General features: G+C 46.0%; 51 protein-coding genes, 2 tRNA genes and 1 pseudogene (1 of these 54 running past the window's edge). 38 read left to right on the plus strand and 16 right to left on the minus strand.

Annotated elements, in window-relative coordinates; all coding sequences use genetic code 11:
* The first annotated feature begins 90 nt into the window (after positions 1-90).
* Positions 91-912 carry a hypothetical protein gene (locus HH682_RS06610; RefSeq protein WP_214236809.1) on the plus strand — a complete coding sequence of 274 codons (822 nt, stop codon included), beginning with the start codon at positions 91-93 and terminating at the stop codon, positions 910-912.
* Between the two features lie 551 nt (positions 913-1,463).
* Here the strand turns inward: HH682_RS06610 and HH682_RS06615 are convergent.
* The 4 genes from HH682_RS06615 to aspA form a co-directional block, all read right to left on the minus strand.
* Positions 1,464-1,539: transfer RNA gene (locus HH682_RS06615), tRNA-Phe, on the minus strand.
* A gap of 152 nt (positions 1,540-1,691) precedes the next feature.
* Positions 1,692-3,011 carry a CitMHS family transporter gene (locus HH682_RS06620; RefSeq protein ID WP_214236810.1) on the minus strand — a complete coding sequence of 440 codons (1,320 nt, stop codon included), beginning with the start codon at positions 3,009-3,011 and terminating at the stop codon, positions 1,692-1,694.
* Positions 3,012-3,266: 255 nt separating this feature from the next.
* Complete coding sequence (locus tag HH682_RS06625) at positions 3,267-4,961, minus strand: protein-disulfide reductase DsbD (protein ID WP_214236811.1); 1,695 nt, start codon at positions 4,959-4,961, stop codon at positions 3,267-3,269.
* Between the two features lie 121 nt (positions 4,962-5,082).
* Positions 5,083-6,513 carry an aspartate ammonia-lyase gene (aspA, locus tag HH682_RS06630; RefSeq protein WP_214236812.1) on the minus strand — a complete coding sequence of 477 codons (1,431 nt, stop codon included), beginning with the start codon at positions 6,511-6,513 and terminating at the stop codon, positions 5,083-5,085.
* A gap of 420 nt (positions 6,514-6,933) precedes the next feature.
* On the opposite strand from aspA, the gene HH682_RS06635 reads away from it, so the two are divergent.
* From HH682_RS06635 to HH682_RS06650, 4 genes are all read left to right on the plus strand, one after another.
* A complete protein-coding gene (locus HH682_RS06635) occupies positions 6,934-7,410 on the plus strand; it encodes an FxsA family protein (RefSeq protein WP_214236813.1) in 477 nt (158 codons plus the stop codon).
* Positions 7,411-7,630: 220 nt separating this feature from the next.
* Entirely contained in the window at positions 7,631-7,924 is a 294-nt protein-coding gene (locus HH682_RS06640; RefSeq protein ID WP_214236814.1) for a co-chaperone GroES, read from the plus strand.
* A gap of 42 nt (positions 7,925-7,966) precedes the next feature.
* Positions 7,967-9,613, plus strand: a complete 1,647-nt coding sequence (gene groL / locus HH682_RS06645; protein ID WP_214236815.1) for a chaperonin GroEL — start codon at positions 7,967-7,969, stop codon at positions 9,611-9,613.
* A 332-nt stretch (positions 9,614-9,945) separates the two neighbouring features.
* Positions 9,946-10,299, plus strand: a complete 354-nt coding sequence (locus HH682_RS06650; protein WP_214236816.1) for a DUF4156 domain-containing protein — start codon at positions 9,946-9,948, stop codon at positions 10,297-10,299.
* 51 nt (positions 10,300-10,350) lie between these two features.
* Here HH682_RS06650 and HH682_RS06655 read toward each other — a convergent pair whose 3' ends face one another.
* Positions 10,351-10,779: a DUF1090 domain-containing protein gene (locus tag HH682_RS06655; protein ID WP_214236817.1), complete on the minus strand. Its 429-nt coding sequence runs from the start codon at positions 10,777-10,779 to the stop codon at positions 10,351-10,353.
* Positions 10,780-10,830: 51 nt separating this feature from the next.
* Entirely contained in the window at positions 10,831-11,859 is a 1,029-nt protein-coding gene (gene epmB, locus HH682_RS06660) for an EF-P beta-lysylation protein EpmB (RefSeq protein ID WP_214236818.1), read from the minus strand.
* 39 nt (positions 11,860-11,898) lie between these two features.
* Here epmB and efp point away from each other — a divergent pair, with 39 nt between their 5' ends.
* From efp to epmA, 3 genes are all read left to right on the plus strand, one after another.
* Positions 11,899-12,465, plus strand: a complete 567-nt coding sequence (gene efp / locus HH682_RS06665) for an elongation factor P (protein ID WP_214236819.1) — start codon at positions 11,899-11,901, stop codon at positions 12,463-12,465.
* A gap of 44 nt (positions 12,466-12,509) precedes the next feature.
* Complete coding sequence (locus HH682_RS06670; protein ID WP_214236820.1) at positions 12,510-12,641, plus strand: entericidin A/B family lipoprotein; 132 nt, start codon at positions 12,510-12,512, stop codon at positions 12,639-12,641.
* Between the two features lie 94 nt (positions 12,642-12,735).
* A complete protein-coding gene (gene epmA, locus HH682_RS06675) occupies positions 12,736-13,716 on the plus strand; it encodes an elongation factor P--(R)-beta-lysine ligase (RefSeq protein WP_214236821.1) in 981 nt (326 codons plus the stop codon).
* Positions 13,717-13,750: 34 nt separating this feature from the next.
* On the opposite strand, the gene mscM is transcribed toward epmA, so the two are convergent.
* The 3 genes from mscM to rsgA all read right to left on the minus strand — a co-directional run bounded on the left by mscM (position 13,751) and on the right by rsgA (position 19,170).
* Positions 13,751-17,074: a miniconductance mechanosensitive channel MscM gene (gene mscM, locus HH682_RS06680; RefSeq protein WP_214236822.1), complete on the minus strand. Its 3,324-nt coding sequence runs from the start codon at positions 17,072-17,074 to the stop codon at positions 13,751-13,753.
* Between the two features lie 17 nt (positions 17,075-17,091).
* Positions 17,092-18,021 carry an archaetidylserine decarboxylase gene (gene asd, locus HH682_RS06685; protein ID WP_214236823.1) on the minus strand — a complete coding sequence of 310 codons (930 nt, stop codon included), beginning with the start codon at positions 18,019-18,021 and terminating at the stop codon, positions 17,092-17,094.
* 99 nt (positions 18,022-18,120) lie between these two features.
* Positions 18,121-19,170, minus strand: coding sequence for a small ribosomal subunit biogenesis GTPase RsgA (rsgA, locus tag HH682_RS06690; RefSeq protein ID WP_214236824.1), 1,050 nt, complete (start codon positions 19,168-19,170; stop codon positions 18,121-18,123).
* Positions 19,171-19,273: 103 nt separating this feature from the next.
* On the opposite strand from rsgA, the gene orn reads away from it, so the two are divergent.
* The 15 genes from orn to rlmB all read left to right on the plus strand — a co-directional run bounded on the left by orn (position 19,274) and on the right by rlmB (position 34,470).
* Entirely contained in the window at positions 19,274-19,819 is a 546-nt protein-coding gene (orn, locus tag HH682_RS06695; RefSeq protein ID WP_214236930.1) for an oligoribonuclease, read from the plus strand.
* A gap of 148 nt (positions 19,820-19,967) precedes the next feature.
* Positions 19,968-20,043, plus strand: a tRNA-Gly gene (locus HH682_RS06700).
* Between the two features lie 345 nt (positions 20,044-20,388).
* Positions 20,389-21,936, plus strand: a complete 1,548-nt coding sequence (locus tag HH682_RS06705) for an NAD(P)H-hydrate dehydratase (protein WP_214236825.1) — start codon at positions 20,389-20,391, stop codon at positions 21,934-21,936.
* Positions 21,908-22,384, plus strand: coding sequence for a tRNA (adenosine(37)-N6)-threonylcarbamoyltransferase complex ATPase subunit type 1 TsaE (gene tsaE / locus HH682_RS06710; RefSeq protein WP_214236931.1), 477 nt, complete (start codon positions 21,908-21,910; stop codon positions 22,382-22,384). The genes HH682_RS06705 and tsaE overlap by 29 nt, the downstream gene beginning before the upstream one ends.
* A complete protein-coding gene (amiB, locus tag HH682_RS06715) occupies positions 22,381-23,967 on the plus strand; it encodes an N-acetylmuramoyl-L-alanine amidase AmiB (protein WP_214236826.1) in 1,587 nt (528 codons plus the stop codon). The genes tsaE and amiB overlap by 4 nt, the downstream gene beginning before the upstream one ends.
* 29 nt (positions 23,968-23,996) lie before the next feature.
* On the plus strand, positions 23,997-25,805 hold the full coding sequence (gene mutL, locus HH682_RS06720; protein WP_214236827.1) for a DNA mismatch repair endonuclease MutL: 1,809 nt from the start codon (positions 23,997-23,999) through the stop codon (positions 25,803-25,805).
* Positions 25,798-26,745: a tRNA (adenosine(37)-N6)-dimethylallyltransferase MiaA gene (miaA, locus tag HH682_RS06725; RefSeq protein WP_214236828.1), complete on the plus strand. Its 948-nt coding sequence runs from the start codon at positions 25,798-25,800 to the stop codon at positions 26,743-26,745. The genes mutL and miaA overlap by 8 nt, the downstream gene beginning before the upstream one ends.
* Before the next feature lie 86 nt (positions 26,746-26,831).
* Complete coding sequence (hfq, locus tag HH682_RS06730; RefSeq protein ID WP_214236829.1) at positions 26,832-27,128, plus strand: RNA chaperone Hfq; 297 nt, start codon at positions 26,832-26,834, stop codon at positions 27,126-27,128.
* A gap of 60 nt (positions 27,129-27,188) precedes the next feature.
* Positions 27,189-28,472: a ribosome rescue GTPase HflX gene (gene hflX / locus HH682_RS06735; protein WP_214236830.1), complete on the plus strand. Its 1,284-nt coding sequence runs from the start codon at positions 27,189-27,191 to the stop codon at positions 28,470-28,472.
* 30 nt (positions 28,473-28,502) lie between these two features.
* Entirely contained in the window at positions 28,503-28,718 is a 216-nt protein-coding gene (locus HH682_RS06740) for a hypothetical protein (RefSeq protein WP_214236831.1), read from the plus strand.
* A 244-nt stretch (positions 28,719-28,962) separates the two neighbouring features.
* On the plus strand, positions 28,963-29,151 hold the full coding sequence (locus HH682_RS06745) for a DUF2065 domain-containing protein (RefSeq protein WP_214236832.1): 189 nt from the start codon (positions 28,963-28,965) through the stop codon (positions 29,149-29,151).
* A 145-nt stretch (positions 29,152-29,296) separates the two neighbouring features.
* Positions 29,297-30,595, plus strand: a complete 1,299-nt coding sequence (locus HH682_RS06750) for an adenylosuccinate synthase (protein ID WP_214236833.1) — start codon at positions 29,297-29,299, stop codon at positions 30,593-30,595.
* Positions 30,596-30,772: 177 nt separating this feature from the next.
* Positions 30,773-31,210: a nitric oxide-sensing transcriptional repressor NsrR gene (gene nsrR / locus HH682_RS06755; protein WP_214236834.1), complete on the plus strand. Its 438-nt coding sequence runs from the start codon at positions 30,773-30,775 to the stop codon at positions 31,208-31,210.
* 17 nt (positions 31,211-31,227) lie between these two features.
* Positions 31,228-33,672 (plus strand): ribonuclease R, encoded by a 2,445-nt coding sequence (gene rnr, locus HH682_RS06760; protein WP_214236835.1) that lies wholly within the window; start codon positions 31,228-31,230, stop codon positions 33,670-33,672.
* Between the two features lie 66 nt (positions 33,673-33,738).
* On the plus strand, positions 33,739-34,470 hold the full coding sequence (gene rlmB / locus HH682_RS06765; protein WP_214236836.1) for a 23S rRNA (guanosine(2251)-2'-O)-methyltransferase RlmB: 732 nt from the start codon (positions 33,739-33,741) through the stop codon (positions 34,468-34,470).
* A gap of 254 nt (positions 34,471-34,724) precedes the next feature.
* Here rlmB and HH682_RS06770 read toward each other — a convergent pair.
* Positions 34,725-35,422, minus strand: a pseudogene (locus tag HH682_RS06770) (IS1 family transposase).
* Positions 35,423-35,978: 556 nt separating this feature from the next.
* On the opposite strand from HH682_RS06770, the gene HH682_RS06775 reads away from it, so the two are divergent.
* The 5 genes from HH682_RS06775 (at position 35,979) to ygjG (ending at position 42,687) form a co-directional block, all read left to right on the plus strand.
* On the plus strand, positions 35,979-36,503 hold the full coding sequence (locus tag HH682_RS06775; protein ID WP_214236837.1) for a fimbrial protein: 525 nt from the start codon (positions 35,979-35,981) through the stop codon (positions 36,501-36,503).
* Between the two features lie 51 nt (positions 36,504-36,554).
* Positions 36,555-37,241, plus strand: coding sequence for a fimbrial biogenesis chaperone (locus HH682_RS06780; protein WP_214236838.1), 687 nt, complete (start codon positions 36,555-36,557; stop codon positions 37,239-37,241).
* Between the two features lie 14 nt (positions 37,242-37,255).
* Entirely contained in the window at positions 37,256-39,805 is a 2,550-nt protein-coding gene (locus tag HH682_RS06785) for a fimbria/pilus outer membrane usher protein (protein WP_214236839.1), read from the plus strand.
* A gap of 8 nt (positions 39,806-39,813) precedes the next feature.
* A complete protein-coding gene (locus HH682_RS06790) occupies positions 39,814-40,830 on the plus strand; it encodes a fimbrial protein (RefSeq protein WP_214236840.1) in 1,017 nt (338 codons plus the stop codon).
* A 444-nt stretch (positions 40,831-41,274) separates the two neighbouring features.
* Positions 41,275-42,687, plus strand: coding sequence for a putrescine aminotransferase (ygjG, locus tag HH682_RS06795; RefSeq protein WP_214236841.1), 1,413 nt, complete (start codon positions 41,275-41,277; stop codon positions 42,685-42,687).
* Positions 42,688-42,724: 37 nt separating this feature from the next.
* Here ygjG and HH682_RS06800 read toward each other — a convergent pair whose 3' ends face one another.
* Entirely contained in the window at positions 42,725-44,050 is a 1,326-nt protein-coding gene (locus HH682_RS06800) for an APC family permease (protein ID WP_214236842.1), read from the minus strand.
* Positions 44,051-44,306: 256 nt separating this feature from the next.
* Entirely contained in the window at positions 44,307-44,753 is a 447-nt protein-coding gene (locus tag HH682_RS06805) for an Ivy family c-type lysozyme inhibitor (RefSeq protein WP_214236843.1), read from the minus strand.
* A gap of 220 nt (positions 44,754-44,973) precedes the next feature.
* Here HH682_RS06805 and rpsF point away from each other — a divergent pair, with 220 nt between their 5' ends.
* The 4 genes from rpsF to rplI are packed head-to-tail and all read left to right on the plus strand — an operon-like array spanning position 44,974 to position 46,414.
* A complete protein-coding gene (gene rpsF, locus HH682_RS06810; RefSeq protein WP_048912783.1) occupies positions 44,974-45,369 on the plus strand; it encodes a 30S ribosomal protein S6 in 396 nt (131 codons plus the stop codon).
* A 9-nt stretch (positions 45,370-45,378) separates the two neighbouring features.
* Positions 45,379-45,693, plus strand: coding sequence for a primosomal replication protein N (gene priB / locus HH682_RS06815; protein ID WP_241592723.1), 315 nt, complete (start codon positions 45,379-45,381; stop codon positions 45,691-45,693).
* 4 nt (positions 45,694-45,697) lie between these two features.
* The gene (gene rpsR, locus HH682_RS06820) at positions 45,698-45,925 is read left to right on the plus strand and encodes a 30S ribosomal protein S18 (protein WP_000135199.1); all 228 of its coding nucleotides are present in this window, start codon (positions 45,698-45,700) and stop codon (positions 45,923-45,925) included.
* A 39-nt stretch (positions 45,926-45,964) separates the two neighbouring features.
* Positions 45,965-46,414, plus strand: coding sequence for a 50S ribosomal protein L9 (gene rplI / locus HH682_RS06825; RefSeq protein WP_048912781.1), 450 nt, complete (start codon positions 45,965-45,967; stop codon positions 46,412-46,414).
* A 49-nt stretch (positions 46,415-46,463) separates the two neighbouring features.
* On the opposite strand, the gene HH682_RS06830 is transcribed toward rplI, so the two are convergent.
* Positions 46,464-46,961 (minus strand): LysM-like peptidoglycan-binding domain-containing protein, encoded by a 498-nt coding sequence (locus tag HH682_RS06830; RefSeq protein ID WP_214236844.1) that lies wholly within the window; start codon positions 46,959-46,961, stop codon positions 46,464-46,466.
* A 158-nt stretch (positions 46,962-47,119) separates the two neighbouring features.
* Between HH682_RS06830 and fklB the strand changes: the two genes are divergently transcribed.
* The 3 genes from fklB (at position 47,120) to HH682_RS06845 (ending at position 49,106) form a co-directional block, all read left to right on the plus strand.
* Positions 47,120-47,740, plus strand: coding sequence for a BamJ family beta-barrel-assembly machinery protein (fklB, locus tag HH682_RS06835; RefSeq protein ID WP_214236845.1), 621 nt, complete (start codon positions 47,120-47,122; stop codon positions 47,738-47,740).
* 142 nt (positions 47,741-47,882) lie between these two features.
* Entirely contained in the window at positions 47,883-48,632 is a 750-nt protein-coding gene (gene cysQ / locus HH682_RS06840) for a 3'(2'),5'-bisphosphate nucleotidase CysQ (RefSeq protein ID WP_214236846.1), read from the plus strand.
* A 270-nt stretch (positions 48,633-48,902) separates the two neighbouring features.
* Positions 48,903-49,106 (plus strand): DUF1107 domain-containing protein, encoded by a 204-nt coding sequence (locus HH682_RS06845; protein ID WP_214236847.1) that lies wholly within the window; start codon positions 48,903-48,905, stop codon positions 49,104-49,106.
* A gap of 40 nt (positions 49,107-49,146) precedes the next feature.
* On the opposite strand, the gene paeA is transcribed toward HH682_RS06845, so the two are convergent.
* Positions 49,147-50,493, minus strand: coding sequence for a polyamine export protein PaeA (paeA, locus tag HH682_RS06850; RefSeq protein WP_214236848.1), 1,347 nt, complete (start codon positions 50,491-50,493; stop codon positions 49,147-49,149).
* A gap of 444 nt (positions 50,494-50,937) precedes the next feature.
* Between paeA and tamA the strand changes: the two genes are divergently transcribed.
* The 3 genes from tamA to HH682_RS06865 are packed head-to-tail and all read left to right on the plus strand — an operon-like array spanning position 50,938 to position 56,827.
* Positions 50,938-52,653 (plus strand): autotransporter assembly complex protein TamA, encoded by a 1,716-nt coding sequence (gene tamA / locus HH682_RS06855; RefSeq protein WP_214236932.1) that lies wholly within the window; start codon positions 50,938-50,940, stop codon positions 52,651-52,653.
* Positions 52,650-56,477, plus strand: coding sequence for an autotransporter assembly complex protein TamB (gene tamB, locus HH682_RS06860; RefSeq protein WP_214236849.1), 3,828 nt, complete (start codon positions 52,650-52,652; stop codon positions 56,475-56,477). Before tamA ends, tamB begins: the two co-directional genes overlap by 4 nt.
* A gap of 2 nt (positions 56,478-56,479) precedes the next feature.
* Positions 56,480-56,827, plus strand: coding sequence for a gamma-glutamylcyclotransferase family protein (locus HH682_RS06865; protein WP_214236850.1), 348 nt, complete (start codon positions 56,480-56,482; stop codon positions 56,825-56,827).
* A 42-nt stretch (positions 56,828-56,869) separates the two neighbouring features.
* Here the strand turns inward: HH682_RS06865 and ppa are convergent, their stop codons facing one another.
* A complete protein-coding gene (gene ppa / locus HH682_RS06870) occupies positions 56,870-57,400 on the minus strand; it encodes an inorganic diphosphatase (RefSeq protein WP_214236851.1) in 531 nt (176 codons plus the stop codon).
* An 83-nt stretch (positions 57,401-57,483) separates the two neighbouring features.
* Positions 57,484-57,671 carry the 3' portion of a class 1 fructose-bisphosphatase gene (gene fbp / locus HH682_RS06875; RefSeq protein ID WP_214236852.1) on the minus strand. 805 nt of this gene lie beyond the right edge of the window, so 188 of the gene's 993 nt are visible here — the last part of the coding sequence; the start codon falls outside the window, past its right edge — the gene reads right to left on this strand; it ends in the stop codon at positions 57,484-57,486.

Below are 57,671 nucleotides of genomic sequence, written 5' to 3' on the forward strand. Positions count from 1 at the left end.
ATGAACAGTAACGCTGGCCATGAGAAAACCTCAAAGCGATGATTATACATCAATTCAACTAATTGGATACATCACCAAAAAAGAGATAGATTGTTTGAATTAATGATAAATATAAACAGAAAGCTACCGTCATTTAGAAATAGAGCTAAGGCACTTGAATGCAGCAAAGCACTCATCGAAAGATATAACACAAGATTTCAGGAAACTGAAAGTGCCTTGCCGCATGTATTCAAAGCAGAATACTATGTTATGTATGATCGAGACTTAAAAGCAGCCAAAATTTCGATTCTAAAAGCCATGGAACATGAAGATGTTTGTGACTGGGCACAATCATGTTTAGATATTTTAATGTATGAAACCCCAGACTTCATAAATGGAGAAAAATTAATTGAACAATGCAATCAAGATATAAAAGACTCAAGCTATTACTTGATGAAATCTCAAATTAGCGTCGAACGAAAAGATTTTGATGATGCTAATAAATTCATTGAGAAGTCACTTTCAGCAGGACTCAACTATGATGATTATTTAATAAATAAATCATTCATCTATTTGCATGAAGATGCAAACCAAAAGGTATTAAATATATTAGTTGACGTAATTTCTGATTTAGCACCAAGCTCAGCTAAAGAAGCGCTTATTGTCAATAGAGAACTGGCTAGCAAAAGAAACACTGGAAAAATAAACAAGGTTGATATTCAGAATGTCATTGGTCGTGATAGAAAGGGACCTGCCAGTATTGCAGCACATATTCTGCTTGATGAAGAAGTCCCTGCAAGGAGACTTCTTGATGAAATCATAAACAATGACTTTTCTTACTATTATACATTTATGAGATGGCCTGTAATTCCAAAAAAATATCTCGATAAATATTCCGTCAGCTGCATAACATCAGATAAAATGTCAGCTTAATGTATAAATAATACAACTCCTTAAGGGCTGAATTATTTCTCCCATTAAAACCATGCTGTAGATTATCTACGTCCTAAAATCCTTTAAGGCTTTTAGTTCAGCTTCCACAAAGTACATAGGATTTTGACACAGAAACCAGACAATTGGCCTGCTACCCAAGAATTAATACATTTTGGTATTAGCAATGTCCGCTATTCGCTTAAAGCAGACAACCCCCCCTCTTAACCCAAAGTGGTTAAGGGGGAGTATTCATGCACAACAGCGAAATAACTGCCGACTGAGGGAGTACAGAACGACAGTATACGGACCTAAAAGGTCACACCTAAAGAGTCGATAATGCCCAATTTAACAAAATCGAATAGTTGCAGTGCAAAGTACTCAAAACGAGGTAAATGATTTTGAAAGGCTAAGTCACGTTCTTGCTGAAGAAACGCTGAGAAGGGCCAAAAAACGTCAAACTGGGGTATCGAGTGGATAAGTTGTGATGACCATAAATAGACCATGGCCCTGAAACGACAAAGCCCCGCATTTCTGCAGGGCTTCTAGAATAGTGGTGCCCGAACTCGGAATCGAACCAAGGACACGGGGATTTTCAATCCCCTGCTCTACCGACTGAGCTATTCGGGCAACGGGGCGCATTAAACCGTAATCCTGCATTCACGTCAATATCTTTTAATGAAAACTGCCAATATCCTGGCTGTTTGCACTGTTTTTATGCAACCTGCGGAATAAATCGACGTTGAGAAGGCTTCCTGAAGGTAGGAAGCCCTGATCAGTCGCTAGCTAACGCTGTGATAAAGCGGGAAAGCACCAAACAGTAGGCCGCCCACCATTAGCATCAAGCTAATAAAAATTCCCCACTTAATGGCAAATTTCTGATGCTCGCCGACGTCCACTTTCGCTAGCCCAGTAAGTAGGTATAGCGAGGGGACTAAGGGGCTAATAAGGTGGAAAGGCTGACCAATAATGGACGCTCGAGCGATCTCCTCGGCTGAAATACCATAACCCGCAGCAGTTTGCGCAATAACCGGCAGAATCCCGAAATAGAAGGCATCATTCGACATAAAAAAGGTAAAGGGCATACTGATAATGGCAGTGAACACTGGCAAATAAGGGCCGAAAGCGGGGGGAATAATAGACAGCACCGATTTTGCCATCGCATCGACCATTCCCGTTCCGGAGAGGATCCCAGTGAATACCCCGGCAGCAAAAATCAGCGAAGTTACCGCTAAGACATTCGCGGCATGCGATGCAATGCGGTCTTTCTGTTCAGAGAGTTTAGGGTAATTGAGCATTACGGCTAAGGCGAAACTGACCATAAACAGAATTTGAATTGGCACGATGCCGACCACCAGTAGCACGAGCAGTGCGGTGGTGAGAAGCAAATTGGGCCAAAACATTTTTGGGCGTTTATTTTTTTCACATTCCTCAAAGGTGCCGCCACCGAGATTGAGTTTGATATCATGCAATGCGCCGACGTTTTGTCGTCCTAATCGACGACGCTCTTGAATACCAAACCACGTTGCGACGGCGACTAAGCTGACACAACCTAAAAAGATGGCGGGTAACATCGGAACGAAAATATCTAAGGCATTGATATCCAGAGCCGCCGCTGCACGGGCAGTCGGGCCGCCCCAGGGTGAGAGATTCATAATACCGCTGGCGAGGTTCACCACGCAGGTCATCATCAAAATATTGAGACCGAGCTTACGATATAGCGGTAAGAAGGCGGCAATAGCGATCATATAGGTGGTAGAACTGTCACCATCCAGTGAGACGAGTAGTGTCAAAATAGCTGTACCGGCTAACACTTTGACGGGATCGCCTTTGACGATGCGTAGAATATATTTCACCAAGGGGTCGAAAAGTCCGGCGTCGATCATGATGCCAAAATAGAGTATCGAAAAGGTTAACATCACGCCGGTTGGCGCAAGAGTTTTAACCCCTTTGAGCATCATCTCCCCTAAGCCTTGATAAAAACCGCCCAGCAGAGCAAATAGGATGGGAATAAGGATAAGTGCGATGAGCGCTGACATTCTCTTTGTCATGATGAGATACATAAAGCAAATCACCATGCTGAATCCCAGTATTGTTAACATATCAATACCTTCCATTTAGGGGTAGGAGGTCATTCCTCTTACATTTTTATATTTATTTATCATCACGTTAAATCAACGTGTGCGCTAACATCATGCTGAATTGGGAAGCATTAGTTGTTACGAATGTATCAGGAGGAATTGATTCTGGTAACCGGTTGTTAACAATTATGAGGGGGTATTTATTATTTTTTTGAGCAAGATCTCTGTTTAAGACGCTAGAGCGCAAAGGGGAAGGAATGCCTCCTCCCCTCAGCCTTAGCCAGCGGTTGGCAGTCGCTTAATAAACTCTTCTGGAGGCAGAAACCCGGTAATACGCGAGTGTGGAATTTCGTGGCCTTGCGCGTCAAAGAACAGCAAGGTGGGGAGACCCAGTACCTTCAACGAAGAAAGCAGCTCCACGTCTTGCGGCTGATTCTTGGTCACATTGGCTTGCAGACGCTGCATGGAACTCATCGCTTGCTGAACCTTTGGATCGGAAAAGGTATATTTCTCAAATTCCTTACAGGCCACGCACCAATCTGCATAAAGGTCGAGTAGGGTCACGGATTGGTGAGTGTTTTTGAGTTTCTGCTCCAGCTCTTGTCGATTCGCAACAGGGGTGAAGCGTTGCGGGGAAGACGTCGCGGTAGTCGTTACTGCTGGGGGGAATAGACCCTCTTGTAGAGGACGTGCGACGACCATTGCCAGCACCCACCACACCAACGCGAGCCAACGCGCCCAGGTTTTGGTGCTCTTTATGGATAAAATAAATGCCCAGCCAGCCAGTGAGACAGCGAGCAGCGACCATAGGCGTTCTCCCCAAACCTCTCCTAACACCCGCTCCAAAAGAAAAACGGGCAGGGCGAGGATAACAAAACCAAAACCTTCTTTGACGGTTTGCATCCAAGGCCCGCTACGTGGTAGCAGTTTATTGCCAAACAGTGTTACGAGAATCAGAGGTAATCCCATCCCTAATGCATAGAGATAGAGCGTGCCGCCACCTTGGATAATCTGTCCACTCTGGGCGATATACAACAAGATGGCACTCAACGGGGCGGTGGTACAGGGGGAGCAAATCAGGCCGGCTAAAATCCCCATACAGAGTACGCCGATAATCGATCCGCCTTGTTGTCGATTGCTTAATAGCGCTAAACGGGTTTGTAACGACGCAGGCAGCTGCAAATTGAAAGCACCAAACATTGATAGTGCTAGTAATATGAATAGGCCTGATAGCAGCATCAACAAAATAGGATTTTGCAGTGCTGCTTGAAATCTCATTCCGGCTGCGGCAACGATGACACCAAGGAGAGTGTAAGTTATCGCCATACCTTGAACATAAACGATAGCGAGTAATGCAGTCCGGGAGAATGAGAGTCGTTGCTGGCGACCTAATATAATTCCGGAGATTAACGGATACATCGGCAACACACAGGGTGTGAATGCCACACCAATACCGATTAATAGCGCCCAGAGCGGCGTATAGGGTAGATGTTCGGGTGAGGGGGCTTGAGACTTGGCAGAAGCGGTGGCAGGCTCGGCTACCACTGCATTGAGCGGCACTGTTTTGGTCTCAGGAGGATAGCAGAATCCTGCGGCTGCACAGCCTTGGTAGGTCACCACTAAGGTAGGGGTAGAGTGGGTACCAGTAATGGTTAGCGGCAGGGCAATATCTTGTGGATAAATCTCGCTGTCGCCAAAGAATTCATCACGATGTGGCTTACCTTGCGGCAGCTGCCATGCACCCAGCGAGGCATTATGTGCCTCTACACTGATTTTCTGCCGATAGAGATAGTAACCCTGTTTTACCTGCCAGCGCAGTGTGACGGTATTGTCCTGCTGTGAAAAATCGAAGCCAAACGCCTGATCCACCGGAACAAATCCTTTATGTTGTCCAAAAAGATCGGCTTGAGCGGCGACGGGTAATAACGTCATGAGCAGTAAAAAAACACGAACAAATAGGCCTGAACTCATAGAACCATTCACTATTATCAAGAAGCAAAAATGAGAAAGAAAAGAGGTGGCGGAGCATAACATGAAAACAGCATTGCTGAAAAATCCAGCAATGCTGCGTGGGAGACTACCTAGCTAACGATTAGGAGTCTTCGTTAAATAATTTCGCTTTATAGGCAGGATGCATCAGGTTTTCGACTGAGAAAATATCGTCAAGTTCTGCATCAGTAAGTAATTCTCTTTCAAGCACGACCTCGCGGACACTTTTCCCGGTTTCAGCGCAGATTTTGCCCACGATATCGCCATTATGATGACCAATATAAGGGTTTAGATAAGTGACGATACCGATTGAGTTAAATACGTAAGATTCACAAATTGCTTGGTTAACAGTGATACCGTTGACACATTTTTCTAACAGGTTGTAGCAAGCATTACTTAAAATTGAGATTGATTCGAACATCGCTTGGCCGATTACCGGCTCCATAACATTTAACTGCAGTTGCCCAGCTTCCGCAGCAATGGTCACGGTCGTGTCGTTACCAATCACCTTAAAACAGACTTGGTTGACCACTTCTGGAACAACCGGATTGACTTTGGCTGGCATGATGGATGAACCGGCTTGTAATTGCGGCAGATTGATCTCGTTTAAGCCTGCGCGTGGGCCAGAAGAGAGCAACCGTAAATCATTACAAATTTTCGAGAGCTTAACGGCCAGACGTTTTAGCGAAGAGTGGACCATTACATAAGCCCCACAATCAGAGGTTGCTTCAATAAGGTCTTCAGCGGCCACAACAGGCAGTTGTGTGATTTGTGCAAGATAGTTAACCGCCAGTGTTTGGTAGCCTTCTGGGGTGTTAAGGCGTGTACCAATTGCCGTTGCCCCCAGATTGACTTCTAATAACAACTGAGCGGTATGCAGAATGCTTTTAGTCTCTTCTTTCAATAACACACTGAAAGCTTTGAACTCTTGGCCGACGGTCATGGGAACCGCATCTTGTAGCTGGGTACGGCCCATTTTTAAAATATGCGAGAACTCTTTTGACTTACGATCAAAGCCTTCACTTAGCTGAGTGATAGCCTCAATAAGTTTAAGCAGTGAGTGGTAGACCGCAATACGAAAACCGGTAGGGTAGGCATCGTTGGTCGACTGACACATGTTGACGTGGTCGTTAGGATTAAGGTGCTGGTACTCACCTTTCTGATATCCCATCAGCTCGAGCCCGATATTGGCCAGCACTTCATTGGTATTCATGTTAACGGAGGTACCCGCACCACCTTGATAGACGTCAACAGGAAATTGATCGATGCAGGTCCCGTTATTCAGGACTTCATCACAGGCTTTAATGATGGCTTCGGCAATGCTGCGTGGCAGCGTTTTGAGGTCACGGTTGGCCAGCGCAGCAGCCTTTTTCACCATAACCATGCCGCGGACAAATTCAGGAATATCACTGATCTTACTGCTACTTATATAAAAATTTTCAATCGCACGTAACGTATGAATTCCAAAGTAAGCATCAGCAGGGACTTCACGCATGCCGAGGAGGTCTTCTTCGATACGAATATTTTTGATCATGAGAGCCTTCTTGTAATAGGTCGTCGTTTTCCATGTCGACGGTAATGTTGCCGTATAAATTTAAACGTTACTGCGCGAAAGCGTAGCGAACCGTGACGCGATCATAGTCTGTTTTTTTTAAAATTCAGCCACACAGATCACTATATAGTAACTTTTTTTTTACATTTAATCCCTAGGTAACCGTGATTACCGAATCATTGTGCTTAGTGTATGAATAGGTGCTGGGATTTAACAATAGTAAAAACGAATTGTTTGTGGTGATGATTCCACGCTAGATGTTTCGTGATGACAATTATTGACAAAAAAGTCGTCATTTTCCGATGATTTATGGGGGAATCACCTTGAATTGCGCAGAATACGTACCCATGATTAGGAAATAGGTCGAACGGCGATCATTTTTACGAATTTGAGGAGACCACCGTGCGTTGGTTACCATTTATTGCTTTATTTATCTTGGCGTGGATCGAGATATCACTCTTTATCAAAGTGGCTCATATATTTGGGGTGCTGTTAACGTTATTACTGGTAATAGTCACCTCAGCAATAGGGCTCTCTTTAGTGAAGAACCAAGGTATCAAAAATTTCCGCTTGATGCAGGAAAAACTGGTTCGTAATGAAAATCCAGCGCCTGAGATGACTCGTGGTTTATCCCTGTTTCTGGCCGGGTTTTTATTAATCCTACCTGGTTTTTTTACTGATTTCTTAGGTGCACTGCTGTTATTACCCTCGGTGCAGCAGCGACTGACTCATAAGCTCATGCCTTTCATTACCGTCTGGGGTGGTCGAGGTCAAGCAGGTAAGGAAAGCGGATATACCATGGAAGGCGAGTTCGAGCGTCGAGAAGAGAAAAGTATTGAAAACCGTGATGACACCTCCTCAACGCACAAAACAGATTAACATCTACTCTCATCACGCTAGCTGAGCCTAGCGTGATTTCCCTTTTTTCTTCCTCTTTCCCGTAGGCTAAAAACGTATGAGTAGGTAAATTTTTCAAAAAAAATTTCTTCTCTACCCTTGAAAGTGAAGACTGTCGTCCCTACCTCTGAAGTCACGAAGCCAAAACGGCATCAAATCTAAAAATAATGCGTGATTAGCTATCTCATAGGAGAACGATCAAATGAACATTCGTCCACTACATGACCGTGTAATTGTTAAGCGTCAAGAAGTTGAAGCAAAATCAGCAGGCGGTATCGTTCTGACTGGTTCTGCAGCTGGCAAATCAAGCCGTGCTGAGGTATTGGCCGTGGGCAATGGTCGCATTCTTGAAAATGGTGAAGTAAAACCACTGGATGTAAAAGTCGGTGATGTAGTGATCTTTAACGAAGGTTACGGCGCTAAGACAGAAAAGATTGATAACGAAGAAGTTCTTATCATCTCCGAGAACGATATCCTCGCCGTCGTTACTGCGTAATTACACGAAATATTTCATTATAAAATTTTGAAGGAATAGAAAATGGCTGCTAAAGACGTAAAATTTGGTAATGATGCACGCGTTAAAATGCTACGCGGTGTAAACATCCTTGCTGATGCGGTAAAAGTAACGCTAGGCCCTAAAGGTCGTAACGTTGTTCTCGATAAATCTTTTGGTTCACCGACCATCACCAAAGATGGTGTTTCTGTTGCGCGTGAAATCGAATTAGAAGATAAGTTCGAAAATATGGGTGCACAAATGGTGAAAGAAGTTGCCTCTAAAGCGAACGACGCGGCGGGTGACGGCACCACAACGGCAACGGTTCTTGCGCAATCTATCGTTAACGAAGGTCTTAAAGCGGTTGCAGCGGGTATGAACCCAATGGATCTTAAACGTGGTATCGACAAAGCCGTTATCGCGGCGGTCGAACAACTTAAGACCCTATCTGTCCCTTGCTCTGACTCTAAAGCAGTTGCTCAGGTCGGCACCATCTCTGCAAACTCTGACACCAGCGTTGGTACCCTGATCGCTCAAGCGATGGAAAAAGTGGGGAAAGAAGGTGTTATTACCGTTGAAGAAGGCACTGGTCTACAAGATGAGTTAGACGTAGTAGAAGGTATGCAGTTTGACCGTGGTTACCTGTCTCCTTACTTCATCAACAAACCAGAAACGGGTGCGGTGGAATTAGAACAACCTTTCATCCTGTTAGCGGATAAGAAAATCTCTAACATCCGTGAACTGTTACCAGTATTAGAAGCCGTGGCTAAAGCAGGTAAACCTCTGCTAATCATTGCAGAAGACGTTGAAGGCGAAGCATTAGCTACCCTAGTGGTTAACACCATGCGTGGCATCGTGAAAGTTGCTGCGGTTAAAGCGCCTGGCTTTGGTGACCGTCGTAAAGCAATGCTGCAAGATATCGCAATCCTAACTGGTGGTTCTGTGATTTCTGAAGAGATTGGGATGGAGCTGGAAAAAACAGCTTTAGAAGATCTGGGTCAAGCGAAGCGTGTTGTTATCAATAAAGACACTACGACTATCATCGATGGTATTGGTGAAGAAGCCAACATCAAAGGCCGTGTGACGCAAATCCGTCAACAAATCGAAGAAGCAACTTCTGATTACGACAAAGAAAAACTGCAAGAGCGCGTAGCGAAACTTGCTGGTGGTGTAGCGGTTCTGAAAGTCGGTGCAGCCACTGAAGTTGAAATGAAAGAGAAAAAAGCACGTGTTGAAGATGCGTTACATGCAACTCGTGCAGCAGTGGAAGAAGGTGTTGTTGCGGGCGGTGGCGTAGCATTAGTCCGCGTTGCAGCGAAAATTACTGGTCTGACCGGTGATAACGAAGATCAAAACGTCGGTATTCGTGTTGCACTGCGTGCGATGGAAGCTCCACTGCGTCAAATCGTTTCTAACGCAGGTGAAGAGCCATCTGTCGTTGCAGATAAAGTGAAGCAAGGCGAAGGCAACTTCGGTTATAACGCCGCAACGGAAGAATACGGTAGCATGATCGACTTCGGTATTCTGGATCCGACTAAAGTAACGCGTTCTGCACTGCAATACGCTTCTTCTGTTGCGGGTCTGATGATCACGACTGAATGCATGATCACTGAACTGCCAAAAGATGAAAAAGCTGACTTAGGTGCTGCAGGTGGAATGGGCGGCATGGGTGGAATGGGCGGCATGATGTAAGGTGACGACGGTCACTGGTAAACATTGCCTCTCTAGCCAGACAGCCTAAGCTGTCGAGTTAGCCAGTCGAAACCCTAGCACAGCTAGGGTTTTTTTATTTCTGTCGGAGTAGAGTGATGGTTGCTCTGTCACGTTAACGAAACTCTTCTATGCTTATCTTTTAGCCGATTAGGCACTATTCTACGTCAATCCTTGAGGGGACACTTTTTGATGCATGGCTGGAATTTAGCGTAGATTGCCGATATTCTAATGGCTCTTAAGTAAGCCGAAGCGTTGTAAAGCCTAACTAGGCACCAGGTAATACTCCAATACGTATAATAACGAGGAATAAAATGCGTTTACTTTCAGTCATCCCAGTTTTATTAGCCGTACTTGTCGTCGCTGGCTGTAGCTCGGCAGGCAACCAATTAAATGCGGCGGGACAGAATGTGCGCTTCGTTGACCAACAACCCGGCGCGGAATGCCATTATATTGGTACGGCGAGTGGCGAGCAGAGCAATTGGTTCTCTGGCCAGCAAATCGAAGGGGGTAATTCTTTGCGTGGCGCAGCGAATAACTTGCGTAATCGTGCTGCAGAAATGGGCGGTAACGTTATTTATAACGCAAGCACGCCAGGGCTTAGCTTAGTGTCGAGCTTTGTACCGGTCGCGACTAAGATGTCTGGCCAAGTTTATAAGTGCCCTTAGCGATTTGAATAATAAGCGTATCAAATTGATTTGATACGCTTATTGATGTGTTTAGTTGAGTGCGCGTAAGCCTTGTTGCTTTTGTTGTAACTCTGCAGTAATTTTCTCAATATCGGCTTGTTTCTCAGCGATTTTCGCGCGATATTTTGCCATCTTCTCTGCGTTATTCTTCGCGGTTGCCTGTAGAAGATCTTGTTGACTCTCCTGCAAATCCTGCTGTTTTTCTTCTAATTTACGCTGTAACTTTTCAACGTCTTGTTCTGCATCGCGCCGTAAACTCGACGCGGTACAATTCTCTTTGACTTCCGCTAAGGCCTTTTTCAAGCCTGCCACTTGATGACTATTGTTATGCTGTTGTGCGTAAATCAGCTGCTCGTTCAATGCTGCTTCTTTTTGGGCGCAGGTCTGTACAGCAAATGCCTGCTGCGTGAAAAGGAGGGCAGCAAGAGAAAGTAACGGTACAGATAATAGCTTTTTCATAGACATTCCTTTCATAAAAGATTAATCGTCAGCTATGGTCATCACATCCGATTACACCTGACGGAGCTGTAAGTCCAATGGTGTTTTACTTGGTTCCCCGCCAATTTCTCGAGCGAGACGAGGAACCAGATAGCCTGATACTTTACCCAACAAGCCATGCATAATTATACGGGCTTGCTCATCGGAGACATAAAAGTGTGCGGCTCCTTGTACTTTATCCAAAACATGGAGGTAGTACGGGATAATTCCGACTTCAAACAGACGGTTACTTAGGGTAGCAAGAATGTTGGCATTGTCGTTGATATCGCGCAATAAAACACTTTGATTCAGTAAGGTGACGTTGGCGGCTTTGAGACGAGTCATTGCATGGGCGAACTCTGTGTCAATTTCTTGAGCGTGGTTGACATGGGTTACCATAATGACTTGTAAGCGTGACGATGCAAGCCGTTGGCACAGCGTGTCTGTGACGCGCGCAGGGATCACCACCGGTAGCCGAGAATGTATGCGTAAGCGTTGAATATGAGGAATGGCTTCCAGTTCACTGATCAAATAATCCAACTCGTGATCCTTCGCCATTAAAGGATCGCCCCCTGAGAAGATAATTTCGTTCAATTCTGGGTGTTGACGGATATAATCAAGCGCGACTTGCCAATTACGCTTATTACCTTGGTTATCTTGGTAAGGGAAATGGCGGCGGAAACAGTATCGACAGTTTACTGCGCAGCCACCTTTTACCAATAACAGCGCACGGTTGACGTATTTATGGAGTAACCCAGGTACTGCCACGGTTTGTTCGTCCAGTGGGTCAGTTGAATAGCCAGGAGTTAACGTAAACTCGTTAGCTTGGGTGACAACTTGGCGTAATAGGGGGTCGTTAGGATCGCCTTGCACCATTCGACGAATAAATGCACGGGGAACACGCAGTGCAAATAAACGGCGTGCATCATTGCCTGCCTGCAATTCAGGTAGGTGATCGAGATTTAAAAGTCTTAGTAATTCAGCAGGTTCTGTCACAACGTCTGCTAGTTGCTGCAACCAATCTTCTCTCGCAGGGGTATTTAGGGTTACAATGTTTGCCATTTTTGGCTTCATACCAGTGATTATTTATAGAGGGCCTTCATGGCAACATATTCTAGCAACGATTTTCGTAACGGTCTTAAAATCATGTTCGACAACGAACCTTATGCTATCGAAGCAAGTGAGTTCGTTAAACCCGGTAAAGGCCAAGCTTTCGCGCGCGTAAAAATGCGTCGTCTGTTAACCGGGAAACTGATTGAAAAAACCTTCAAATCGACAGATTCAGCAGAAGGTGCTGATGTTGTTGATATGACGTTAACTTACCTTTACAACGATGGTGAGTTTTGGCATTTCATGAACAACAACACTTTCGAGCAATTAGCTGCGGACGCTAAAGCTGTCGGTGAGAACGGCATTTGGTTACAAGACCAAGCTGAATGTATCGTTACTTTATGGAATGGTAACCCGATTAGCATTCTTCCACCAAATTTCATTGAAGCGGAAATCGTCGAAACCGACCCAGGTTTGAAAGGCGATACGGCTGGAACAGGTGGTAAACCGGCAAAACTGACAACCGGTGCGGTGGTTAAAGTGCCATTGTTCGTTCAAATCGGTGAAGTTATCCGTGTTGATACGCGTTCAGGCGAATACGTTTCGCGCGTTAAGTAAGTGTAAGCGCGCCTTGATGGCGCGTTTTTTTATAGGTAAGCGCTATGAAATCGTTAGTAATAAGAGTGGCTATTTTATTTCTGTTCAGCGTATCGCTCACCGCTTGTAATACGTTTCGCGGGATGGGCGAGGATGTTTCTAGCTTAGGCCACGCCATCTCGCACGTCGCTAGCTGATAGCCTATCACCTTTTTTCACCGTTTTAGCCAGTTGTTACCCACTATGGGGACGTACAGTCCCACACGACTCTTTTTTTGAAAGGACATTTTTGATGAACGAATCGGACCTATGGCAGCCGAGTGCGCCCATTGCCAATCTGCTCAAGCGTGCAAACTTGCTAGCCGATATTCGGCGTTTCTTTGCTGATCGTGGAGTCTTGGAAGTCGAAACCCCCGCTATGAGCCAAGCGACGGTGACAGATATTCATCTGGTACCTTTTACGACACGCTTTGTCGGCCCAGGCGCAGCGCAAGGCCGCGATCTTTGGCTAATGACTAGCCCTGAATATCATATGAAGCGCTTACTGACTGCTGGGAGCGGGCCTATTTATCAAATGAGCCGCTGTTTCCGCAATGAGGAAGCCGGACGTCATCATAACCCTGAATTCACTATGCTCGAATGGTATCGTCCGCACTACGACATGTACCGGTTGATGAATGAAGTCGATGATTTACTCCAGCAGATTATAGAGTGTGAGCCTGCAGAAACGCTCTCTTACCAACAGGCTTTCCAGCGCTATTTAGGTATTGACCCGCTGACCGCGGAGAAAGCGCAATTAGTGCACTGCGCTGATAAGTTAGGGGTGAGGGATTTAGTCGAGCGGGAAGAGGACCGAGATACCGTCCTTCAGCTATTGTTTATGCTAGGGGTTGAAACTCAGATAGGACAAGAAAATAAACCTGCATTTGTTTATCACTTTCCAGCATCACAAGCTGCTTTGGCAGAGATCAGCACTGAAGATCACCGTGTGGCAGAGCGCTTTGAGGTCTATTTTAAGGGTGTAGAGCTAGCAAATGGCTTTCGTGAATTAACAAATAGTGATGAACAGCGTCAGCGTTTTGTCGCTGATAACCGTCGCCGCCAGCTAATGGGACTGCCTGAACATCCAATTGATGAACGTTTGTTAGCGGCATTAAGTGCCGGAATGCCTGATTGTTCGGGAGTGGCTTTAGGTATTGACCGTCTAGTAATGCTTGCCTTAAAAGCTGACTCGTTAAAAGAGGTTATGGCCTTTACCGTCGAGAATAGCTAGCAGCTCAGCCAGTCACGATGACTGGCTGAGTACGTTATAATCCACCCGCTTGGTATTGGGTTGACTGCATGGCTGCCGCCGATTTACCCACTTGTTCCATTCTTACCTGAACAGGTGGGTAAGGCAGCTCTATATTGTGTTGATTAAAGCTATTGAGGATCTGCTGATGTAAATCGTGACGCAGTGGCATACGATGACCGATCTCGGCGGCGTAAATTCTTAATTCAAACAGTTGAATACCCTGGTGGATATCCACTAAGAACGCTTCCGCCGCTGGGGTTTTTAATACATAACTGCAGCGATTTGCTGCCGCGAGAAGTAAATCGGTGACTACCGCACTGCTGACATGCGGCGGAGCAGGGATATTCAATACTACTCGCGTATGAGCATCAGACAAGGACCAGTTAATAAATTGTTCGGTAATAAAAGCCTTGTTAGGCACAATAATTTCCTTTCTATCCCAATCCGTAATCGTTGTCGCACGGGTATTAATCCGGGAAATGGTTCCTGTCAAATCTCGTAATGTGACGGTATCACCAATTCGGATCGGTTTCTCAAACAGAATAATTAGGCCTGAGATAAAGTTTGCGAAAATTTCTTGTAAACCAAAGCCTAATCCCAGACCCATTGCTGCCACCAGCCATTGCAGCTTAGACCAGTCGATACCGAGCATTGAGAAGCCCATCATTACGCCGATAATCATGAGTAAATACTTGGTTAGCGTGGTGATGGCATAGCCCGTTCCGGGTGCTAAATTAAGGTGCTGTAGGATGGCGAGTTCAAGCATGGCGGGCATGTTTCTAACGAGTTGCAACGTGATGATCAACACTAAGATAGCGATTAACACCGCACCTAACGTCACATCTTGTACGCTCTCTGCCCCTTGAATCGATGAGGTTACGCCCCATAGTGGGATGTTCTCGAGGAATGCAAACGCGGAGTGCAACTCAGACCAAAGTAAAATCAATGCAAAAAGCGCGACAAGTGCGAGCAGCGAACGTACTAGGCGTAGCGATTGCGCACTGATGGTATCGAGATCGATAACGGGTTCTTCGATAGTCTCTTGATTCTCGCTATTGAGTGCAGCGCTTTCATCTTCTTGATAATTTCGCGCACGGCTGGCGAGGATCTCTGCACGACGTTGTCGTGCGCGGTCAAACTCGATACGGCGACGCTGGATCAGCATCCAGCGACGAATAATATGGTAAACGATCAGTAATACAAACCAGATACCGACCGAGCTTTCGACTCTCGCTAATAGTGCTTGTGCAGTGGCGAGATAACCCAACAATGAGGCAATAATCGCAATCGGCGGAATAACGATCATGAGATCCCACAGTAAACGGTTGACCATATTGTTACTGGTACCCTGCCGGTCAAAATAGAGAGGCAGGCCAGCGCGGCGCAGTGCATTGGATACGATGGTTAATGCGATACAGATAAGAATAAAACTTAGTCGACCCAATGAAGCGGTAAAAGGACGCTCTTCAATATTATCGAAGGTGATCAACACCATGGTCAAGGGGACGATAAAGCCGATACTGAGGGAGTAATAGCGAACCGCTCGAGATACCGCTTGCGATGGCCAGCGAAAATGAGCGATAAACAGACCATTTGGGTGGGCGAAGGTAGCACTGATCATAAAAGCCCAGAGTAACGGTAGCGTAGCCGTCACACCATCACCTATAGCAACTGCAATCGGATAGGGCCAAGCGCGCTGCAACCCATAGCCGAGGGTTGCCCATAGAACCGGTAAAGGTAGGGCAACTAATATTGACCAGAAAACCGTTCGTAACGTCAGTGAGAAGCGATCCTGAGTGACTTTACCAATACGGCTGGCGGAACGCGCTAAAAAAGCCTGATAGTGACGACGTGAACTCAGACTCACGATGACTAATAGTAGCGCGCCGATCACCGGTAATATGGACTCCCGGCTGGTCGCAACCATCACTAAAGCTTTACCCAATTGCCCCAAACTATCCAATGATAACAGCCGGGTCAGGTCTTGAACGACCTGAAGGGGATAGTGCAGAGTGATAGGATTGATATCCGCCGTCCAGAATAGGTAGCGGTGAGTCGCATCGGTTACATCCCCGAGGGCATCTTGTAACTGTGTATTAGCGACTTTTAATTTAGTGATTTCTAAAATTAAGGCATCACAACCCGAAATTAACGAGTTGAGTAACCCGCCCTGCGTATTTAACTGTGCATCTAAAATACGCCGTTGATCACTGGTAATTGATTTACCGCTGGCTTGTCGTGTTTCACGAAGTGCATGTTGGCGAGCGAGAATATCTTCGTAATGCAGACGCTGGACACGTAATTCCCCCATTTCGCTATCGATCTGCTGCGATTTCGGCGCATCAGGTAATCGAGCCACTTGAGCGCGGAGCGCCTCACCCAATAGCGTTGACTCGCCTAACCACTGTGATTGTTCACGCAGGGTTGAGAGCGCTTGACGCACTTGCTGCGTTTGGTTAGCGACTAATCGTTGCTGAGAGGAGACTAGCTCCATATGCTGAGCTTGCTGATTGAGCGCGGCCGATAGTTCTCGGTTAACGGTAAATTGCTCGTGAATCACAGGCGGTAAGTCACCGCTATTTTCTGCCAGCTGTTCTGTGCGCTCTAATGCGCGTTGCGCCTCATCTTGGCGTAGGGCACTTTGTCGGGTACGTAAGGCTTGAAGATAGGCATCAAGCTGTGCGATAGTTTTTTGATGGAACTCAGCGCGTAATTTTGCAAGCTCTTGGCGATTATTCGCAGAGAGTTGTGCGAGTTCGAGTTCATTCACCCGAGCTTTATTCGCTGTGTTTTCTGCTTCGTACGCATTACCCCGTGCTTGACCAAGTGGCGTTGAGGAGACTTGGTAATTTTGTAAGCGGCGATCACTTTCAGAGAGCGCGCGCCGAGCATCCGTCTGATCACTAGGAAGTTGGGTAAGCGAATCGCTGATTTCCCGAGCTTGGTCCTGCTCTTGTTGTGCTAAACGACCCTCTTCCAACAGTTGGCTGCTGACACGTAAGATCTCTTGTTCTATATCACTACTGGATAACGCAGGATTGACGCGCTTGCTGGTCTCGTTAAGCGTTGTAATTTGCTGACGCAAGGTGGCCGCTAGCTGCGGGTAGTTATCAATAACTTGCTGGTATTGTCGAGCATTTTCAATCGATTGATTACGCTGGTTGGTGTAATCCAGTGCGCTCTTTAGTGCTTGAATAATGTCGGTTTGTGCAGTCGGATTTTTACTGTTTTGCGCCTGTTCCAGTGCTTGCCGAATCTGTGGCGGTTCAGGCAGTGCATCACTAGCGAAAGTAGTACTGAGCCCTAAGCTCAGTAGAATAACGGGTAATATACGCACTGCCAGGCTCTCCAGTTTTAGGCTTCGGTCTGTTCTACCGCGTCGCCTTCACTTTTTGGTGGGGGACACGAAGCAGCCTTTTCAGCAATCTTCTCTGCCAACGGTTGGCCCATTCTCGTCGGAGCCTGTGCTTCTAATGCTTCACTGAGGCGGATTTGATCTGGGGCGAATAAGTTGATCACGGTAGAACCGAGTTTAAAGCGCCCCATCTCCTGGCCTTTCAGTAAGACAATCGCGCCTTTTTCGTCGGCTTGTGGATAGTGCCAGCGTTGAATAATACCTTCACGCGGCGGGGTAATAGTACCTGCCCAAACGGTTTCAATACTGCCGACAATGGTTGCCCCGACGAGAATTTGCACCATTGGCCCCATGTCCGTATCGAAATAGCAGATAACGCGTTCATTGCGCGCAAAGAGATTTGGGATATTTTGTGCGGTCAACGGATTAACGGAATACAGATCGCCTGGGACATAAACCATTTCACGTAAGATCCCATTACATGGCATATGCACACGGTGATAGTCGCGCGGTGCTAGATAAGTGGTGATAAATTGACCATTATAAAAGTGTTGCGCCCGTTCTTCATTCCCCGCCAGCAAGGCTTCAAGCGTATAATAATGCCCTTTAGCTTGGAAAATTTGGTTCTCATCGATACGCCCACATTGGCTTACGGCTCCATCTGCAGGTTGGACTAAAATATTCGGCGCATGATCGATCGCCCGGGCCTCATCTTTCAACGGGCGAACAAAGAATTCATTAAAACTGCGATAGCTCGCGGTATCAGGCTTCGCCGCTTCTTGCATATTAACTTTGTAATACCAGACGAAGATATCAATCACGGCCTTGGTTAGCCAGCCAGCTTGGCGACTTGCGCCCCAGCCGGCAAGTTCTGTGAGTTGTTTCTTAGGAAGAATGGCGTTAATACCTAATTTCAACTTGTCTAACACGGGCGCCTCCTGGCGTACTCAATCGTTCTAAAATGTTATTGTGGTCAAAGCCACAACCGTATAAGTGTGTGCAGCAAAAGGGTTACGCCTGAGTGGCCATTACTCTTTACTGGTGAAATTTTTTCTTATTTTGACCGAGGTCATGCTCTCAAGGATTCGATGATAATTCTCGAAACGTTGTTCATCAATCTCACCTGACTCAACGGCGTGACGCAGTGCGCAACCCGGATCGTCAAGATGTTTGCAATCTCTGAATTTACAGAGCCCGAGATACTGTTTAAATTCGACAAATCCTTGGGTGATTTGTTCCGGTTCCAAGTGCCACAGCCCAAACTCACGGACGCCCGGGGAGTCGATCACATCGCCCCCCTGTGGGAAATGATACAGACGAGCGGCGGTGGTGGTGTGTTGACCTAAGCCTGAGTTATCTGAAACATCGTTAGTTAAAATGGCGTTGTTATCGAGTGCATCAAAGCCAAGTAACGCGTTCAGTAAACTTGATTTGCCGACACCAGACTGCCCCGCAAAGATACTGACGCGATCGGTTAACGCTTCTTCAAGCGGCTGTAGACCTTCTCGTTGATGGCTTGAGACTTTTAAGACTTGGTAACCAATGTTTTGGTAGATTGCCATTTGCTCATCAACAAAAGCCATTGCGTCATCATCGAGTAGATCGGTCTTATTTAGTACCAATAGGGGCGCGACATTCAGGGTTTCGCAAGCCACTAAGTAGCGGTCAATAATATTTAATGACAGCTCAGGCAAAATTGCAGAGACAATAATAATTTGGTCGATATTCGCTGCTATGGGTTTGATCCCGTCATAATAATCGGGACGAGTCAGAACGGATTGGCGTTCATGTACGGCTTCTACGATTCCTTTACCCATACCTTCTAAAGGCGCGCGCCATACCACGCGATCACCCGTAACCAGTGAGCGAATTGTTCTGCGTAAATTACAACGCCAAATCTTGCCTTGTGGATCTTCGATATCGGCATGCATACCGAAACGGCTAATTACACGCCCCTCTTGAGGTTCAGCAAATAGGCTATCATCAGGCTCCACTTTCCCCTCACGTTGCTGTAACCGACGTTGATGGTTGGCATTCACACGCCGTTGTTGGCCCTTTGATAGTTTATTTTTACTCACGCAACCTCTCACCTAACAGATGTTTCGCCCTGAGTGGGCAAAAGGTCTATGATACACCTTAATGAGAACAAATGGCGAATTAAGCGGGTGAAAGAGGGCGATGATGAAGCAAAATAAAGATAACCTTATTTGGATCGACTTAGAAATGACGGGGTTAGACCCGCAACGTGACCGGATTATTGAGATCGCCACCATAGTCACCGATGCTGACTTAAATGTCCTTGCTGAAGGGCCTGTAGTAGCGGTGCATCAAAGTGATGAGCAGTTAGCCTTAATGGACGACTGGAACGCCAATACCCATACCCAAAGTGGATTGGTAGCACGAGTCAAACAGAGCACAGTATCGGAAGCGGAAGCTGAGCAATTAACATTGGAATTTTTAAAACAGTGGGTACCAGAAAATAGTTCACCTATTTGCGGTAATTCTATCGGACAGGATCGTCGTTTTCTTGTTAATTATATGCCTCAGCTCGAAAACTACTTTCACTATCGCGCACTGGATGTCAGTACCTTAAAAGAACTGGCGCGTCGTTGGAAACCCGATATTTTGCAAAATTTCCATAAAAAAGGGACTCATCAAGCTCTGGATGATATTCGAGAATCGATTGCCGAATTGGCTTTTTACCGTGAAAACTTCTTAAAGTTATAATTTTCGGATAATAACTGCACAAACTGCCGAGTAAATCGGCAGTTGAAAAGAAAAACAAAAAAAAGCGGTGTAGGGGGGTTGCGCAGCAAGATTATTCTCGTATAATTCGCACCCCGTAACGGTAGTAAATATTTTTACTGTTCAGGGCGCGGGAATAGCTCAGTTGGTAGAGCACGACCTTGCCAAGGTCGGGGTCGCGAGTTCGAATCTCGTTTCCCGCTCCAAAATTTTATATTCATTATTATTTCCTTCCTTTTTACTGCTTAGTCTGTAGCGTAGCTCTCATCGCTTCTCAGCCAGATTTTCAACAGAGTTATCCACAGGATGTTCAGCGGCCGATCATACCTAAAAAAATAAATTCGATAATCATATCATAATGATTTATATGTGTTTTTTGTTTTTAGTCGGCTAAATTTTTATACCACTATACCTGCTATATTCTTCCAACTAAAAAAGCTATTCACAGCAAAATTATCTATGTATTTCTGTCGTTTAGCTTGATTTAGGCCTATTCTTCTTACTTATTCTTCCCAGCCTCGATTAGCTTAATTTGAGTAGGAGTCGATATTATGCGTGGTATATCAGCGGTGAGTGAGCAACTGCCAAATCATTGTTGGCCAGTTGATAAAATCGCCGAGCTTGAACAGACATTATGCCGGACGAATGATGGCTCCCCTTACCAGTTGATGTGGCAAGCGGGAGAGGCGCTTCAGAGGCTGATTTGGACGGTCTATGCGCAAACTCGACACTGTTTGATACTCTGCGGAACGGGAAATAATGGCGGCGATGGGTTTGTACTGGCTTATCTTCTTCACCAAGCAGGAGTAAGCGTTACGGTGGTTGAGGCCAGGCTACGTAATGAACGACCTGCAGAGGCGTCCCGTGCCAAAGCTTTATGGGACGACGTTGCCCCACACGCCGCGTTATCCCCCGATGATCCCTGGCCTACCAATATCGATCTCATTATTGATGCGCTTTATGGTATTGGCTTACGTCAACCTCCTGGTACTGAGAGCCAACGGTTGATGGACTTGGTCAATCGTCATCCTGCGCCAGTGTTAGCCGTCGATATCCCATCAGGCTTGAATGCTCAGACTGGGCAGCCACTGGGCACAGTGATACAGGCTACCTCTACACTGACGTTTATCACATTGAAACCGGGCTTGTTAACAGGAAAAGGGCGGGCGTACAGCGGTAAACTCTGGGTGGCCGACCTGGGGCTTTCCCATTTATTGCCTCATCTCTCGCCACCGATTGAGTGTCTCACTGCACAGAATTTACCCCAGTGGCTACCTCAACGCCAAGCCAGCGCACATAAAGGTGATATGGGAAAAGTTGTGGTGATTGGTGGGGCTGAAGGGACAGCGGGTGCCATACGATTGAGCGGCGAAGCAGCCCTACGCAGCGGTGCGGGGTTGGTGCGTATATTGACCCATCGCTCAAATATTTGGCCACTCTTGGCAGCAAGGCCCGAGTTGATGGTTGCCGAATTGACTACCGAATCGCTCGAAGAGGCGATAGATTGGGCTGACGTTATTGCTATTGGCCCAGGAATGGGTCAATCGGACTGGGCAAAAAATGCCCTTAAACACGTAAAATTAAGTAAAAAGCCCATGGTATGGGATGCAGATGCGTTAAACCTCCTAGCAATCGAGCCGGATAAACGTCAAAATCGGGTACTGACTCCACATCCTGGAGAAGCAGCCCGATTATTAGGGATTAGCGTTGCTGAGGTAGAAGCGGACCGTTTAACGGCGGCGGATCAATTGGTTGATCGTTTTGGCGGCGTCGCCATATTGAAAGGTTCGGGCACAATTATTGCCGAGGGCTCAGTATCAACCTCTATTGCCTATGTAGGCAATCCCGGTATGGCAAGCGGGGGTATGGGCGATGTGTTAACTGGCGTAGTAACGGCCTTTCTTGGTCAGGGACTGGAACAGGTAGAAGCCGCCCGTGCTGCCGTTGTTGCTCATGGCCATGCGGCTGACCTTGTGGCGAAAGACCGCGGGATGCGCGGAATGCTTGCTCTGGATGTGATTGAAAAATTAAAAATAAGTGTCAATCCACTTCAGGATAACGATGAGTACCATGACAAGAAAAACCTTTATTCTTACTGATTTAGCGGCCACCTTAGCATTGGGTTCTCGCTTAGCTAAAGCCAGTGAGCAAGCGACCATTATCTATTTGGTTGGCGATTTAGGGGCGGGTAAAACAACGTTTAGTCGTGGTTTCCTTCAAGCCTTAGGCCATCAAGGAAATGTGAAAAGCCCCACTTATACGCTGGTGGAGCCTTACGAAATTAATCATCGTTTAGCGTATCACTTTGACCTTTATCGTCTCGCCGACCCTGAAGAACTTGAATTTATGGGTGTACGTGACTATTTCACTGGCGATGCAATCTGTTTAGTGGAGTGGCCACAACAGGGGGCAGGGATCCTTCCTTCGCCGGATTTAACCATCACCTTAGCTTATCAAGGTGAGGGGAGAGAAGCTGAGGTTGTCTCAAGCTCAGCGTGGGGTGAACATTTATTACAGCAAATTTCGTGTAATGAGGGAGAGGCATGACATTAAGGCGGCTGATCCTAGTCGTACTATATTGCCTCGTTAGTCGAGCGGTAGTGGCGGCTTCACTCTCAGATATTCAGGTGGATAATCGCGAGGCTCAATCGATAGTGACATTAACTTTCGCGGATAAACCCACCTCATCTTGGTTCGGTCTGCATAATCCCGAACGTTTTGTGGTTGATATCCACGAAAGTGGTGCCATTAAGGGCCTACCACTCAACTTTAGTGGTACGAATCTTGTAAAGCGTATTCGTACGAGCCAACCGCCGAATCAACATGCTATCCGCCTGGTCTTCGAGTTAACACAGCCCTCTGGTTCATCGGTGACGACAAGACAGAGTGGTAACCAGTGGAAAGTGGTGGTCACGCTCAAAGCTAAAGCGCCTCAGCCTGCCCCAGCAGCCGTTACCCCAGCCGAGAAAAACCCGTTTACTCCGGCAAAGACCGCGGTAACCAATACCAACACCACTAGTTATCCCGGTGGACAAGTCGCGCGGAACCAAGTGGTTATTGTGGCAATTGATGCGGGGCACGGGGGACAAGATCCCGGTGCTATTGGTCAGCATGGCTTAAAAGAAAAAAATGTGACCATCGCTATTGCACGTAAATTAAAGAAATTCCTCGATGCAGACCCCATGTTTAAACCAGTGCTAACACGGAATGGTAATTACTTTATTTCGGTAATGGGGCGTTCAGAAGTCGCTCGTAAGGAGAATGCCAGCTTACTAGTGTCTATTCATGCGGACTCGGCACCCGTACATTCGGCAAGTGGGGCTTCGGTCTGGGTACTTTCTAATCGCCGAGCTAATTCGGAAATGGCGAACTGGCTAGAGCAAACGGAGAAGCAATCGGAACTGCTCGGCGGGGCCGGCGATTTACTGGCCAATAATCAGTCTGACCCTTACTTAAGCCAAGCGGTGCTTGATCTTCAATTTGGCCACTCACAACGTGTCGGCTACGATGTGGCGACCAAAGTATTACAGAATCTTCGCCAAGTGACTCCTTTGCACAAACGGCTACCTGAGCATGCGAGTTTGGGTGTACTACGCTCGCCAGATATCCCCTCACTTCTGGTGGAGACGGGCTTTATCAGTAATGCGCAAGAAGAGAAATTATTGGGTAACTCTGCTTATCAAACCAAAATTGCCCATGCTATTTACCGGGGATTACGTGCTTACTTCCGTAGCCATCCTTACCAGTATATTGCCGCCAGTGAAAATCGCCCGGTTGTGGCAAGACCTTCTCAAGTCGTGTCGACTCAGCGAACTCAGTTACACGTCGTCCAACGCGGTGAAACCTTATCGGGGATTGCTGCGCGTTATGGGGTGACCAGTCAGGCGATTATTGCGCAAAACCGTTTAAAAAAGCCGGGTGTATGGGTAGGGCAGCGGTTACGAATTGGCGGTGCAAAGGCAATCGCTAAGTCATCGGCGACAGTAATTAGGCATAAAGTCGTTCGGGGGGACTCGCTCAATGCGATAGCCTTGAAATATGGGGTAAGTGCCCAAACTATTCTTACTAAGAATAAACTTCGTTCCGCCAATGTGATGTTAGGTCAGACCTTGTTAATCCCGCAATCGTAGCGGGAAGAGGTCGCTGCAGAGGATCTTATATGCCAATTCAGATATTACCACCGCAGCTGGCTAACCAAATTGCTGCTGGGGAAGTGGTAGAACGCCCTGCCTCTGTGGTGAAAGAACTTATTGAAAATAGTCTTGATGCCGGGGCGACCCGTATCCATATTGAGATTGATAAGGGAGGCGCTAAACGGATCGCTATTCGAGATAATGGCTGTGGCATTGATAAAGAACAACTCTCATTGGCCCTAGCCCGCCATGCTACCAGCAAAATTGCCTCGTTGGATGATCTTGAAGCGATCATGAGCTTGGGATTTCGCGGCGAAGCCCTTGCCAGTATTAGCTCTGTTTCTCGCCTGACCTTAACCTCACGTCCAGAGACTCAGCAAGAAGCGTGGCAAGCCTACGCCGAAGGGCGTGAGATGAACGTGAGTCTTAAGCCTGCTGCGCATCCCTGCGGCTCGACCCTTGAAGTGCTTGATTTATTTTATAATACGCCAGCTAGAAGGAAGTTTTTGCGTACAGAAAAAACAGAATTTACGCATATTGATGAGGTGATTAGGCGTATTGCTTTAGCCCGTTTCGACGTTGAATTTATCTTGACCCACAATGATAAGCCGGTTCGCCACTATCGCGTTGCGAATAATCAGAAGCAGAAACAGCAGCGGCTGACCGCGATTTGTGGCGCAAACTTTGTCTCGCAAGCGGTTCATATAGATTGGCAACACGATGGCCTAGCAATTGAAGGTTGGGTGGTCTCCCCCGATTATGCGCAAAACACTACCGAAACCCAATATTGCTACGTCAATGGTCGCATGATGCGAGATAAACTGATTAATCATGCTATTCGTCAAGCCTACCAAGAGCATATTGGTCAGCAGCCGACTCCTGCGTATGTGCTTTTTTTAACGGTTGATCCTCATCAAGTTGACGTCAATGTGCATCCGGCTAAACACGAAGTCCGCTTCCATCAATCGCGGTTAGTGCACGACTTTGTTTACCAAGGGATTGCCAGTGCGTTGACGCCTAGCGAGTCAAACCTGTCATTAGACGATAGTCAGCCCGCAACGTTATCTCAACCTGTTATTGCGGAGAACCGGACGTCAGCCGGTAAAAATAAGTTTGCCCAGCCGAGCCGGCCGCTCTCTGTCCCGCGTGATCATGCACCGGAGCCTTATCGAAAGAAAGAGGCGCAGCTCTACCAACATTTGATAAGTTCAACCCCAAAAGTGGAAGAGGCGACTGGCGACACGTCGGCCGTAGAATATGTTGAACCTTTAGCTGGGCACACTCAAGGTTTTGGGCGAGTACTTACGGTTTGCGACCAACGCTTTGCGCTACTTGAACGCTCGACAGGCCTTGCATTACTCTCCTTAGCGAAAGCGGCAAGCTTGGTGCTTGCACAACAACTCAATCCAGCCTCGCAGTCGTTGGTGTCGCAACCATTGCTTATTCCGTTACGCGTGAAAAGCACTGCGACTGAGAAGCAGGTCATCATTCAATACACTGAGCTGCTCCAACGTTTCGGCGTAGATTTGCAGAGTGACGGCCAATACAGCACACTACGTGCGGTACCTCTACCCTTGCGTACGCAGAATTTACAAACGTTGTTGCCAGAAATGATTGTGTGGTTGTCCTCGCAATCCGATGTGAGCCAATCCGCTTTCGCGTCGTGGTTAGCGGGAAAGAGTGTTAGTGCCGAACGGACTTGGAGTCACTCGCAAGCGATTACCTTATTGGCCGATTTAGAACGGCTTGCTCCCGCACAGGTGGTATCACCGACAGCGGGTCTTATCCAGCCGTTACCCTTAGCCCCTTTTTTTGAAGCATTATTAAATGAATGAAATCACACCACAGTTACCTAAAGCTATTTTTATCATGGGGCCTACGGCGTCAGGTAAAACGGCTTTAGCGATTGAACTGGCAAAGACCTTACCCGTAGAGATCATTAGTGTTGATTCGGCACTGGTCTACCGTGGGATGGATATTGGTACGGCAAAGCCGACTGCGGGGGAACAGGCTGCGACGCCTCATCATTTGCTGGACCTCATCGATCCTAGTCAAAGTTACTCTGCTGCAGATTTTCGCCGGGATGCTTTGCAGAAAATGGCTGACATTACGCAACGGGGGGCGATTCCTATTTTGGTGGGGGGGACAATGCTTTACTTCAAAGCGTTACTCGAAGGTTTATCGCCTTTACCTTCTGCCAATCCTGAGATCCGTCAACAATTAGAACAACGGGCAAAAGTTGAAGGTTGGGAAACTCTTCACCAAGAACTTTGTCTGATAGATCCTAAGGCTGGAGAAAGAATTCATCCTAATGATCCACAAAGACTGACGCGAGCACTGGAAGTTTTTCTCATTTCAGGTAAAACTCTAACAGAGTTAACTGAAACGGCAGGGGAGACTCTCCCTTATGACGTTTATCAGTTCGCTATCGCTCCTCAAGACCGCGAGGTGCTCCATCAACGGATTGAATTGCGTTTCCAGCAGATGCTTGATGAGGGTTTTGAACATGAAGTCAGGGCTCTCCACCAGCGTGGCGACCTTCATGTCAATATGCCTTCTGTGCGTTGTGTTGGTTATCGACAAATGTGGTCATGGCTTGAGGGGGAAATAGATTATAATGAAATGGTTTTCCGTGGCATATGTGCCACTCGCCAATTGGCTAAGCGACAAATGACTTGGTTGCGAGGGTGGAAAGCACTTGTTTGGCTTGATAGCCTGCAACCCGATCAGGCTCGTGAGAAAGTTTTAAACGTTATTCATACTATAACTCATTGATTATTTGCAATCTTCAGGCATGGTATGTGATAGCGGTTTTTAAACTCTATAATAATTACACTACGAACGTATAAGGAAAAGATAGAATGGCTAAAGGGCAATCATTACAAGACCCGTTTTTAAACGCTTTGCGTCGCGAGCGTGTACCCGTCTCAATTTACTTGGTTAATGGTATTAAACTCCAAGGGCAAATTGAATCTTTCGACCAATTCGTCATTTTATTAAAAAATACCGTCAGTCAAATGGTTTACAAGCACGCTATTTCAACAGTCGTGCCATCGCGCCCTGTATCTCACCACACCAATGCGCCAGGTAGCAGCAATTATCATAATAATGGAAATGCTGGTACTGGTTCACACCATGAAGGTGAGTCTGCAGAGTAATTTCCTTTCGACCGGAGAGTTTAGGCTCTCTGGTTGCCTACCTTTCAGTGAGGTTATCGCTTGTTTGAGCGTTATGATGCCGGTGAACAGGCCGTTTTAGTTCATATCTGGTTTTCACAAGATAAAGAGAGCGAAGATTTACAAGAGTTTGAAACACTTGTCTCTTCCGCAGGGGTTGAAGCCCTTCAAGTCGTTACGGGAAGCCGTAAATCTCCACATCCTAAATATTTCGTTGGTGAAGGTAAAGCTGAAGAGATCGCTGAGGCGGTCAGCGCGACTGGTGCCAGTGTCGTTATTTTCGATCATGCCTTGAGCCCAGCCCAAGAACGGAATTTAGAAAAATTGTGTGAATGTCGAGTGATCGACCGCACAGGTCTTATTTTAGATATCTTCGCGCAGCGTGCACGTACGCACGAAGGTAAATTACAAGTTGAGTTGGCCCAGTTGCGTCATCTTGCCACCCGATTAGTCCGTGGATGGACCCACTTAGAGCGTCAAAAAGGCGGTATTGGCTTACGTGGACCCGGTGAAACTCAACTTGAAACCGACAGACGTTTATTGCGAAACCGTATAACGCTCATTCTCTCCCGACTACAGCGAGTAGAGAAGCAGCGTGAACAGGGGCGGCAAGCGCGAGCCAAGGCCGATATTCCTACTGTGTCGTTGGTGGGATATACTAATGCCGGTAAATCGACGTTGTTCAACAGTATAACGTCTGCAGACGTCTATGCGGCTGACCAACTGTTTGCAACGCTCGACCCAACTTTACGGCGATTATCGGTTGCTGACGTCGGGGAAGTGGTACTGGCAGATACCGTTGGTTTTATTCGTCATCTCCCCCATGATTTAGTCGCCGCTTTCAAAGCAACACTACAAGAGACACGTGAAGCAACGCTGTTGTTGCATGTGATCGATGCTGCTGATCTGCGGATGAATGAAAATATTGAGGCTGTTGACGAAGTATTAACTGAGATCGAGGCGGATGAGATCCCTTCTCTGCATGTCATGAACAAAATTGACCAGTTAGAGGGTTTTGAGCCACGTATTGATCGCAATGAAGAGAGCGTACCGATACGTGTATGGCTCTCTGCACAGAATCGGTTAGGATTACCTTTACTATGGCAGGCCCTTTCAGAACGGCTTTCTGGGGAAATTGCCCAATATACACTCTGTCTTCCTCCTGAAGCAGGTCGCCTGCGTAGTCGTTTTTATGAACTCGACGCAATTAAAGAAGAATGGAATCACGATGAGGGTTCCATCGGTTTACAGGTACGCTTGCCGATCGTTGAATGGCACCGCTTGGGTAAACACTATCCAGCTTTATCGGATTACATTGTAAAATAATTATTAGGCCCCTAGGTTGGGGCCACCACAATGTCACTAAATGGAAGTGAGTATGATGTGGAAACAAGCGAGTCGCTAGGAAACCCGATGCAGTCCATTGGCGCTCAACAAGCAAAGGTACCACATGGTCTTTCTGTCCTTGAAAAGCTAGGCTATAGCGAAGGGATTCACGTTATCAGGATGATGTCGACGGAGTTCTTTTCTACTCGAAGCGAAATAAGCATTAATAGTACGTGGAGAATGTGATGCCGAAGCGGCCAGCCTCTATGTAAGGAGTTAGTCGCGATATCCAGCGTTTTTGTCTTTTTTACGCTCGTTCTCTGCGCATGAGAAAAGTTATACATTGAGTCATTTCGTGCTCTTTTTTTACGCAAACAGGCAATTTTTTTCATTTTAGGAAATTGCGCGTAACGCTGCATTTATTTTGAATTCCGAGTAGACTGCTGGGGTCGGTGATATTACCGACCCTTTTTTATTGTAAGGAATCCTCATGCATTCAGTTATATGGACGGCCGTTTCACTTTTATTAATTGTGGAAGGGTTAGGTCCCATGTTATTGCCTAAGGTCTGGAAAAGAGGGTTGCTTACTTTAATCAGCTCTCCAGAAAAGTTATTAAGACGCTTCGGTGGAGCCTTCGTTGTAGCCGGGGTGGTGATATTTTATATGATGCATAAGTGATTTGCAGGATATAAATCTACAAAAAGATTTTTTTTATGGTTAATATTTTGCTTGAATAAAAAAGCGAATTTCACTTATTAAAAAAGCTGAAACCGACAAAAGCTGGTGGTAGAATCCATTTTTAAGCAATCAATGGTTTTAGAAAATGGGTAATAATGTTGTCGTACTTGGCACCCAATGGGGTGACGAAGGCAAAGGTAAAATTGTAGATTTGCTGACTGAGCGCGCAAAATATGTCGTCCGCTATCAAGGTGGACACAATGCAGGTCATACGCTCGTCATCAACGGTGAAAAAACCGTTCTTCACTTAATTCCTTCAGGTATCCTACGTGATAATGTTACCAGTATCATCGGTAATGGTGTCGTGCTCTCTCCAGAAGCTCTGATGAAAGAGATGAAAGGTCTGGAAGATCGTGGTGTCCCAGTACGTGAACGTTTACTGATTTCTGAAGCTTGTCCACTGATCCTGCAATACCATGTTGCTATGGATGTTGCGCGTGAAAAAGCCCGTGGCGCAAAAGCTATCGGTACGACTGGCCGCGGTATTGGCCCAGCTTATGAAGATAAAGTCGCTCGTCGTGGCTTACGTGTGGGTGATCTTTTCGATAAAGAGACCTTTGCGGTTAAGCTGAAAGAGATTGTCGAATATTATAACTTCCAGTTGGTACACTACTACAAAGAGCCAGCGGTTGATTACGACACAATCTTAAATGATACCTTGGCTATGGCAGATATCTTGACCTCAATGGTAGTTGACGTGTCTGACCTCCTTGATAAAGCACGTTTACGTGGCGACTTTATGATGTTTGAAGGCGCCCAAGGCACCTTGTTAGATATCGACCACGGGACTTATCCCTATGTCACCTCTTCGAACACTACTGCCGGTGGTGTGGCGACGGGATGTGGTCTAGGCCCACGTTACGTTGATTATGTCTTAGGTATTGTTAAAGCTTACTCAACCCGTGTTGGCGCAGGTCCTTTCCCAACAGAACTGTTTGATGATATCGGCGAGTTCTTAGGTAAAAAAGGCAACGAGTTCGGTGCAACAACTGGCCGTCGTCGTCGTACAGGATGGTTAGACATTGTTGCGGTACGTCGTGCCGTACAAATCAACTCCCTGTCAGGCTTCTGCTTAACTAAACTCGACGTCCTTGATGGATTAAAAGAAGTTAAGATCTGTGTGGGTTATCGTTTACCTAATGGTAAAGAGGTCGACACTACTCCTCTGGCAGCAGAAAATTGGGAAGGTTTAACGCCAATTTATGAAACCCTGCCAGGTTGGGATGAGAACACCTTCGGTGTGAAAAACCGTGAAGGTCTGCCACAAGCAGCCTTAGATTATATTAAGCGTATTGAAGAATTAACCGGTATTCCAGTGGACATCATTTCTACTGGTCCTGACCGTAGCGAAACGATGATCTTAAGAGACCCGTTTGATAGCTAATGTTATAAGAATGGCCGGTATGATACCGGCCATTGTTTTTCCTTCCTACCTGACTGAATCTTCCTTGCAGTGTTCTCTGTGTATTGACCTACAAACAAAAGGCCCGCACTATCGAGATTGGTTTATAATTCAGTTGAGCCAATTATTTTTTCGTCCAGAGTATTTATTGAGGCTGATGTGCAACTGACCACTTTTACTGACTATGGGCTACGTGCATTAATATACATGGCGAGTTTGCCCGCGGATAAAATGACCACGATTACTGAAGTTAGCGAACTTTATGCTATTTCTCGCCACCACATGGTTAAAATTGTTCATAAGTTGAGTCAGGAAGCCTTTATTAAATCAAGTCGAGGAAAGCAGGGAGGAATACGCCTTGCCAGGCCTGCAGAATTTATCAATATCGGGGATGTCGTCCGTCGTTTAGAGCCTTTACAGCTTGTCGATTGTGATCATTGCTTAATTACACCCTCCTGTCACTTGAAAAGGGTACTCTCGCAAGCGATGAAAGCGTTTCTTGCTGAGTTAGATAAATACACCTTGGCGGATATTGCTGCTGACAGGAACTTGAAACGGATTTTCAACGCTGAAATTTCCGTAGAGAACTTATACTAGAGACATTGGAGGACCCTGTGTCACAAGATCCCTTTTTACAACGGGAAACGGACAAATATGAAAATCCGATCCCAAGTCGCGAGTTTATTCTCGCGCATTTAGAAAAACGTGAAACACCCGCTCGCCGCGATGAAATCGCAGCGGAACTCAATATTACCAGCGAAGAGCATCTTGAAGCATTACGCCGGCGCTTAAGGGCGATGGAGCGTGATGGACAGTTGGTTTTCACTCGCCGTCAATGCTATGTGTTACCGGAGCGTCTAGATCTTATACGCGGAAAAGTGATCGGTCACCGAGATGGCTACGGTTTCTTACGAGCTGAAGGCTATAAGGATGATTTTTATCTTTCAGCCGAACAGATGAAGCTCTGTTTACATGGCGACATTATTTTGGCGCAGCCGATGGGAGCCGACCGTAAAGGTCGCCGCGAAGCCAGAATGGTTCGCGTTGTTGAGCCACGTAACGCGCAAATTGTTGGACGCTACTTTACCGATGCGGGGGCAGGCTTTGTTGTCCCCGACGACAGTCGGTTAAGTTTTGATATCTTAATTGAATCAGACCCTGCCATGCCGGCCCGTATGGGCGCAGTGGTCGTTGTGACCCTAGAAAAACGGCCAACGCGTAGAATGAAAGCCATTGGTAAAATTACCGAAATCCTCGGTGATGAAATGGGCACGAGTTTAGCGGTGGATATGGCGCTGCGCACTCATGAAATTCCTAATGAGTGGCCAAGTGATGTGGAGGCTGAGATTAGCCATCTTAGCGAGGAGGTTCCGGAAAGTGCTAAGCAGGGACGTATCGACCTGCGTCAACTGCCGCTGGTCACCATTGACGGTGAAGATGCTCGGGACTTTGATGATGCAGTCTATTGTGAGAAAAAGCGCGGAGGGGGATGGCGTCTATGGGTAGCGATTGCTGATGTGACCTATTATGTCCGTCCTGGTACCGCATTGGATCACGAGGCTGAAAAGCGCGGCACCTCAGTCTACTTCCCAACGCAAGTCGTTCCTATGCTGCCAGAAGTCTTGTCGAACGGCCTTTGCTCGCTTAATCCGCAGGTTGACCGTCTCTGTCTCGTGTGTGAAATGACGATTTCGGCACGGGGGAAATTAACCGGTTACAAACATTACGAAGCGGTAATGAACTCTCATGCTCGACTGACTTACAATAAAGTATGGTCGATTCTTGAGGGCGATGAAGCGCTACGTGAGCAGTATGCACCTCGGGTCAAAGACCTTGAAGAGCTGTATGCTATGTATCAGGTGCTGGAAACAGCGCGTACGCAACGTGGCGGTATCTCTTTTGAGACCGAAGAGCCTAAGTTTATCTTCAATGCTGAGCGACGTATTGAGCGTGTAGAGCGTCTTCGTCGCAATCCTGCGCATAAGTTAATTGAAGAGTGCATGATTCTGGCAAATATTGCCTCGGCACGTTTTGCGGAGAAGTATCAAGAACCCGTTCTGTTTCGCGATCATGACCGCCCAACAGACGAAAGTATCAAAAGCTTTCGAAAAGTACTGGGTGAACTCGGTCTAACACTGACTGGCGGCAACAAACCGACTCCGCTTGATTATGCAGAGTTATTAAGTGCAGTCGCCGAGCGGCCGGATGCAGAAATGCTGCAAACGATGCTGTTACGCTCAATGAAACAGGCGATCTACGATCCTGAAAACCGTGGACACTTTGGTTTAGCACTGACGTCCTATGCGCACTTTACTTCGCCTATTCGTCGTTATCCTGATTTGCTGTTGCACCGTTCACTCAAATACTTGATCGCGAAAGAGCAAGGGCAACCGGTCGATGTACTTACACCAGGCGGCGGCTGCCATTACGATATGCAGCAAATGTTGCAATTAGGTCAGCACTGTTCATTGACGGAACGGCGCGCGGATGAAGCGACACGTGATGTCGCTGACTGGCTAAAATGCGATTTTATGCAGGATCAAGTGGGTAATTCTTTTACAGGGGTTATCTCCAGTGTGACCAATTTCGGTTTCTTTGTACGGCTCGCCGACTTGTTTATTGATGGACTCGTCCATGTCTCTACGTTGGATAACGACTACTACCGCTATGATCAAATTGGACAGCGCTTAACTGGCGAGGCCAGTGGCCAAGTGTTCCGTTTAGGCGATACGATCGAAGTGCGCGTTGATGCGGTACATATGGATGAGCGTAAGATCGATTTTGCGCTGATTTCAAGCCAACGTAAGCCGCGGGGTGAAGGTAAAACGGAGAAAGACCGAGCGAAGAAAACCGCATCCGCTCCAGTAAAAAAACGCCGTAATGCGGGCAAGAAAGTGAACTTCGAACCTGATAGTGCATTTCGAGGGACGAAGAAAAAAGAGGGGGCGAGCTCTGCAAAAGCCGTCAATAAAAAACCTAAAAAAGTCTCTGAAAAAACACGTAAAATAGCGGAAGCTACGAAAGCGAAACGCGCAGCGAAGAAAAATCGCGCAGAATAAGCGTAAGCAGAACCTGCTGGCAACTCAGGGTTGCCAGCCATCTCAAGGCAATTGATAGAATAAACTATGAGTGAAAAAATTTTTGGCATCCACGCGGTTCAAGCCTTATTGGAACGTCAACCTCAGCGCTTTCAACAAGTCTTTATACTCAAAGGACGTGAAGATCGCCGCTTACAACCGCTGATTCAGGTGCTGGAATCGCAGGGAATCACGATACAAGTTGCCACCCGTCAGTGGTTGGATGAGGCCGCTGAAGGTGCCGTCCATCAAGGGATTTTGGCATTGGTGAAACCAGGGCGTCAGTATCAAGAAGGCGATTTACCTGATTTACTCGAAAAGCTGGATAAACCTTTATTACTGATTCTCGATGGCGTGACGGATCCACATAACCTTGGCGCATGTTTACGTAGCGCAGATGCGGCAGGCGTGGCGGCGGTTATCGTCCCGAAAGATCGCTCAGCGGCATTGAACGCGACGGCCAAGAAAGTGGCGTGTGGCGCAGCAGAGACGGTACCGCTTATCCGCGTGACGAACTTGGCACGAACCATGCGCTTGCTGCAAGAGTACAATATCTGGATCGTCGGCACGGCCGGCGAAGCCGATCATACGCTGTATCAGAGCAAAATGACCGGGGGAATGGCGCTAGTCATGGGGGCAGAAGGCGAAGGCATGCGACGTTTGACGCGCGAGCATTGTGATGAACTCATCAGCATTCCAATGGCCGGATCGGTCTCTTCACTGAATGTATCCGTTGCCACGGGGATTTGTTTATTTGAGGCGGTTCGTCAGCGTCAATAAATAGCGGATAAGCATCTTCTAGAAGGAGAAGATGCTTAGTGACACTCAGCAATGGGGGCAGGACTAATTTTTTAAATAGGAAGCTTATTATCAATCAATGGCTAAAGATTTTTCTGGTTAAACAACAGCGTTAATCAAATATAATTATTCATTGATTACGTCATCAGTGAGTTTTGTCATATACCCTGTAAAGTATTCACTCATCACACCGTTAAGTTGATATTTCTGGTCGCGTATCAATATGGTGAATGACATTACAATACATAGTGCTCACGCTCGATAAACGTACCAATCATCCTGCCATGCAGTTCTGCAGATTTTGAGTATCCCAGAGTTTTACGGTTCAGCCGTTTCAACCTGTTGCGAAGATTCAGGTTTTCACGCTCAATACGTTGAGTGTAAAGCTTACCCGTAATGTGTTTTTCATTCGGTAATACGTCATAAGCACTGAAATTGTCAGTACACCAGAAGGCTACATTCAAACTTGACAGCAGCCTCAACAACTGGCGAAGCGTTTTCTTACCCCTGCGGCCAAAAGCGTGGGCAATAATACGCTTGAGACGAGGCTCCCACGCGTACCACAGCCAACGTTGCTGCTTTTTATTACCAACAAATGACCACATTTCATCCACTTCACAAATGAGTTGAATTTACAGATTATCCAGTGGACGATAGGTTACATTTTTCGGCGAGAGTTTTTTTGCGGGCGCACAACGGCATTGATGCTAATGCGCAATACGCGAGCGGTATCCCGGAGACCGGCATTGTTCATGGCAAGGTCAACCATTTGTGTCTTCATGCCCTGTTGGCAGGCACGGTATTCATATTCGAGTTGAAAGCTTCTGCAGCATGCCTAGCAGCGATAACGCTGATGGCCGGTGCTTCCCAGCCCATGCTTTTTCACAGGGTCTGTTTGCTTACAAAACGGACATTTCACATCGACCTTAGCCATCAGAATCCCTTCGATAAAAATGGGGAGTTTATCTGATTATCACCGGATTAAATACGTGACCATATTTCTTTAACTGATCAGCAATTCATCAATAAAAATATTACTCCCCTTCCTCAAAATATTAAAAAATGGATTTTTCGATAAAAATTATTCATCAATGGTATTGCTCTCGAAAAAAGTTATGGAGACAACCTCCTTTTATTAGTTATGTATTTAGTACATGTATTTAGTAAAATAATTTAAAATTTGAACCAATTCCTCAATAAAATAGTGAGCTCACTAATAATGCCATTAGTATTTTTTTAAAATCATGTTAATTAACAATTAAAACTTAATGATATTAAAAATATTAGAATCATAAGCTGTTGTTAAATAAGTATATTTTATAATTTGTAATATATATATATTATTTGGTAATGACTGTTTAGATGGACTGATTTAATTTTTTCATCGAATCTTTATTGATAATAGCAAAAGTTATTAATATATTGGTATTGCTTTATAGGATTTATCTTAGTTGGTTTTATTACAAACACATGTCAAGTAAGGGGATGTAATGCGTAAAAATATATCAAAAATTTTATTGGTTCCTGTATTAGCTACTGCTTCTTTCGTTGCTTCAGCAGCAGATGGTACGATCAACTTTACTGGTACAATTACCGATACAGCATGTACGGTTGATGCCGCTTCAGCTAACCAAACTGTTCCGTTAGGAACTGTTGCACGTACAGGTTTTTCTGCCGTTGGCTCGACGTCTGCAGCAACTAAATTTACGATTGGTCTCACAGCTTGCCCTGCTTCAGTCACAGCGGCTAAAGTGAAATTCGATGGTAGAGCTAATTCTACTAATAGTAACCTATTAGCATTGAATTCAGATCAAACAGCTACCAACGTTGGTATAGGTATTTATGAGCAAGATGGGTCGACGCTAATTCCTTTAGGTACTCAATCTGCAAGTAAAACTTTGTCATCCACCGCAGCCAATGCTTTAACTTATGTTGCCAAATATTATGCTGTTGCGACTCCGGTAGGTTCTGGTTCTGCAAATTCCACTGCAAATTTCTCTATCGTTTACAACTAGCCTGTAAAGATATGGAGATTTTTCTCCATATCTTTTTTATCTGGAGCATACATGTCAATCTGTAGATTAAATAAAATATTTGCCTTATTGCTACCTTTATCACTAAGCTTCGCTGTCAATGCAGGAGTCGTCATTGGGGGCACCCGATTAATTTACAATCAAGATGATAGCCAAGCAGCAATTAGCGTGAATAATCCAGATGATAAAGCCTACTTAATTCAGTCTTGGATTAATAAAGATAGTGAAAATGATGATAATGATGATACCTTCTTATCAACCCCCCCCATTTTCAAGCTTGGACCCAAAAGTCAAAACTCGGTCAGAGTTGTATACACTGGAAAACCGCTTCCACAAGATAGAGAATCGGTTTTTTGGCTAAATATTAAAAGTATTCCCTCAACTAATCCCAATGCTCAAAATCAACTATTGATTACTGTAAAAAGTAAAATGAAAATTTTTTACCGGCCATCTGGCTTAACTGGTGATCCAAGCCTTGCATACAAGAGCTTAGAGTTCATCAATAGTAACGGCAAATTGAGGGTTATAAATCCGTCACCTTATAATGTATCGCTGTATAAGATTGCATTAGACGGAACTGAACTCAAAAATATTACTATGGTCCCACCGAAAGATCAAATTGAGGTCTCAATAAACAATAATCATTTACACTCTGTTATATGGAGTGCCATTAATGATTTTGGTGGCGTAACTTCTACTGTATCTAAAATTATAAAATAATTTTTGGGGTCGGGATGAGAAAGGGAAAAAAATATAAAATGAATTTTTTTCGATTGGGGAGAGTTAACTTAGCTATCATTTCTATTATTTATAGTAATTATAGTTATTCAGATGACTACTTTGATCCATATTCAGTTTATATCAATGGAAAAAGTCCATTACAGATAGATCTCTCTGACTTTAAAAGTAAAGGAGGGCAACTACCAGGCCGTTATCAAGCCGCACTATACCTAAATGGTGATTTTTTAGACAGCAGAAAAATCAACTTCGTTAGTGTAGATGGGGGATTACAACCAGATTTACGTAAAAGTGATCTAATCGGTTGGGGGGTGATAGATAATGCCACACCAGATTGGATGGGATATTCTAATGATAAACCTATCACTCAAATATCAAAGCTCATACCCGATGCATTCATTAATTATGATTTTGATCACCAAAGAATCGATATCTCTATTCCTCAAAAATTTATAAAAAAAGATGTTGATGGTTATGTTCCCATGAGTAAGTGGGATGATGGTCTGGATGCTCTTATCCTAAATTATGCGTATACCGGATCAAATACTTGGAGTGATTATTACTCAGGAAATAAAAACAACTCTTTTTTAAACCTTAGAAGCGGGTTGAATATCAATGGGTGGCGAGTAAGAAACTACTCCACCTATACTAATAATAGTCAGGGACAGTCTGGTTGGAATAGCATCAATACCTATGCTCAACACGATATTAGACGTTTAGACAGCAAGTTCACAGTTGGTGATACGACCACGCCTAGTGAAGTTTTCGATAGTTATTCATTTAGAGGGTTACAATTATCTTCTGATGACAGTATGCAACCAGAAAGTTTACGTGGGTTTGCTCCTGTCGTCAGAGGTATCGCGCAAAGTAATGCACAAGTTACCATTGAACAGAGTGGTAATATTATATGGCAGAGTTATGTACCTCCAGGGCCTTTCGAGATTAGAGATTTGTATCCCACTTCAGCGAGTGGCGACCTCGTGGTGACTGTTAAAGAATCAAATGGGACCGTACGTCGTTTTGCTCAAGCTTTTTCTTCAGTACCTATTATGTTAAGAGAAGGGCGAACTAAATACTCTGTAAGTTTGGGAAAATATCGTTCTACAGGTATCGCGACTAAACGACCTAATTTTATGCAAGGTACCTTAATTTATGGAATGCCGTGGGCATTAACGCTATACGGCGGTAATATTCTTTCACAAGATTATAATTCTTTTGCACTAGGCATAGGTAAAGGATTAGGCGATTTAGGTTCAGTATCGTTAGATGGAACCGTTGCGAAAACAAATTTTGACGATGATAGCAAAAAAGGCGCTTCCTTTAGATTCCAGTATTCAAAAGATGTTGCCTCTACCGGAACTACTTTTACGCTGGCCGGTTATCGCTATTCAACGTCGGGATATTATGATTTTTCTGAAGCAAACGGTTTTTTTGGGAGTGCTTTACCGATTGGTTACGATTCTGAAGATCACAATGACAAAGAAAATAAAATCTTAAAGAATCAATATTGGAACTGGCAGTCTAACCATAATAAAAAAAATAAGGCTGAAATTAATATTACTCAAAACATAACGGATTTTGGTAGTATTTATATTTCATCTTACCAGCAGGAGTATTGGGGAGTTAAAGGAAAAGAAACAAGTATTAGCACAGGAATTAATACAAGTATTAGTTCTATAAATTATACGTTAAGCTATAGCTATTCAAAGACCCCATTCTATGGAACAAGTGATAGAGTCTATTCACTTTCTGTACAAATACCTTTAGATAAATTCCTTCCTTCTAGTTGGTTGAATTTGTCATCAAGTATCACTAATGATAATAAAACGGTCTCATCTGTTGGATTAAGTGGTACGGCTCTTACTGATAATAACCTTTCTTATAATATTCAGCAGGGATATGGCAGTAATGGTGTGGGAACAACAGGTAATGCGAGCCTAGACTATAAAGGCCGGTATGGTGAGTACCAATCAGGGTATAACTATACCAATAAAACAAAGCAAGTAACTTATGGCGTTATGGGGGGAATATTAGCCCATAAATATGGCTATACACTCAGCCAGCCTCTGGGCGATACGATAGCTTTGGTTAAAGCAGATAATGCGAGTGATATTCGAGTAATGAATAATTCGGGGGTTTATACGGATAACCAGGGATATGCTGTGGTGCCTTACGTTACACCCTATCGTAAAAATAGATTATCTCTTGATACCTCAAAATTACCGGAAGATGTCGACTTATTGGGTGATACAGAAACTGTTATTCCTACATCAGGTGCTTTAGTTCTTGCCGATTACCCGACGTTATCAGGAAGAAAAATTCTTATTAAGTTAGAGAATAAAACCATACCCTTTGGTGCGATAGCGAGAGTTAATAATGGTAATCGTACCTCCCAGGGAATAGTCGATAATCGTGGAATGGTTTACTTAAGTGGTGTGCCGAGTACTGGTGTCGTGAGTATCACTTGGGAAGGCGGTAAATGTATGGCCAACTATCGTGCTACAGATAATAAAAAAATATCATTTATCGCAGTCACATGTGATTAGGAGAGGACATGAAATATTTGAGTGTTATTAAACAATTGATCTTAGCTATACTGGTATTTCCCAGCTTGTCTTATGCTTACACTTGTACAAGCGGTGCCGCGACAACCCTCTCCCCCCCGAACATAACTATACAGAGGGATTTACCAGTAGGTTCTCAAATAGGGAGTGATGTGACGGGGGCAGTGGTGACTGCTTTTACGTGCTCAAACACTCCTAGTCCTTCTTTAACCTACCAACAGTTTGGTGGTAAAGGTTATGGAACATATGTAGCCACTCTAAACGGTCGACGAATATACAGTACGAATGTTGCTGGAATAGGTTATTCCGTCACCGTGGTATCAGTTAATAATTGTGCGGGGAGTGTTGGTTATGTTGATGGGACCAATAATGTAGACGGTAACCAGAATAATAGAATTATGTGTACTGTCAATGGATTACTTGGTAACCAGCCCATTCAGGGGCAGATGAGGATCACTTATTATAAAACAGCAACGACAACGGGCTCGGGTACGGTTAATGGTATGACGGTTGCTTCATTTATTTTGAGAAATAACCAGACATCTTGGCAAAATCCAGAAACGCTAGTCAATACTGCAAGTTTTAATGTGACGACTCTTGCCTGTACCGTGACGAATACTGCTATTAGTGTGCCGATGGGAACTGTTGAGAAGCGTAGCTTTTCTGGGGTAGGAACTTGGCCCAGTGATAGTAATACTAAATCGTTTACTATACCGCTTAGCTGCAACCCAGGTACTCGCGTGAACTTACAAATTGATGGTAGTGCGCAGAATGCTACGAATGGGGTGTTAAATCTTAATAGCGGGAACGATACAGCCACCGGTGTTGGTATTCAACTCCTTTATAATGATCAGCCTCTTCAATTAGGGACGAGTTTCCTTGCCGGTACCACTTCTACGAGTGGAGGTTATAATATTGGATTAAAGAGCCGCTACTACCAAACCAATAGTGACATTACTACTGGTACAGCCAACTCGGCTGCAACATTTACCTTAACTTATCGTTAGGATTTTACAGTGGTCAGACTACCTAGAGTATGGCCACTGTATTGAGCGAAATCCTTTGTAGGAATGAGATAAGCACCGCTCGATAACTTTACTCTGTGGGGGAGTTTATCTATACCTATGCCTATCGGTAATATACGTTTAGTCTATTTTATTACTAACGTGTGATAAATTTACTAGTCAAAAACAGCCGTTTCACCGAATGATTAAATCATTAATCTTTATCTTTTACCCTTAGACTTATAAAAGTTAGTAAAAATTTTTAATAATTAGGGGGCTCAGTAGGAAAGTCGTGCAATAGATTCTCTTTCTGCATTCGAATTTTTTCGTTTTAAAGAGTACGCATAACTGTAAACATATAATTATGTGATCAAGATAATTTTATTCTGGAATGAAATATGCATCACTATAGGTGCACTCTGTGGTGCGACTTGCTAGGAGCTTATTTTGAACCGTACAAACCAACCCTTAACCCCGCTAGAGTCGACTCAGCAGGCATTAGATTTTATACAAAGTGACACCCTTTCTTCAGACCAGCTCGCGCTCCTCAATCAACTGACCGTCGACGGTTTTCGTCAGCATGTTAACCCCGGGTTCCTAGAATACCGCAAATCAGTCACATCGGGCGGCGGCTATGCCGCAGTCGAGTGGCGAGCCACTAGCCTTAATACCTTAGCAGACACTCGCGGGAACGAATATATCGATTGTTTGGGAGGCTACGGAATTTTTAGTGTGGGGCATTGTAATCCGACTGTCATTGACGCAGTGGAACATCAACTTCACAAGCAACCCTTACACAGTCAGGAACTGCTTGATCCCTTACGCGCCCTCTTGGCACAGGCCTTAGCAGGCCTTGCACCGGGGGAGCTGAATTATTGTTTCTTTGGTAATAGCGGTACCGAGTCTGTGGAAGCAGCACTGAAATTAGCCAAAGCATACCAGGCCCCCCAAGGGAAATTCAGCTTTATCGCCGCGAATGGCGCTTTTCATGGTAAGTCACTAGGATCGTTATCGGCGACTGCCAAACCTGTCTTTCGTGAACCCTTCCAACCTTTAGTCCCGGGGTTTCATCATGTCGATTTTGGTGATATTCGGGCGATGCGGGCTAAAGTAGCGGAGTGTGAGGCTCGGGGAGAGGGCATTGCTGCGGTGATCCTCGAACCTATTCAAGGTGAGGGCGGCGTTATTCTCCCGCCAGAGGACTATTTACCTGCGGTACGTGCATTGTGCGATGAGATAGGAGCATTATTGATTCTCGATGAGGTACAAACGGGCATGGGCAGAACGGGGAAAATGTTTGCCTGTGAGCACTACGGGGTGGAGCCAGACATTCTCTGCCTCGCGAAAGCGCTGGGCGGCGGAGTGATGCCGATTAGTGCAACGATCGCCAGCAAACGCATCTTTTCGGTGCTTTTCGATAATCCCTTCTTACACACCACAACCTTTGGCGGTAATCCGATGGCATGTGCGGCAGCATTGGCGACGATAAACGTACTGCTGCGTGATGACCTCGCTGCACAGGCCCAGCACAAAGGGGATTACTTGCTTAAGGGGCTTAAAGAGTGCGCCAAGCGTTATCCTCAAATTATTACTGAGGCGCGAGGGATGGGGTTTTTACAGGCACTGGAGTTTTGTGACAATGAGACGGGCTATGCTTTTGCCAGCGAAATGTTCCGCCGGGGGATATTAGTGGCGGGGACCTTGAATAATGCTCGTACCGTCAGAATTGAGCCGCCTCTAACCTTAACCCTGGCACAGTGTGATCAGGTCTTAGAACAGGTGGAAAAAGTATTAGAACAATTATCCCCCTCTTCAGGGAAAGGCGCGACCTCCCAAGCCTCTCCCTCACTCATCCATTAATTAATCACCCGCTTACCTTAGGTAGGCGGGTCTTTCCTTACTGGCTAAAGACCAACTCTCGCTTAGTCCACCAATACCAGATGATCCAACATACGCCGATTGCCGTCCAGACGAGCCCTAACCGCATGGCATCTTGATCTAAGTTAAGCCACATCACGCCGATGCATAAAATACCCGCTACAGGAATCACGAGGTGTGAGACCCAGTGTGACAGAGTATTTAACCGTTTTTGCTGAATGGCATAATAGGCAATCACTGACACATTGACTGAAGTAAAGGCAACCAGTGCGCCAAAACTAATCAGGGAGACTGCAGTATCTAGATTAAAGAAGACGGCGGTCATCGCTAAGGCACCCACAAAGAGAACGCAATAGAGTGGACTACCTAGGCGAGGGTGGATATAGCGGAACTTAGCGATAGGGAAAATACCATCGCGTCCCATAATATGCAGTAATCGTGCAGCACTGGCGTGTGAGGCCAACCCTGAGGCAAAGGTGTTAACTAAAATGGCAACGAGAAAAACGGATTGGAAAAATTTCCCACCGACATAAAGCACAATTTCAGGCATGGCTTCAGTTGGGTTTTTAAATTCCACATTGGTCGGAAAGTAGAGCTGGGTAAACCAGGCCGCCACAAAGAAAATAATGCCACCAATTAATGCAGTGAGGAGTACCGCCCGTGGGATAGTGCGCTCAGGTTGATGGGACTCATCGGATAACGTTGTCACTGCATCAAAGCCGAGGAAAGAGAAGCAGAGGACTGCGGCGCCCGCGACTAATGGCAGGAATGTCTGTTCACCATTCCACAACGGTTTTAGAGTCCAAACCGCTTCATGACCATGCTGATGCCCCACACCTTGAATGACGAGCCAAACGAAAACAGCCATCAATAGCACGGGCGCACCGACAAAAAGAAAGTTTAGATTTGCCAGTAAACGAATATTGCGGCTGTTTACCCAAGTCACTAAGCCAGTGAAGAGCACAATCCATAACCAAGAGGGCACTTGGGGAAATAGAGAGCGTAAGTAAATGCCAGCTAACAACGCATTGATCATTGGCAACAGCATATAGTCAAGCAGAGAGGCCCACCCCACTAAAAATCCAGCTCTGTTACCACAGGTCTTGCGTGCGTAGGTATAAGCAGAACCTGCTTTAGGGAAGACTTTTACCATTTTCCCATAACTGCAGGCAGTGAGTAATACTGCAAAGAGCGCTAAGAGGTAGGCTAATGGAACACGGCCTGAGGTCATGCCTGAAACAATACCGAAAGTATCAAATACCGTCATCGGCGTCATGTACGCAATACCGACGATGACCACCTGCCATAATCCTAAATTACGCTTATATGTTACATCTTGAGTCATTCAACACCACCTGGGACAAGATTGGGTAATACTGTTTAAGCAATTTCTATGCCCAACTACCGGTGAATGCAGCCTAGAAATGGTTTTTAGCTTGCTAAAATAGGCTTTTTTTCAAGAGAGTAAAGTAGGGATTAATAATAAAATTTTTTGTACTGATAAAAGTTATTAAACTGACTGGAGAGGGAAGAAAAGAGGACGGTAAAAACCGTCCTTAGAAGGCGCGAAGATACTCGCATGGCCTCCACTGCCTTAGGCATTACTCGCCGTAATTAAAGGCCTTCGGATGGTTCGACAGGCTACCCGTGGTGGCAGCATAGAGGATCGTTTTACCATCAATCGATAATTCATCGCTGACATTGAGCCACTGTAGTGTCTCACGATGTAATTTTTCGTTGGCTTGTAGATAAAGTCCGCTCATTTGCTTAAGTTTTGCGGAATAAAGGACTGCGAATTGCTGGTTACCGCAGTTATGAGGTTTACAGATAGTGTAGACCTGATAATCGTTCCCTTTCACCGTCACTGTTTGAGCGGGAGATTCTACGCCACCGGTTTTAATCCAGTTGGGTAGATGTTGATGGCTCATTAACGCGGTAAGCGCTTTTCCCCCTTCAGGGGTTTTGACTAAATCACTAAAGGTTACCTCCGCGGCAAAAGCACCCGGTGCGACCAGTAGCGAAGCGATAATACCTAATGGCTTTAACATAACTCCTCCTATGATAATCCAATCCAGTATAGACCCGGATTGGCCACGATTGGTAACAATCGGGATGTTTACTAAATAAGATGCGGATTGTCTTGTGTTTAGCCGCTAGTATCAGTACTATTACGCGTCAAATTTTTCAGCCGCATTTTAAAACGTTCCTTGCTTCCATGGGCCGCGGCTGACCCTGACAGGAGGCTGAATAATCCGTAAGGAGCAACCGATGCGTCATTACGAAATCGTATTTATGGTTCATCCTGACCAGAGCGAACAGGTTCCTGGCATGATCGAGCGTTACACTGGTGCTATCACTGGTGCAGAAGGCAAGATCCACCGTCTGGAAGACTGGGGCCGCCGTCAGCTGGCTTACCCAATCAACAAATTGCACAAAGCACACTACGTTCTTCTGAACGTTGAAGCTCCGCAAGAAGTGATTGATGAGCTGGAAACAAACTTCCGCTTCAACGACGCCGTTATCCGCAGCATGGTCATGCGCGTTAAGCATGCGGTAACTGAAGCATCACCAATGGTTAAAGCAAAAGAAGAACGTCGTGATCGTCGTGATGACTTTGCTAACGAAGCCGCTGATGACTCAGATGCTGAGGATTCTGAAGAGTAATTCTTGATGGTGGCTAACCGTCTACAACTGTCTGGGCACGTGTGCACAGCCGTAGTAAGAAAAACTAGCCCCTCAGGAATCCCGCATTGTCAATTCGTGTTAGAACACGAATCTATGCAGCGGGAAGCCGGGATTAACCGGCTGGCTGTATGCCGTATCCCTGTGATTATCAGTGGACATGAACATCAGCTAATTACTCAACATATAACGGTCGGCAAGCAGCTTTTACTGGAAGGTTTTGTCCATAGCCACAAGGCGAAAACAGGCCAAAGTAAACTGGTACTGCATGCCGAGCAGATTGAATTGATAGATTCTGGAGACTAGCCAAATGGCACGTTATTTCCGTCGTCGCAAGTTCTGCCGTTTCACCGCGGAAGGCGTTCAAGAGATCGATTATAAAGATATCGCAACGCTGAAAAACTACATCACTGAAAGCGGTAAGATTGTACCAAGCCGTATTACCGGTACCCGTGCAAAATACCAGCGTCAGCTGGCCCGTGCTATCAAGCGCGCGCGTTACCTGTCTCTGTTACCGTACACTGATCGTCATCAGTAATCGGTAGCTGTCCATTAACGACTTTAAGAGGATAAGGTAATGCAAGTTATTCTGCTTGATAAAGTAGCAAACCTGGGCAACCTAGGTGATCAGGTCAACGTTAAAGCGGGCTACGCTCGTAACTTCCTGGTACCACAAGGTAAAGCTGTCCCAGCAACCAAAAACAACATCGAGTTTTTCGAAACTCGCCGTGCTGAGTTAGAAGCTAAATTAGCGGAAACTCTGGCTGCTGCGAATGCTCGTGCTGAGAAAATCAATGCACTGGGCACTGTCACCCTCGCAACTAAAGCGGGTGAAGGCGGTAAACTGTTCGGTTCAATCGGTACTCGCGATATCGCTGATGCTGTGACCGCTGCAGGTGTTGCTGTTGCTAAAAGTGAAGTGCGTTTACCAAATGGTGTGCTTCGCACCACTGGTGACCACGAAGTTGATTTCCAAGTACACGGCGAAGTTTTCGCTAAACTGGTTATCAAAATCGCAGCTGAGTAAGATCAGCCGTGAGACAAATGCCGGCGCAAGCCGGCATTTTTGCTTCTCATTATTGTACCCGCAGAAAGCGTCCATCCTCTTGACGTACGAATAACACCTGTCCCTGCGTATTCTCGAGCGTTAATCCTGTTACGTCACTTTTAGCCGTCATGCGTATCTTCACGGCTTGCCCCGCACTCAATGTACTCAGCGGTCTATCGCTCCCTTGCACATTTGCCATCGCATAAAGTGCTTCAGTGGCTAGCCCATGATCCCGAAATAGCTGAGCTAAGGTTTCGCCTGCAGCAACATGGTAGATATGCCAAGTACCTTGCGTATCGCTCTGTTCGCCGAGCATACTAGGCGGATCAACGTGGCGTAATGTCACATCTGGGGACGGTGTCGGGCCGGGGAGTAGCACTCCAATAATCATCAGTAGAGCAGCCACCACCATCGCACGCCGATGCCAAGGTGAGAAAGACGCCAGCAGCGGTTGGAGACGTGGACGGACCTCGCGCAGATAAAACTGTCCACTTGCGTCGAGCAAAGCAGAAATCCTCTCCTTCATCGCTGCCTCCTTTAGCATTGTGCTGAGATTCAACCACTATTATTGCTATCATTGTTAATCTTTCTTAAGAAAAAGTCATTACTCAGCGGATCAATTTTACGAACAGCCTTCACGCTGCTATCCTTGCGGTTCAATTTATTTAGAGAAAAGGAACAGAAATGACGACTCTTTCTTTTGACAGTGTTGAAACGCAAGCAAGCTATGGTATCGGCCTGCAAGTTGGACAGCAATTGTTAGAATCAGGATTACAAGGTCTTGAGCCTGAGGCCTTATTAGCTGGTCTGCGTGATGCGCTGGAAGGAAATTCGCCGGCTGTGCCTATGGATGTTTTACATCGTGCATTACGTGAAATGCACGAGCGTGCGGACGCAGTACGTGACGAGCGTACAAAAGAAATGGCTGCTGAAGGGGCAAAGTACCTTGAAGAGAACCGCCAACGTGAAGGCGTGAATAGCACTGAGTCTGGATTACAGTTTCGTGTGCTGACGCAAGGTGAAGGCGCAATTCCTTCTCGCCAAGACCGTGTGCGTGTGCACTACACCGGGAAATTAACAGATGGTACGGTATTTGACAGTTCAGTCGCCCGTGGTGAGCCAGCAGAGTTCCCGGTCAGCGGCGTTATCGCTGGGTGGATAGAAGCGCTAACCTTGATGCCAGTAGGATCGAAGTGGGAGCTTGTTATCCCTCAACATCTTGCTTACGGCGAACGTGGTGCTGGGGCTTCAATCCCTCCATTTAGTACCCTCGTTTTTGAAGTTGAATTACTGGATATCCTGTAAGTTAACCACTGCAATCAACCGGCCTTGCGCCGGTTTTTTTTCGTCCGCAAATCGAGGTTTACCCACCCCTTTCAACGGAGTATGGTAACCTCAACTATCATAAATTTTGATATTACTAACGGCCGTTGACGGGAGGCTAAAAATGTTAGACCAGATTAACCAGATCGCACGCCTAGCCGGTGAAGAGATCCTTAAAATCTATCATCGCGAAGAAGGGCTTGATGTGCAGATCAAAACGGATGATTCGCCAGTCACTGCCGCCGATCTGGCAGCAAATAGCGTGATTATTGCTGGCTTACAGGCTTTAGCCCCCGACATCCCGATCTTATCTGAAGAGTCAGTTGTTGAATGGTCAGCACGACAGAAATGGACGCGCTATTGGTTGGTCGACCCACTCGATGGAACCAAAGAGTTTATTAAACGTAATGGTGAGTTTACCGTGAACATTGCCTTAATCGAGGCGGGTAAACCGATACTTGGTGTAGTCTATGCCCCAGTATTAGATGCGCTTTACTGCGCGGCTGAGGGCAAGGCGTGGAAAGAGGAAGCCAGTGGGGCACGTCAACGGATAGAAGCCGCCAATGCGCAGCCCCCCTTAGTTGTCGTGAGCCGCTCCCATGCCAATAATGACCCTGAATTGAAAGATTACCTTCAACAGCTCGGCGAGCACCAGACCGTTGCAATTGGTTCTTCACTTAAATTTTGTTTGGTGGCAGAAGGTAAAGCGCAGCTTTATCCCCGTTTTGGGCCGACAAATATTTGGGATACTGGTGCGGGCCATGCAGTAGCCCTTGCTGCTGGGGCACAGGTTACTGATTGGCACGGTACTACCCTCGACTATACCCCTCGGGAATCCTTCTTGAATCCAGGCTTTCGCGTCTCGCTGTTTTAATTCCGCTGTTTCTCTTTTGTTCCCTTATTTGAGGGAGCAAAATAATTTCCTTTCGCCATAAATTTGTCACCAAACCTGCCGATAATTCTGATTAGTTTCTTCACCATAAGAAATAAAAGGCTTAAATTTTAATATCAATTATTGATTTATTAGATTCAATCACTATTTTTGATAGGTTAATCAAAGATTATCAGTCTGTGATTTTTGTGTTTTCTGGATAACAAACTACACTCTATCTCAGAACGCAGGAGCGAAAGAGAGAAAGACTCAGTGAAAATTTATAAGCGATATAATCCGATTCAAATCGCCCGTTACGTCAAAACGTTATTTAAAGGCGAGATTTATATTGAGGATGTTGGCGAGTTTTATTTTGACCAAGGAAAGGTATTGAAACCTGTGAATGGCGATATTCAGCGTTTAAGTATGATGTCTGAAATCAATCGTCAGGTGAACGAGTTGCAAGTTAAATTCTAATTGTCGGGCCACAGAACGTTAACGTCTGTGGCCCGAGTGTTTATTGCTGCTTACCCGTAATCTCGTCGATCACTTGACCGGCAGGAGTCACTGGAGTGGGACGTTCATCACTTACCCGTGTCACCAGCAGTTGGTCAATCCGATAGTTATCGATATCAACCACCTCAAACTTATAGCCTGAGAAGATCACAAAGTCGGTACGTTTAGGGATCTTACGCAGCATATACATCATAAAACCACCAATGGTTTCATAATTGCCAGAGTGAGGAAAGGTTTCGATATGCAGCACACGGACGACATCATCAATCGGTGTCCCGCCTTCCACTAACCAAGAGTTTGCATCGCGCGCGACGATTTGCTCTTCAAAACCTTGTCCGACCAAATCGCCCATCAGGGTCGTCATGACGTCGTTGAGGGTAATGATCCCAACGACTAATGCATACTCGTTCATGATCACCGCGAAATCTTCGCCCGCGGTTTTAAAACTTTCCAAGGCTTCAGAAAGCGTTAAGGTATCAGGTACGATCAGAGCTGAACGGATCTGTACGCCACTGCTTAAGGTCATACTCTGATTACCCAACACACGTAACAGTAGCTCTTTAGAATCGACATAACCGACGATATGATCGATATCACCGTTACAAACGAGGAACTTAGAATGGGGATGATCGGCAATTTTCGACTTTAATACCGCCTCTTCTTCATTGAGATCAAACCAGACAATGTTTTCCCGGGAGGTCATTGATGAAGGAACAGTACGTGATTCCAGTTCGAAAACGTTTTCAATCAGTTCGTGTTCTTGTTTACGCAACACGCCCGCTAAGGCACCAGCTTCCACCACCGCATAAATATCATCTGGCGTGATGTCGTCTTTGCGATCCATCGGAATTTTAAAGAGACGGAAAACATTGTTAGCCATACCGTTAAAAAACCAGACCAGTGGACGGAATACAAGTAAGCAGATTCGCATTGGCCCAATAATACGCAATGCGATAGCCTCAGGTGCTATCATCCCAATACGTTTAGGCGTGAGGTCAGCGAATAAAATAAAGAGGCTTGTCACGACAGTGAAAGAACAGATAAAACTCAGCTTTTCTGACAATTCTGGAGATAAGAACCGATGAAAGAAATCAGAAAAAACCGGCATAAAGGCGGAGTCACCGACAATACCGCCTAAAATAGCGACAGCATTGACGCCAATCTGCACGACGGTAAAAAACATGCCCGGTGACTCTTGAAGTTTGAGCACCTGCTCTGCACGAATATCACCGTCGTTGGCGAGCAGTTTGAGTTTGATTTTCCGCGCGGCGGCCAGTGAGATCTCCGACATAGCAAAGAAAAAGCTAATAACAATTAATACTAGGATGACAAGTAAGCTATCTAACATAAGGAGTCCGAAGTTTATAAGCTTGTCATTTTTGGCCTGGGCAACATCTCAACAAAGCAACGTTCAGGCAGTCAGTGAGGAAGAACACGTTATCCGTGCCAAAAATGTCTGTCAGGCATATTCACTATGAATAATGCTCAGCAACAGAAGTGGCAGTGATTACTGCCTAAGTAGAGTATAGCAGTAGCGATGAATAAGTCGCTAGGGGGAGATGAGCAGAAATTCAGCATAAATAGAAGGCTTTTAGATCACTGGTTGTAATTTATGCAGGGTTTTTGGACAATAGCGAGATTGATAAGAAATATTATTATTTGATTTCGACTTTCTAAGGTTTGAACAAGACTAAGCTTACCACAGTGTGTATATTTTAATGAATCTACGCGATTTGCTGCTGCAAATGGATGTTTAACAGGAGAGTTCGTGGCACGTTTAACCCATTATAGTATGGCAGCACTTTTGTTAGCCGCCCCTTCACTTCAGGCCGCGACGGTTAGGCTAAACCTCGAAGGGCTTTCTGGTGAACTACAAAATAATGTCAGAGTTAGGCTGGCGACTATTACCAGTGAAGAGATCAGTGCAGACAGTCGTTTTCAAGCTCGTCTGGATGCGGTCATTAAACAAAGTCTGCGGGCGCTTGGCTATTACGAGCCGATTATTACCTATCGTCTTTCGCCCGAACAGGCACTTCCCACTGGAAAAGTGCTCACTGTCCATGTTGATCCCGGTGTAGCGGTCAAAATTGGCGGGAGTACCTTATTGGTTGAAGGTGAAGGCAAAAACGATACTGAGTATCAGCAGTGGGTTGAAAAGGGACGGCCTAAAGTCGGGAACGTTCTCAACCATGGCGATTACGATAAATTCAAAAATGGCTTTTCCAGTATTGCATTACGTAAGGGATATTTCGATGGGGCTTATCGCAAGAGCCAACTAGGCGTATCGCTTCCGCTACACCAAGCCTTTTGGGACATCGACTACGATACTGGGCAGCGCTATCGCTTTGGTAAAGTGACCTTTTCCGGATCGCAAATCAGAGAAGAGTATCTAGAAAAATTGGTGCCTTTCCACGAAGGTGACTACTACGATTCAAAAACCTTAGCAGAACTAAATCGTCGTTTATCCGCAATGGGCTGGTTCGGTTCTGTTGTGGCAGCGCCTGAGTTCAAAGGTGCGCAAAAAACCAAAGTCTTACCGATCAATGCTGCGGTCACCCCGGCAGTAAAAAATAGTTTAGAAGTTGGTGCGGGCTTTTCGACCGATGTCGGCCCACAGCTTAGAGCGACATGGAACCGACCTTGGGTCAACGAATATGGTCATAGCATTACTGCTAATACCTATCTGTCACAACCTGAACAGCAACTGGATTTCACCTATAAAATCCCACTCTTAAAAAATCCTCTTGAGCAATACTACACCATTAAAGGTGGGCTTAAGCGGACGGACCTAAACGATACAAAAGCCGACTCGACCACGATTGTCGGCTCGCGCTATTGGGAAAATAGCAGTGGTTGGCAAAAAGCCGTCAACTTAACTTGGCGTTTGGACCACTATACCCAAGGTAATTATACCAATACCACTATGCTGCTTTACCCCGGCGCTAGTATCAATAGAACGCGTTCGCGCGGAGGATTAATGCCGACATGGGGAGATTCACAGCGTTACTCGGTTGATTTTTCGGATACTACGTGGGGCTCAGGCGCTGACTTCGTGATATTACAAGCGTCAAATGTATGGATCCGCACCTATGCAGAGAAGCACCGCTTCGTGGTGAGGGGAACGCTGGGTTGGATAGAAACGGATGATTTTGACAAAGTTCCCCCGGATCTGCGCTTCTTTGCGGGAGGTGATCGCAGCATTCGTGGCTACAAATATAAAGATGTCTCACCTAGGGACAGTGATAATAACTTAACCGGTGCCAGCAAAATGGCGACAGGTTCGTTTGAATATCAATATAACGTCACTGGGAAATGGTGGGGGGCGGCGTTTCTCGATAGCGGTGAAGCGGTTAATAATTTCAAAGAAAGCGATGTTAAAACCGGTGCTGGGGTAGGGGTTCGTTGGGCTTCCCCTGTTGGACCGATCAAATTTGATATCGCCACCCCGATTGGTGATAAAGATACCCACGGTATTCAGTTTTATATTGGCTTAGGACCTGAATTATGAGTTGGTGGAAAAAAGGAATAATCGGCCTACTCGTCATCGTCCTACTGTTGATGACCACGGTCGCCTTACTGATTGGCACTACGTCTGGTTTGCATCTGTTATTCAAGGGCGCAAACCGATGGGTACCTGGCTTACATATCAGCCAGGTACAAGGTGGCTGGCGTGACCTGAACTTGCGGGATATCACTTATCAGATGCAAGGGGTTGAGGTACGTGGAGGTCAGCTTCATCTTGCGGTCAATACCTCGTGTCTCTGGCACTCATCAGTATGTGTTGACGATCTGTCATTAAGCGATGTCAGTGTCGTGGTCGATACTCGCAAGATGGCCCCATCGACGCCGGTTGAAGAGACGAAGAGTGAACCGTTAACGGATATTTCAACACCGTATCCGCTGACGCTTAAGCATCTTGGCTTGCACAATATCAATGTTAAAGTCGATGATACCCGTATTGCACTCGGAGAGTTCAGTACAGGTATTGCTTGGCAAAATCGCCAGATTACCTTAGCCCCTACCCAAATTAATAATTTCTTATTAGCCTTGCCGACTGTGGCGCAAGTGGCGGTCGATCACGCTGCACAGGCCACCAAAACCGCGATGACTCAAACGGCAGAACAGGTCTCACAGCAGAAAAAAGCTGAAGATGAACAGGCGCGTATCGCAGCGCAACAACCGCCATTAGGCGATACTCTACGCGCAATGTTTGCTAAGCCGTTGTTGGATCTTCCTTCAGTGACCTTACCTGTGGATGTCGATATTCAAGGGATCACCGGCAATAGCTTACGGGTAACGGGGGACACCGAGTTAACCATTAATCAGCTTAACCTGAAAGCGCGCGCCTTGAATAACCATATTGCCTTACAACAATTACAAGTTCAGGCGATACAAGGGCAGCTGCATGCGAGCGGTGAAGCCGATTTGACTGATAACTGGCCAGTTAATCTGAACCTTAACAGCACGGTAAACGTTGACTCCATCAAGGGGCAGAAGGTGAAGCTGTCGCTGAAAGGCAATATGAAGCAGCAAGTTGATCTGGCTGTTAATCTCTCTGGACCCGTGAAAGCCCAGCTCAATGCGATGGCGCAACCGGCGACAGTCGGGTTGCCTTTCTCATTGAAACTGAACAGCCCACGTTTACGGTGGCCGCTCACCGGCCCCGCACAGGTCCAAGTCGATAACGTTAATTTGGATACTTCTGGTAAGGCTTCTGATTACCGCATTCAGCTAGCAGCAGCCTTAACAGGGCAGGGTATTCCGCCTGCACAAATATCGTTAAAGGGTAAAGGCGATCTTGGTCAATTCAGTTTAGACCGGCTACGTGTTGCCGCCCTGCAAGGTAATGTTGATCTTAACGCATTAGTTGATTGGAATAAGGCGATTAGTTGGCACAGTGATTTAACCTTAAACAATATCAATACCGCGCGCCAATACCCAGACTGGCCAGCCAAAATTAACGGTCAGGTTACGACCAAAGGCAGTTTATTCGGTGGAACCTGGCAGTTGAGTGTTCCGAAAGTTGATATTAAAGGCAATGTTAAACAGAACCCTGTCAATATTGAAGGCAGCTTGCAAGGCAATAGCTACATGCAGTGGAAAGTGCCGCAACTCTTGGTGGCATTAGGTCGTAATCACCTCAATGTACATGGCGAGCTGAACGATAAGCTGATGCTTGATGCCGATATTGATGCACCAGCGCTTGACAATGCCCTGCCAGGGCTTGGCGGAACGATGAAAGGGGTAATAAATGCCCGGGGGACTCTACAACAGCCTGAGCTGAAGGTTGACCTACAAGGACGTGCTTTACGTTGGCAGCAAATACGCTTGCAGTCATTGGCGCTGAAGGGGAATGTCAGCTCGGCTGAGCAGATTTCAGGTAACTTGGTCCTTAACCTGCAGCAGTTGCATCAAGAAGGGGTGGATATTAATCAAATTCTGCTGAACGCTGGCGGTAATGAGCAAGCCCATCAATTAACCTTGAAAGTCACTGGTAAGCCGGTGGCAGGAGAGTTAGCGCTAAAAGGCCATTTCGACCGTCAGCAACAACGTTGGCAAGGAAGCTTAACCCGGAGTCAATTCTCGACGCCAGTGGGTAACGTGACGTTAAGCCGTGCGATGAGCCTTGATTATCAAAATACCAAACAAACTATCACGGTAGGGAGCCATTGCTGGGTAAACCCTAATGCTGAGCTTTGTGTTCCGGAACCGATTGTGGCGGGGCCCGATGGCCATGCACATTTGCAGATTCGACGCCTTGATCTAGCTATGTTGAAGGACTTTCTGCCCGCTCAAACTCAGCTATCAGGACGCTTCAGTGGCGATACTCGGGTAAACTGGACAGCGAAGGGCGGTCTACCCGAGGCTAAACTGAGTCTTAGTGGACAAGGTGTTGAGGTGCGTCAAGATGTGCAGGGTAAGATGCTGCCTATCGCCTTTGACCGACTCGATGTCAAAGCTGCATTAGTAAAAGGTAAAGCTCAGCTTCAATGGTTGATTAAATTGGTCAATAATGGCCAATTAACCGGTAATGTGCAGATTGCTGATCCCGAAAATCGCCGCACATTAGGCGGTACGGTTGGCATTGATAATCTCTCCTTGGCGATGCTTAATCCGGCTTTATCTAAAGGGGAAAGCGTACAAGGGGTGCTGAGTAGTCAGCTGCGTCTAGGTGGCTCGTTACAGAATCCACAAGTGTTTGGCCAACTTGCCCTTAAAAATGCCAAAGCATTGACCAGCGCAATGCCTGTGGAATTGACCGATGCGAATCTGTCGATGGTGTTTAATGGTATGTCATCGACACTTGAGGGATTAATTCAAACCGCTCATGGCAATTTAAACCTGTCAGGGAATGCGGATTGGCGACAGCTCGATAACTGGCATGCGCATATTGCGGCTAAAGGTGAAAAAATTCGTGTAACCGTGCCACCAATGGTGCGTATGGATGTCTCGCCTGATTTAACCTTTGATGCAACGCCTACGGCCTTTAACCTTGATGGGCGCGTCGATATTCCATGGGCCAGAATTGTGGTGCAAGATGTCCCAGAGAGTGCGGTCGGTGTTTCGTCGGATGAGGTGATGCTGGACGAGCACTTACAACCGATCAAGCCGACGACCACAGGTATGGCGATTAACAGTAACTTGATTATCCATGTGGGCGATGATGTGAAATTGTCTGCGTTTGGATTAAATGCACGGTTAAATGGCGATCTAAAAGTCGGGCAAGGGAAAAATGGATTGGGCTTAAATGGACAAATTAATATTCCTTCAGGCCGCTTCCATGCTTATGGCCAAGACTTGATCGTGCGTAAAGGGCAGCTACAGTTCTCTGGTCCGCCGGATCAACCTTATGTGAATCTAGAAGCCATTCGTAATCCCGATGCGACCGAAGACAACGTTACCGCCGGTATTCGTGTCACCGGCTTAGCGGATGAGCCGAAAGTCGAGGTGTTCTCTGATCCCGCTATGTCTCAACAAGCTGCACTCTCTTACCTGTTAAGGGGCCAAGGTCTTGGAAGTAGTGATGACAGTAATGCATTAACGTCTGCTTTAGTGGGGTTAGGGGTTGCACAAAGTGGTCAAGTTATGGGTAAAATCGGCGAGACTTTCGGTGTCAGTAATTTAGCGTTAGATACCGCGGGCGTTGGCGATAGCCAACAAGTCCAAGTCAGTGGCTATGTACTACCAGGCCTACAAGTAAAATACGGAGTGGGACTCTTCGATTCGTTAGCAACCCTTACGCTACGATATCGTTTGATGCCTAAACTCTACCTGGAAGCAGTGTCTGGCGTCGATCAGGCACTGGATGTGCTTTATAAGTTTGAGTTTTAGCTATGCGAATCATTGTCTATGGCAGTTTAAGACGTAAGCAGGGAAATAGTCATTGGATGACTAATGCTCAGTGGCTGGGTGATCATCAAGTCGAAGGCTACGAGCTCTATAATCTTGGTCATTATCCGGGGGTTATCCCCGGTCAAGGCACTATTGAGGGTGAAGTCTATCGTATTGATGCCATGACCTTAGGGGAGCTGGATGCGTTGAGAACCAAAGGCGGAGAGTATAAACGCCAGCTGGTCTCGACGCCTTACGGCAGTGCTTGGATGTATATTTATCAGCGTTCTGTGGCAGGCCGTCAGCAAATACCGAGTGGTAATTGGCTTGATAGGGGTGAGAATCCTTGATACAAAAATGCCGTCTTAACCGACGGCATTTTTTTGGAGCAATTACTTCTGTTGAGCGCGTTCGAAAGAAGAAACGATTTCCGCTTTCGCTGCAGCAGCGTCGCCCCAGCCTTCTACTTTCACCCACTTACCTTTCTCAAGCGCTTTGTATTGCTCGAAAAAGTGTGCGATTTGGCCACGGAGTAATTCCGGCAGATCATTAACATCTTTAATGTGATCGTACTCTTTAGACAGCTTGCTGTGTGGGACAGCAATGACTTTAGCATCTTCGCCAGACTCGTCGGTCATTTTCAGTACGCCCACTGGACGGCAACGGATCACAGAACCCGGTTGTAATGGGTAAGGCGTTGGGACTAAAACGTCAACCGGGTCACCATCTAAAGAGAGGGTATGGTTAACGTAACCGTAGTTACATGGGTAAAACATCGCCGTTGCCATGAAACGGTCAACAAATAGAGCGCCTGATTCTTTATCAACTTCATATTTGATCGGAGCAGCGTTGGCAGGGATTTCAATAATAACGTTGATATCTTCAGGTAAGTCTTTACCTGCTTCGACGAGGTTCAAGCTCATGGTTGATTCCTATTTATCAGTAAAAATTGTGGTGCGCAGTATAGCGAATTACGCACCAGTATGTGTCCGATTTTTTTAATCAGTTACTGATTATCACTGATAAAACGTTCAACATCTTCCACCATGTATTGGTTACCGACGTAAAAAGGGCAACGCTCGTGGATGGTTTGCGGTTTTAAATCGAGAATTCGGTTTACACCGTCGCTCGCTTTACCCCCGGCTTGTTCCGCAAGAAAGGCCATTGGATTGCACTCATATAACAAACGGAGTT

Origin of the sequence: Rosenbergiella gaditana, from assembly GCF_018494065.1 — a bacterium.
Lineage (GTDB): Bacteria > Pseudomonadota > Gammaproteobacteria > Enterobacterales > Enterobacteriaceae > Rosenbergiella > Rosenbergiella gaditana.

What these genes read in the sequence shown, in the direction of transcription:
- HH682_RS06745 (WP_214236832.1), top strand. Translation starts at nt 28,963, where the DNA reads ATGCATTCAGTTATATGGACGGCCGTTTCACTTTTATTAATTGTGGAA.
- groL (WP_214236815.1), top strand. Translation starts at nt 7,967, where the DNA reads ATGGCTGCTAAAGACGTAAAATTTGGTAATGATGCACGCGTTAAAATG.
- HH682_RS06865 (WP_214236850.1), top strand. Translation starts at nt 56,480, where the DNA reads ATGCGAATCATTGTCTATGGCAGTTTAAGACGTAAGCAGGGAAATAGT.
- HH682_RS06640 (WP_214236814.1), top strand. Translation starts at nt 7,631, where the DNA reads ATGAACATTCGTCCACTACATGACCGTGTAATTGTTAAGCGTCAAGAA.
- rplI (WP_048912781.1), top strand. Translation starts at nt 45,965, where the DNA reads ATGCAAGTTATTCTGCTTGATAAAGTAGCAAACCTGGGCAACCTAGGT.
- paeA (WP_214236848.1), bottom strand. Translation starts at nt 50,493, where the DNA reads ATGTTAGATAGCTTACTTGTCATCCTAGTATTAATTGTTATTAGCTTT.
- rpsR (WP_000135199.1), top strand. Translation starts at nt 45,698, where the DNA reads ATGGCACGTTATTTCCGTCGTCGCAAGTTCTGCCGTTTCACCGCGGAA.
- tamB (WP_214236849.1), top strand. Translation starts at nt 52,650, where the DNA reads ATGAGTTGGTGGAAAAAAGGAATAATCGGCCTACTCGTCATCGTCCTA.
- rlmB (WP_214236836.1), top strand. Translation starts at nt 33,739, where the DNA reads ATGAGTGAAAAAATTTTTGGCATCCACGCGGTTCAAGCCTTATTGGAA.
- epmB (WP_214236818.1), bottom strand. Translation starts at nt 11,859, where the DNA reads ATGGCAAACATTGTAACCCTAAATACCCCTGCGAGAGAAGATTGGTTG.
- efp (WP_214236819.1), top strand. Translation starts at nt 11,899, where the DNA reads ATGGCAACATATTCTAGCAACGATTTTCGTAACGGTCTTAAAATCATG.
- epmA (WP_214236821.1), top strand. Translation starts at nt 12,736, where the DNA reads ATGAACGAATCGGACCTATGGCAGCCGAGTGCGCCCATTGCCAATCTG.
- HH682_RS06740 (WP_214236831.1), top strand. Translation starts at nt 28,503, where the DNA reads ATGTCACTAAATGGAAGTGAGTATGATGTGGAAACAAGCGAGTCGCTA.
- HH682_RS06650 (WP_214236816.1), top strand. Translation starts at nt 9,946, where the DNA reads ATGCGTTTACTTTCAGTCATCCCAGTTTTATTAGCCGTACTTGTCGTC.
- HH682_RS06830 (WP_214236844.1), bottom strand. Translation starts at nt 46,961, where the DNA reads ATGAAGGAGAGGATTTCTGCTTTGCTCGACGCAAGTGGACAGTTTTAT.
- HH682_RS06705 (WP_214236825.1), top strand. Translation starts at nt 20,389, where the DNA reads ATGCGTGGTATATCAGCGGTGAGTGAGCAACTGCCAAATCATTGTTGG.
- HH682_RS06805 (WP_214236843.1), bottom strand. Translation starts at nt 44,753, where the DNA reads ATGTTAAAGCCATTAGGTATTATCGCTTCGCTACTGGTCGCACCGGGT.
- amiB (WP_214236826.1), top strand. Translation starts at nt 22,381, where the DNA reads ATGACATTAAGGCGGCTGATCCTAGTCGTACTATATTGCCTCGTTAGT.
- HH682_RS06670 (WP_214236820.1), top strand. Translation starts at nt 12,510, where the DNA reads ATGAAATCGTTAGTAATAAGAGTGGCTATTTTATTTCTGTTCAGCGTA.
- hfq (WP_214236829.1), top strand. Translation starts at nt 26,832, where the DNA reads ATGGCTAAAGGGCAATCATTACAAGACCCGTTTTTAAACGCTTTGCGT.
- aspA (WP_214236812.1), bottom strand. Translation starts at nt 6,513, where the DNA reads ATGATCAAAAATATTCGTATCGAAGAAGACCTCCTCGGCATGCGTGAA.
- tsaE (WP_214236931.1), top strand. Translation starts at nt 21,908, where the DNA reads ATGACAAGAAAAACCTTTATTCTTACTGATTTAGCGGCCACCTTAGCA.
- mutL (WP_214236827.1), top strand. Translation starts at nt 23,997, where the DNA reads ATGCCAATTCAGATATTACCACCGCAGCTGGCTAACCAAATTGCTGCT.
- rpsF (WP_048912783.1), top strand. Translation starts at nt 44,974, where the DNA reads ATGCGTCATTACGAAATCGTATTTATGGTTCATCCTGACCAGAGCGAA.
- cysQ (WP_214236846.1), top strand. Translation starts at nt 47,883, where the DNA reads ATGTTAGACCAGATTAACCAGATCGCACGCCTAGCCGGTGAAGAGATC.
- fklB (WP_214236845.1), top strand. Translation starts at nt 47,120, where the DNA reads ATGACGACTCTTTCTTTTGACAGTGTTGAAACGCAAGCAAGCTATGGT.
- HH682_RS06800 (WP_214236842.1), bottom strand. Translation starts at nt 44,050, where the DNA reads ATGACTCAAGATGTAACATATAAGCGTAATTTAGGATTATGGCAGGTG.
- HH682_RS06750 (WP_214236833.1), top strand. Translation starts at nt 29,297, where the DNA reads ATGGGTAATAATGTTGTCGTACTTGGCACCCAATGGGGTGACGAAGGC.
- tamA (WP_214236932.1), top strand. Translation starts at nt 50,938, where the DNA reads ATGGCAGCACTTTTGTTAGCCGCCCCTTCACTTCAGGCCGCGACGGTT.
- HH682_RS06780 (WP_214236838.1), top strand. Translation starts at nt 36,555, where the DNA reads ATGTCAATCTGTAGATTAAATAAAATATTTGCCTTATTGCTACCTTTA.
- HH682_RS06775 (WP_214236837.1), top strand. Translation starts at nt 35,979, where the DNA reads ATGCGTAAAAATATATCAAAAATTTTATTGGTTCCTGTATTAGCTACT.
- HH682_RS06625 (WP_214236811.1), bottom strand. Translation starts at nt 4,961, where the DNA reads ATGAGTTCAGGCCTATTTGTTCGTGTTTTTTTACTGCTCATGACGTTA.
- orn (WP_214236930.1), top strand. Translation starts at nt 19,274, where the DNA reads ATGAAGCAAAATAAAGATAACCTTATTTGGATCGACTTAGAAATGACG.
- HH682_RS06655 (WP_214236817.1), bottom strand. Translation starts at nt 10,779, where the DNA reads ATGAAAAAGCTATTATCTGTACCGTTACTTTCTCTTGCTGCCCTCCTT.
- HH682_RS06785 (WP_214236839.1), top strand. Translation starts at nt 37,256, where the DNA reads ATGAGAAAGGGAAAAAAATATAAAATGAATTTTTTTCGATTGGGGAGA.
- miaA (WP_214236828.1), top strand. Translation starts at nt 25,798, where the DNA reads ATGAATGAAATCACACCACAGTTACCTAAAGCTATTTTTATCATGGGG.
- ppa (WP_214236851.1), bottom strand. Translation starts at nt 57,400, where the DNA reads ATGAGCTTGAACCTCGTCGAAGCAGGTAAAGACTTACCTGAAGATATC.
- HH682_RS06790 (WP_214236840.1), top strand. Translation starts at nt 39,814, where the DNA reads ATGAAATATTTGAGTGTTATTAAACAATTGATCTTAGCTATACTGGTA.
- HH682_RS06620 (WP_214236810.1), bottom strand. Translation starts at nt 3,011, where the DNA reads ATGTTAACAATACTGGGATTCAGCATGGTGATTTGCTTTATGTATCTC.